The sequence below is a fragment of the Streptomyces sp. CB01635 genome (genome assembly GCF_002803065.1).
GTDB lineage: Bacteria > Actinomycetota > Actinomycetes > Streptomycetales > Streptomycetaceae > Streptomyces.
This window is the reverse complement of record NZ_NNBL01000004.1, coordinates 5,831-63,501: the sequence shown is the minus strand read 5'-3', so window position 1 is coordinate 63,501 and position 57,671 is coordinate 5,831. Positions and strand designations below refer to the sequence as shown.

Below are 57,671 nucleotides of genomic sequence, written 5' to 3'. Positions count from 1 at the left end.
CCTGGATCGGGAAGGGCTTGTCACCGGCAGCGACGACCTCCCGCTTCCAGGTTTCCATGGCGGGACTGTCACTATGGGTGGCGTTGGCGAGCGACATGCTGAGGTTGTCCTGCACTTCGGCGAGGATCTTCGCCCGGTCGCCGTCGACGGCGCCACCGGGCGGCGCGGCCAGGTCGCGCCAGAACTGCAACGTGCCATCCGCACCGAGCGTGGTCGCGAACGTCTCGGTGAACCCGGGATTGTCGCGCTGATTCTTGAGGGTTTCGTTGTAGCGCCGCAGATCCGCGTCGCTCCAGTCCTTGACGTCCCCCTCCTTGATGCGCTTCGCCCAGTACTCGGCGTCCTCTTTGCCCTGCCGGGCGTCGGCTTCCTTGAGGCCCTGAGGGCCGTCGCCTGTGAAGTCGTACTTACTCTTGGCAAGTTTGCGCAGTGCGCGCGCCGCGATCCGATCGGTCTCGGATGCCTCCCACAAGATGCGAGTGATCCGGTGCTGCGCGACCTCGATCTCCTCGTCGGTGGCGTGGATGCCGCCGACACCGGCCGCTCCTGACGCCTCCTGCCGAACGACGCCACCCTTGGCGTCGACGTGGAGGTTCCGCTTGGTGAGGTCGCTCTCCGCCGTCCGCAGATCCGTCTTGTGCTGTTTGAAGGCGGCGCCGGCGTCCTTCAGAATCCCGAGGACGCTTGCCGCTTCCCCTGCCACGTCCTGGAACTCGACGGCCGTTTTGGTGACGAACTCCCGCGACACCGTCGCGTTGACACCCTTCCAGTCCGCTTCGTTCGCCTTCGCCTCCAGGTCCTTGGCGCTCACTTCGCCGTGACCACCGGTGGAGAGAGTGTCCAGTCGTTTGGACATGGTCTCCCAGTCCGAAACCGCGGTGTCCAGCGTGCCGAGGCGCAGGTTGCTGAGTTCCTGCGCGGTCATCGTCTTCTCCGCCATGCCATGCCCCCGTGGACTCTCGCCGCGAAATGCCGCGCAGCGTCGGTCACTTTATGTAGTCGTTGATCCTCGACACCGTCATCAGGTGACCGGCCGCATCCTTCATTCCGGTCTGGATGTGGACCTCGTCCTTCGAGTGCTGGGCGCGCGTGAAGTCCAGGTGATTCGAGATATGGGCGCACGCCTCCTTCAATGTCTGCGTCTGCGTGTTCCACGCGTCGTGGAGCTCAAGCAGAGCCGAACCCATGTCGAGCCCGTCGTTGAAGAGGTCGACCGACGCCGTGAATGTGCTCGGTCGCGCGAAGTCACTGTCCACACGAAACTTCTCGCGCAGGTCGTACGCCATGTTTCCCAGCTTGCCCAACTGATCGTCATGGACGACAAGATCAGCGTCGGACGATCCGCCACCACCGCCTTCGGCGGGAAGCTGATTGAGCTGCATCTTCGCGGACTGCCGGTCCGCAGATTGAGCCTTGAGTTGTTCCCACTCGTCCCATGCCATGGGTTGAGCCCTTCCCCGTACGTTGGTCGATCCAAGGAACGCCTTCGCTTCATGCACGTTAGCAACTCGTATGGGGCCGAAGTGAACAGAATGGAGATGGGCGCAACTTGCTCACACGCGCGAGCCGGATTGCGGGCACCTCGAGCCGCGAAATGCCCTACTAAATACACGCTTTCCGGAGGTCGAATTCTGTTGCCGGCGTTGCAAGTGCGCATCTCCGTCCGCCGCCCGACTGGCAGGCCGTCTCCCCGCTAGCTGACCGCGCCCACCGTCGCGTCGCCACCCCCGTCAAGCCGCACGGACTGCGTCACCCGACACGGACGGCCCTCCACCCCGCCCACTACTGGCCTGCGGTCCTGATCACCCGGACGTGGGGTGACCCGCGCGTCCGGTCCGTCGTTTCCCAAATCCCGCCTCGCTGCAAGGCAGTTGGGCGATACGCGGGATGCAAGCAGGGACACACGGGGAGGACATCGACATCATGGTCATCGGACCTGCCCAGGGGCAGCAGAACCTCGCTTCGTCGCCGGCACGGAAGCGCGCCGCGGCACGGGCGATCGAGAACCACATCGAGCCCGACACGCGCCACTCGGGCGAGTGGGCGGACGAGGACACGGGTGCCGCTGTCAGGGCGTTCGACGCGAAGGACGGGCACGGCTGGGTCACGTCGTCGTCATTGAAGAAGGCACACAAAGCCTGGGGAGAACAGGTGAAGTCCCTTATGAACAGGCTGAGTTCGGAGAAGGTCTCATTGCGCGCCACCACCGCACTCCTCCAGGGCACGGACTTCGGCGTAGGAGCGCAGGTCCGGACGACGTCATCGCTCGACCGCTACTGACCGCCGTACGGCCAGACCCCGACCGACACACGAGGACCGACCCATGCCCACGTACCACGAGATCATGACCACCGACCTCGCCACGCTGACCACGGCGGCCGACCGCTGGGACGGCATGGCGAAGGAATTCGGAAAGCGGGAGACGGACTACAAGCGGGACGTGCACGGCATCACGCCCGGCCCGCCGTCCCCCTCGACCTGGACCGGCCTGAGTGCCGACGCGGCCGGCAAGCGCTTCGACGTAACGCTCCATGAATTCCAGAACGCCCAGACAGAGGCCAAGGCGATCGCCTCACTCCTCCGGGACGCTCACGCGCAGTTCACCAACCTGCGCGGCCAACTCAAGTCCGAGCGTGAGGCAGCCGTCAAAGCCGGGATAAGGGTCTCCGATCGCGGCGTGGTGGCGTACGACGAGGAGCGCGCGGCGGCGAGCGAGTCGGGCTCTGCGATGCACGACCCCGGAAGCAGGGCCGAGGTTCACAGGGCGGTCGCGTCCTGGCAGGGACGCATCGACAAGGCGGTGCGTGCGGTCGGAGACGCGGACACGGGCGTCGAGATCGCGCTGGGCGCCGCTGTCTTCGATTCCCACCTCACCGACGGTACGGGAAACGGCTTCAACGCCCGCGCCAAGGGCGACATCGAACAATACGAGGCGGACGTGGCAAAGGAATCCGCCCGCAAACTCGCCAACGGCGAACGACTCACGCCGCACCAACTCGCCGAACTCCAACGCTCGTTCCGCGACAACAGCCGCGATCCGGAATTCAGCCGCACCGTCCTGGACAGCCTGGGCCCGAGCGGCACGATCCGCCTGACCAACAATCTCGGCGACCTCGCCCACGTGACCGACCCGAGGCACGCCGCCGATTACAACTCCCTGGAAACCGGCCTCGCCAACTCCCTCGCGACGGCCACCAAGAACCCTCACTCCAAGTGGTACAAGAACTGGCGAGCGGAAATGCGGGAGGCGGGCGTCGCCCGCTACGAGACCGACTTCCAGGCAGCCAGGCTGGACAAGGTCCACGGATACCAGTCGCTAGTCACGCTCATGCAGCACGGCGACGGCTACGGGCGTGACTTCCTCGAGGACCTCGGCGACGACATGATCAAGGCCGAGAAGAAGAACCCTGAAATCTGGGACCTCAAGGGCGAATACAGCGAAAAGCGGAACGGCTGGTTCGCCAATGACCCGGTAGACGGCGTACTCGGCATCATGAGCCACGAGCCGGCCATGGCCGCGCATTACCTCAATGACGACGACCGCATGAAGTACCTGATGCACGACCGCGACTGGAAGATCGCGTTGCACACGAACGAGACGCCGAAGGCGACGGTCTACACCCCGTCCCTGGACACGGACACCCGCGCAGGCTTCGCGGCGGCGCTCCAGGCGGGAGCGACGGGCCTGGACCCATCGGACCCGAACGCGAAGTACGTGGACCACTCCGCGGACAACAACAAGGTGTTCAAGTCGTCGCTGAAGTACCTGGCAGAGGAAGGCGATAAGTTCCCGCCGTCACTACGCGAGCCCATGGCGAAGATTCTGGTCAATCACGGGGATACGGTGCATGCGGCGGCCGGCGCAATCGACATGAACGAGGCGCCGCTGGAGCAGGATCAGCTCTACGAGGTCGTGAAGCAGGTCTCCAAGGACCAGGATTCTTATGCGACTCTCAACAGTGGCATCAACCACGCCATTGTCGCGGACATTCACGGCCCGAACCAGAAGCACCCAGAGGATTCTCTTACTCACGCCGGACGGACGGTGGGCTTTCTCGAGCAGGCCCGCTCCAACGCCGCCGGGGATCCCAAAGTGGCGGAATTCAAGCACAAGTGGGTTGTCGATCAAGCTATCGGCTACCTCCCCGTTGCCGGCGACGAGGTTCAATCAGGAGTGGATTTCGTGACCGAACGATGGCTCGCCGACGAGCAGAAGAAGCTTGACGACAAGACAGCCGAAGACAACGTCGCCGACTACACCAAGCGGAACAGGCAACTCATGGCCCTCTCCGGCGAGTGGCACAAGGTCCATGGGTCTCACGGTGGATCCGCCATCGCGGCGCAGGAGGCTATCGACGAAGCCGCATACGCCGCGGCTTCGAACGAGGCCGGGGCGCTTCAGGGGAGAAGGCGAAATGACCCACCGAATGCCGATCGGGCTACTGACCCTGGCTTCACTTTCAGGGATTGCACTGTCCGCTTGCAGTTCCCAGCATCCCGAAATCCCGAAATCCATCTGCGGCACGCGCGTTCACCAGAATCTCACAGAGCCACTACTGAGAGCTAGCGGCAAAGTCAGCGAATGGCACACCGCAGGATGGGGCGCGAGAGAGACCAACTGGTGCATTGTTCGAGTCGGGAAAGAAGAATCTCTGCGCTTAAAATTTGCGTGGCACTCGGACACCATGGACCCGATGAAGTCGGCTTCTCCCAACAAAAACGTCACAGGCCTGCAGGATCCGGTCCAGATGCAACTGGCGGACAATGCCGCACTCGGCGATGACGGCGCGATCGCAACCACTCGCTGCCGGACGAAGCCGAACAGTCACTTCACGCTGGCCCTCAAACTCAACCACCGAGATGGTGTGCCACACCTCAGAAGAGACATCGAGCAGTTCATGCGCGCCTACATGCCCGCCACCATGAAGACCGTGGGCTGCACCCACCCCTGAGGGTCACCCCCCAGAAGTAAGAATCACGCCCCCGCCCACAACAATCACCGCAAACGCAACAAAAACCGCCACGAAGAGCATCAGCTTCCCGGCGGAGGGACCCGGCTCATAGGACCGCGGCTCGGGCCCATCCGCCGGCTCCTGCGGGCCCGAAGGCTCACTCGTCGTCACCGCTACCGTCCTCTCTCCGCAAAGTTCGCTCTCCCAAAGTACGACCCCGCACGGGCCCGCAAGCACCACCCCGCCCGAGCGGGTACGGGCACAGGTGCCGAAGCGAAGGTGCATGGCATGCGGAAGGCGTTCGGCGAGGGCCTGGACGACGGTCGACTCGCAGGCGAACGCGGTCATGACGCCGGTCGCACGAGTCAGCAGCCATGACGCCGGTTGCAATTGTGGGGCTGGGCAGCACCCACCGTCATCGAGCCCAAAGAGCGAACATCACGTCGGCCGCACAGGGCCCCGTGTCAGACACGGGGCCCCACCGACCACTCCTGCCACCCCCGTGACGCGGCAGTGCCGCCTCACCATAGGCCTGGACCACTGCAATTCCATCGTGCGGCCACTGAATGACCACCGGGCTTCCGCAAACGGAATGAGGGCCGCCCAACCACGGGGGAAGCCGGGCGGCCCTCGTACTCAACAGTAGGTACACAGGAGCGGACGCGGGCCCTCAGCTGGCCGAAGTTTGCTCGATCTGCACGCCCGGCGCGCGACCGTCACACACACGTCTGCGCTGGTCATCGCCATGAATGAGTCGTGCGGGCGGCGCCGCGAGGCCGCACCGGTTCGGCCGGAGTCGTTCGGTCGCCAGCAACGGCACCTGCGGCCTACTCAGACCCCTCCTCGCCATCCACCCCACCGAACACCCCACCACAAGCCGACCGATATGCCGCCTCGGCGCTCGCAGCGACGAGCCGCTCATCGATGTCCCCGCGCATGATGAGCAACCGGTAGTAGAACGGTGCGCTCAGCGCCGCGATGACTTCATACGCATCCGTATCCGGAGGAACCTCGCCCCGATCGACGGCGCGACGCACCAACTGCGTCACGACCTCGGTGCGCGCGACGAAAGCGCCGCGGACAAGATCCGCGATGTGAGGGTCGTACGCGGCGGCCGCCACCATCGCCTCGACGAGGTTGCGACTGCGCGGCAGGGCGTGGAACCCGGCGATGGCCTCGGCCAGCTCGTACAGGTCCTGACGGAACTCACCGGAGTCCGGCGTGGCGATCGTCTTGCTGTGCTGGGCCATCAGATCGACGACGACCCCCTCGACGCTGCGCCAGCGGCGCCTGATCGTCGAGACATGCACACCGGAACGCGCCGCGAGCTTGTCGAGGGTGAGCGCGCCGAACCCGGTCTCGTCGAGTTCGTGCAGCGCGGCCGCGAGGACGGCCGCGCGGGTGCGGGCCGTACGTCCGCCGGGGCGGGCGGAGCCGTGCTGTGGTCGCTCAGTCATCGACGCCAATCTAGACGCCGCGGCACCAAGGCAAACGCCGAGCCGCCCGGCAGACCCTGAGCCGGACCCCCACCGGACAGCGATCCGATGGTCACCAGATCTTCACGTGCGGTCAGGGCGATTCCTGCCGGATTCGCTTTGCGTGGCCGACCGGCTCCGGATAGCGTGGCCACACCTTAATGCGCGGCAAGGAGCATTAGTGCGTCGCGCATGGGTGTACGGGGACGTGAGCCCGGGTCGAACCGGCTCACACACGGGGGATATCGGGGGATATCGTCACCACTGCTGCGTCGGCCAACGTCGCGCGGCAGTGGTGGCGCCACGGCCGCGCCAAAGACCTCACCGCGCCGTGCAGCCACGCCGGCGGCACTTCTCCCTCTCGCCGGAGCCACCTCCCACCGGTGGTGATCTCTACGGCACCTGCACCCGCGACAGCGTGGCCCGGAGCTGCGGTCCCCAGCCTCCCCACACCGCAGAGAGGGCACAGGCCAGCCATGCGCACCATCCGCAGGAAGATCGCCATGACCGCGACCGGCCTCTTGGGCGCCGCGGCCCTGTTGACCACCAGCGCCGTGAACGCCCACGCCGACTACGCCGACATCACGTTCAAGATGTACCCGGGCAAGATCAGCAGCGTCATCATCTACGCCGACGGCAAACAGGCCGGCCGAGTCAACTGGGTGGCCGACCCCTATGAGGGCAGCCCTAAGGGCGACTACCTGTGCGCCGTCGACGACCGGTCGGACGGCTATAACGTCAAGGGCGCCCTCACCACCGGCCGCACGGTCAGCACGAACGGCAAGCCGTCACCGGGCTCGGACTGCCAGAGAGGAAACCTCCCCGAGAACCACGGCTACGGCCTGAAGGCCTGCCTGGAAAACCACTACGTACGCGCCTGCTCGACCGAGTACTACGTCCACTCGTGACCGACCGACGCCGACGGGGGCGGGGGCGGCGAGCCGGGGGGTAGCCGCCCCAAGTCCCTCTCGAATCAGCGGGAGGCGACAAACACGGCCCAGGCGACCGGCGCCACAGTGAAGTGAGGCATCCGGATGTGCAATCACCCACGGCCGCGTACCAGGCCGGGACTTCCGCCTGACGCTCAAACTCACACCGACGAGCACGCTACGTATCGAGGTGACGGACACACGGGGTGACTCGGCACCCCCACTCCTCCCCCAACACCCGCCCCTGGACGCCGGATCAGGCCGAGGCCTGGGTCTCATCAACGCCCTGGCAGACCACTGGGGCACAACCCTCGGCCCGATGCCCACCAAATCGGTCTGGGCAGAATTAGACGTATCGAAGTGACTCTGTCCGCATCGAGGAACTCACGACGCGGTGGCCCGACCCCCGGACCGCCCCGCGGTCAAAAGCCAAGAATCCCGGGAGAGAACTTTCCCCGACCTCCCCCAAACCCCCGCCACGAGGCCTCCCCGCCCCGCCCTCACCCACAAGGGTGATCACGCCCAACTCAGCTTGTGTACAGGCTGCTTCACGCACCAGTCTCAGCGAAACAACCCCACACATGCATCGGCCCTCGCCGGGACGCCAATCCCAGTGCGAGGGCCTGACCACCAAGGAAGAAGCCCCTTCCCGGTGGCTGTTCAGCAGCTTAACGCGCCCCCGTGCGCCGAGCCGGATGTTCCCTCAGGGACAACCCCCGCCGGCGGAATCCACCACATCAACCGCCGCCATGCCGACCGCTACACGATCGTCGGCAATCACCTGGTCCAGCACCGCCAACTCTCCCTGACGGCCATCGGATTGGCGGCACACATCCAGTCGCTCCCACGCGGAGGCAGCGCCACGATCAAAACGCTGACGGCCCGCTTCCCGGAGGGCGAGGTCCGCATCGCGGCGGCGTTACGAGAACTGGAAGCACACGGCTACCTGACGCGAACCCGAGAGCGTCTACCGTCAGGCCGAGTGGTCACACACACGACCTCGTGCAACAACCCATCAGCAATGAATGGCAGTTCAGCGCCAAAGCCCCCGCGGAAACCCCACACTCCGGCAACTCCCCCGCGCCCAAATCCGCCAATCACCCCCTCAACGCCAACGGCCGCGACCATCGAGAACTCAACACCGTCCTCCGACCCGGCAGTGTCACTCCTCGCAGACCTACGCCGCGACGCCCCTCGCCTCCTGCTAGCAACCCGCGACGTCCACCGCCCGGCGCCCGCGGTGACGACATGGATGGAGCGGCATCACGCCGGAGGCAATCCGCCGAACCCTCACAGCCGGCCTCCCATCGGAACCCCTCCGCAGCCCAGCAGCCCTCCTGTCCCACCGCCTGACGGAACTCCTCCCACCACCCCTGCCCGCAGGCCCACCAACGGCCCCACCCCCACCCCGCCCGACCCCACTCCAGAACTGCGACGGCTGCGACCGCGCATTCCGCTCCCCAGAACCAGGCAAATGCGCCACATGTCGCCCCTGCCAACCGGAAGCCACGTAACCGCGCCGCCCGGACATCATGGTGATCGCCGAGGCCGACAGGGAGGGCGAGGGCGCATTCGATCCGCGCACCCTGCTGGCTGCCATCGAGGTCGTCTCCCACTCCAACCCGGACAACGACTGGGTAGGCAAAGTGAGGGACTACCCGCTCCTGGGCATCCCCGCCTACGTGATCTTCGGCCCTCGAACGGGCACCGGCGCCGTCATGACAGACATCCACCCCACACCTGAGGGCCCGCGCTATGCGACCCGCAAGGACTTCGTCTACGGCGAGACCGCCACCATCGCCCACTGGACGATCCCTACGGACACACTCCCCCGCTACTCCTGACCCACGCCGCACTCACGCCACACCCCGCGCGCTCACACACAGTTCCGGCCAGATCACAATCGCACAATGTGATCCCGATAGTTCCGTTGCTAGGTTGATCGCAGTCGGCACATCCAGCAGTCGCGAAAGCAACCAGCCGCACGGGACGCACAACGCACACGGGGGAAGGTACTCACCCATGGCATGGGAAGAGTGGGAGCAACTCAAGACCGACGCGGAGGCTCGGCGGTCTACACAGATGCAGATCAATCACGTGGCCCCCGAAGGCCCCGGCACGTTCGGGGACCTGAAGGTCAAGAACGCCGACCTGGAGAAGATCGGCAAGGAGGCGCACTCCCTCTTCGAGCACCTCGGCCGGGAAGGCAAGGTGGCCCACTCCAGTAGCAACTCGGCTGCGAGCAACCTCAAGCAGCAAGGCTTCGACCTCGCAGCGGGGCTGCAGCACGTATCGAACCGCTGGGAGAAGCAACTCGGATCGCTCCTGGACGCCTGCGCACAGATCTCGAACCATCTCCACAGGACGCAGTCCATCCACGACGGGGACGAGGACTACATCCGCCGCACGATGAGCAGCATCGACACGCTCGACCAGGGCTTCGACGAGCGCGTGGGCAAGGCCGGGAAACCGAACCCCGCGTACTACGGCAAGCCGAGCGAGAAGAAGGACGACTGAGCCTGATGGACTTCGACGCGCTCTACCACGCCAACTTCAAGATGCTAGATGACGCCGTAGGGGACTGGAACCTGCTCGTCGGCAACCTGGAGAAGCTGGAGACCCAGGCTGAAGACGGACTGCACAAAGCCGCTAACAAAGCCAGCTGGGCGGGCATTAACGCTCAGATGACCAAGGAGTTCGTCGGGAAGACGGCCGGCGAGTTCGCTGATGCCCACACCCAGGCCAAGACGATTCACAGCATCCTCAGCGACACAGTAGGTGAGCTGAAGCGGTACCAGGAGGATCTGGAGAAGGCTATCGGTCGAGGCCAGAAGAAGCACCTGACGGTCACCTCCACCGGCGACGGCGGGTTCACGGTCCGTGCCGCGAAGGGGCACACGCCGTCCGAACATGACCAGAGCGAGGTCACCGCGCTCCGGGACGAGGTCCAGAAGATCCTCAACCAGGCGACTGACAGCGACAGTTCGGCCAGCAAGGTGCTGACGGCGATCGCCGATCAGAGTGAGCTTGGATTCTCCGACGCGAAATACAAGAACCGGGACGAGGCTGCGGCGGCCATCAAGACGGCCGAAGAGCTGGCCAAGATCGCCAGGAAGAACCCCGAGGACCTCACGGTCAAGGACTTCGACCGGATCAACGCCGGGTTGAAGAAGTACAAGAACGACGAACTGTTCTCAGAGCGGTTCGCCACCACGCTCGGCCCACAGAAGACCATGGAATTCTGGGCCGGCATCAACGACCCCGGCGTGAACTGGGACGTCGGGCGCGATCGCCGCGATCAACTCGACGACATGCAGCGCAATTTGGGTATGACTCTCGCCCACGCTTCCCAGAGCGACTCGACCGCGATGGACAAATGGCGACGCAACGTCATCGAGCTGGGCGACAAGCCCATCTACGGCGACAAGGGCGGCCCCATGGGCTTCCAGGTCATGAGCAACCTGATGCGCACGGGCGACTACGACGACCAGTTCATGAAGGACTACGGCACCAAGCTCATGGCCACCGAGCGCAAGCTCACCGGCAACGGAGAACACGCCAATATGGCATGGCAACACATGGGCACCGATCAGACACTCAATCGGATCGGCGATGACAGCGGGTCGGATCCGCTCACGGGTTACCTAAAGGGGATTTCCAACAGCCCTGACGCGGCTACGGCCTTCTTCAACGAGCAGTTCGTTTCGAAGAATGACCCGGACAATCCGTTCGAGCACGACACGGACGGTGACGGAAATATGGGCAAGAAGGAACTGTCCAACTTCCAGTACCTGTTCGAAGAGCGGGAGTGGCCTGAAGAGACCAACTTCCACGGTGACGACATCAATACCGGGCGGAACAACCTGGCACTGGCGTTGGAAGCCGCCACTACTGGACATCCAGCTGGTGAAATTCCGACGCTGGACACACCTGCCCACAACGCAGAGCAGGCGAAGTTGTTCGAGAGCATTGTTTCATCCATCTCGGACGACAACACACGTCTGACGGGCCACAGTTACATGTCGGACAGCATGGGGCAGATTGCCTCCGAATATCTCCCCGATATGAATCGAGCCATGACGGATGATTCGGACGGGGACACGGATCGCCTATTCCCCGTCTCGGGAACAGCTGCCACACCTGATCATCGCGACGTGACTCGATTCCTCATGTCTGTCGGACAAAATCCCGAGGGATACGCCGCTGTCGAGGTTGGCCAGAAGAAGTACATGGGCAACCTCATGGAGTACCACCTAAACCCCGATCTTCCGACAGATCAGCGCTACTCGACGGACCCGAAGTTCACGGTTCAGCAAATCGCCTACGGTTCGGGAGAGGTATCGGGAACTCTCGCTATCGGCCGCCAGGAAGCAGTTGCTGGCCCCGCAGACGTAAAAGACAAGGCGTATGACCACTCCATCGCTCAATGGAAAAACCTGGCCTCCGGTACCGTCGGTACAGTAACCGGAGTCGGAACTGCCCTCATCGCCAGCCCCGTCGCCGGCGCCGCAGCGGGCGGCGCTGCTGGAACAGCCAGCAGCATGCTTCTCGAAGAGCTCTTCAAGAATGCCGAGGGGGACGAAAAGAGCAATTCTGGACAGAAAATGGGAGAGCATTGGGAGAATGGCATGGACAGGAACATCCATTACACGGAGCGCGCGGCAGAAGAAGCAGCCAAGGCAAACCACCAAAAGCTTCCGGATGTTGGTGAGTGGGCGCGCACTGGCGCCAGAGACGGATTCAATAGCGCCGAGACGAACATTCGAGCAACAGGCGCGGATCTGCAAACAGATATCTAGCCAACTTAATCCTCACAGCGAAATTAATACCCCCCCCACGTGAATAGCATGAAAGGCCCAAAGGACTTGCTGGTACTGCAACACAGAGAGAAATCAAAGATGCGCCGGAAAATCCTCCCAGCGGTCTTCGCCACTGCAGCCATCGCAGTGGCGGGTTGTTCCGGTGAGAAGGGGAAGGAATACACGCTCCCGAGTTCACTGTGCGGTATTCCTACAGGGAAGGAGGATTGGCCCTCCTTCCTTCCAGCCGGACAGGAAATTGCTGTGCAACAGGTGACTCCGAACGGCGGAACCAATCGCTGCCAAGTCTCAGTTGACGGAAAAGTCGCCCTCGTCGCAAGCCGGATCTGGGCAGCACAAAAGGACAGCGTCGCCCAAATGGCCAATTCTAACGCCAAGACGGACGACGGGACCCTGACGGATGACAGCCGCTACATGTACTCGGGCACGGGCGCAGTGGGACGTATTGAAGACTGCGCCGACCCGACACACCCCGAACAGGCTCTCTTCTCCGTCATCCAAGTCTTCGCGTCCGATGTTGATGGTGACGCCGCTGCCATGAAGCGACTCATCGCCTCGTACACACGGGCCGTCGGCGCTTCGTCCGACTGCAAGTGACATCCGGGCAACGATGCGTGCAGCCTCCGCGACCAGCAGGGGGACGTCAACGCACCCCAGTCTTTCGCAAAAACGCCTACCGCGCGGCCGCACTCCATGCAAAGACTGACCTGTGCAACGGATGAGCAGACTGCTCTCTCCGGCTTGAGAAGGGGCGGCTGGCGCGACGGAGTCGGCGTCGTCCGCCCACTCAGGATCGCGCGGACGTCCCGGATGGGGCCCGTCAGGTGCCCTGGTTGGGGTTGTGCTGGCTGTCATGCGACGGAGGCGTCGCGTACGGCTGTTGGTTCGTGAACTGCGGTGTGCCGTAGGGCTGTCCCTGATAGGGCGGTTGGGCCGGAGCGTACGGCGGCGGCGAGGCCTGCGAGGCAGCCACGCGGCGGCGGCTGCGGGCGACCGCGACGGCGGTCGCGGCACCGGCCACTACGAGCGCGCCTACGCCGACGCCGATCCAGAGCGGGGTGTTGCTGTCGTCGCCCGTCGGTGCGGCGGCCGGCGCGGCGGAGCTGGTGTCGTCCGGGGCCTGAGCACCCTTGGATGGCTTGGCCGACGGCGACTTGGACGCTGCTACGGGGTAGTCGGGAAGCGGGTACTTGTCGGCCGGGCCCGGGTCGCCCGGGGTCTTCAGGGCGATGCGGGGACGGACGATTCCGTAGCCGATGAAGTCGCTGCGCTTCTCACCGCTGGTGGGGCCGCCGATGGTGTTCAGCATGACCCGGAGGACCTGGTTGTTGGTCCAGTGCGGGTGCTTGGCCCAGATCAGGGCGGCGCTGGCGGAGGCGATGGCAGTCGCCTCACTCGTGCCGCCACTCTTGCACAGGCCGGTCGAGCTGGACTTGCTCCCGCAAGCATGGACCATTTGATCGCCAGGCGCCGACACATCCACCTGCGGACCGTGGGTGGAAAAGGCTGTCACGCCCAGGTCCTTGCCAACAGCACCCACGCCTACCACTCCTGGAGTGGTAGCGGGATATTCCACGGTGTTGCCGTCTTTACCGCTATTACCGCTGGCAGCAAAGATCAGTGAGCCGTTCTTCAACGCATAGTCGACCGCACTCGTGAGCTGATCGGATCCTGAGAGAACTCCCATGGAGATATTGATGACTTTGGCTCCACGGTCGACGGCGTACCGGATTGCCTTGGGAGCGAGTTCGTTGAACTGTCCAGCTGACTGATACTGGTTTCCCAGCTTGCCTCCGTCCGGCAGTCGGATCGGGAGGATCTTGGCCTCCGGCGCGAGACCGAACGTCCCCTGCCCACCGCCTCGGGCCCCGGTCCCAGCGATCAGCCCCGCCATACTGGTGCCGTGACCGTCGGTGTCGGTGTGCTCGTCACCTGGCTCCTTGGGAGCGAGATCCAGGCCGCCCAGCACCCGCCCGCGCAGATCGGGGTTGTTCGGTTCCACTCCCCCGTCGATGACCGCGACGGTGACGCCCTCGCCCTTACTGGTGCGCCACATGCTCTCCGCCTTCATGACGGTGAGGTACCACTGATCGTCGCGTGGCGATTTCGCCAGGGCAGGTGTGGCCGCGACGCCCACCAACAGCAGACCGAGGGCTGCCGAGGAAACAGCTCGGCGACCGTACCGACTCGTGCGGGTGGGCATTCGACTACCTCTCGCTGTTCTCTGATGTGCCGTCGACAACCGGAGGCACATTGCGCCGGGTGTCCGGCTGCCAGGTCTCTTCGCCCTCGACGAGGTAGTCGGGACGCTCGCCCGTCTCCTTGTCGCGGCGTCCATCGGGATGAGTGCCCTGGGGTGTTACTCCACCGCGGCCTGCCTGGCCCGTGCGGTTGGTCTCCTCCGGCGAGGCCCCGGCGGAAGAACCCTGGCCGCGTACCAGTCCGGAACCACCCGAGCTGAACGAGTGGCTATTTGCCCGGCCCTGCTGTTGCGGTCGACCGCCGACAATGCCACCCTTCTCGCCCGTCGCCCCCGCTACCCGGCGTCCCTGGGATTCGCCTCGCGGGCTCCCGCTCGCGCCCATGGTCGTCGGCCTGGCGCCCGTCGGTCCCTGGCCGCCTGCGGTGCCCCGGCTGTTGGGTACGCCCTCGGTACCCATCACCTTGCCCCGAGGAATTCCCTTGCTGGGCTGTCCCGTTACCGGTTGGGGACGGCCGCCCGCCACACCGTTGCTGGTCGGCAAACGGCCCCCCGGAGTACCGGTCCGTCCCGTCGAGGGGGCGTTCTGCCCAGGCATCATCGGGCCACGCCCGCCAGGGGTCGACGGACGACCCGTGGCGTTCTCCACCGGCAGGCCTCCAGGCCTCACAGTTCCCTTGGCATTACCCATAGGCGCGATTCCACGTGCCGTGGGTCCAGGGCCACGCCCGGTGAGGGGGCCTCGACTGGTTCCGTACGCGGGTGAGACGGGACCGATGACCGGCGGCGGGGTGCTGGTAGGTCCCGTCACGCTCGGTCCGTGCTGCGACTGGCCCAGAGCTGTCACAGGCGGTGAGACTTCGGGGAGCGTGCCCACCGAGTCGATGCCCATGTGCGTGGGGCGCTCGTCGATGCTCGGGACAGCTTGGGTAGGCGTCACCGACCCTCGGGGCACTGGGCTCGCGTCCGACGTAGCTGACGCGTGTCCAGTCGCGCTCGGCACAGAACCAGTCGCACCGGTCGCCTGGCCGGCCGTTGCTCCATATTGGGAGCTATAGCTTTCATGCTTGCTGCTCGCCGGCACAAACGCCTGAGGCGGCGGCGGAAACTTCGGCCTGGGCAAGCTGTCCATCTGCGTAGAGGACAGCGAATATGCCTGCCCCAGCTTCCGCATCTCACCGGCGGCTTCCTGCCGGACCTTCTCCTTGTTCGCCGCGATCGCCTGCAGTTCGCTCGACGACTTGCTCGCGACGGCCGCGGCGTCCGGGTCGTTGTGGGCCGCGGTCGCCGCGTCCAGGTTCGCCTTGGCGCCAGCCTTGTCACGCGGGATGGATGCCTGGGCGGTGCCGATCGCCTCCGATGCACGGGTCAGCCACGTCGACGAATCATGGCTGAAATCACCCAGCGCCAAAGTCGAATTGGCCAGGTCTCCCGACCAGGTGCGGAACGCCTCGGCGCCCTCGCCCTTCCACTTCACCCACTGGGGGCGGACCTTCAGGTCTTCAGCAATCGAATGGATCTCCTTGGCGGCCGCCTTTAGTTTTTCGGCGGCGGCCTGCACCGATCCTGAGTTCGCTTTATCGAGCCACTCCAGCATCGCCTCGTGGCTCATGCCCTCGAACGGGTCTGTGAAGTCTCGTGGCATCAGGCAGCTCCATGCTTGTTACCAGCACTGGGCGTCGATTCGGGCTTGGGCGACGAGGTGCCCGCATCACCGGACTTGCCCTTCGTGTCCTCCGTGCCGATCTCATCCATCTTCGGCCCCTCACCGTGATGCCACAGCCGGGACTTCTCCGGGTCGTAGTCGCCCCCGTAGTGGTCCTTCGTCTCCGCGCTGATAGCCGCCATCCGGTCACGGATGTCGACATCGATGTTCGCGTACCCCTTGTGCGAGGCGAGCACCGCGATGCCCATGCCCTCTATGGAGTCGGAGAGCACCTTCGACAGCTTCTCCAGCTCCGTGAGCACCGTCTGGTACGACGTGAAAAGACCGTCCGCCGCGCCCCAGCCGGCTGCGCCTCCGCCGAACTGGTGACGGCTGAGCGGCTCTTGGCCGATCTTCTGGGGGCCGGCGTCGGAGCCCTTCAAGTCCTTGATCAACTGATCAACCCGCTGCTGGAACTTAGTGAACGACTCCAGCTCGGTGACGATGTCCCCCACCGCCGCCTGCGCCGCCCCCACCGCGCCGAGAATGCCGAAGGATGCCCATGGCGATCCCCCGCCGCCGTCACCCGTGTCCTCTGCCATCGCGTCCTCCCCGTTCCCCCGTGCCCGCCGAAGGTCATCGGCCGCCGTCGTCTGCGAAGTCTCGACAACAACTCTAGCCATGCGCACCGTCAGTTCACACGCGGCCCGTTGCAGAGTCCATCGACATCTCGTCACACAACGACACGACGTGTCACAACTCGCAACGGGCAGGCGGGGGTTGGATCTTCACTCCGTTGATGTCGCCATCGGCGGAGGCGCCGTTGACGTCGTCGCCACCGCCGCCTCCCGGCCGATCCGGAGAGGATCAGTCCGTCGACGCCATCGCCGGAGCGGACGCGTTCGTCACCACCGCCGCCTGTGGCCGGATCGGGAGGCGGTTGACCGGGCGGCCCGTGGCTGCGCGGACCGCTGAGGCCACTGCTGCCGGGGATGCCACCACCGGGACCGCGCTCGCCGCCTTCGCTCCGAAGGGGGCCACCACGTCCCGTTCCTCGACCAGTTTGACGATGCGGATGTCGGGGGCGTCCAGAGCTGTCGGGAGCGCGTAGCCCGTGAAGTCGGGGTGGCGGACCAGGCCGCGCGGGGTGCGGAGGTTCTCCGTGAGCGCCGCGCCCACGCCCTGCGTGACGCCCGCTTCGATACGGGCCGTCAGCTGGGCCGGGTTCAACACCCTGCCCACGTCCTGGGCGACCGCCAGTTCCACGACTCGTACGGAGCCGAGTTCGATGTCCACGTCCACCACCGCGCGGATCGCGCAGAACGCGAGGCCCACGAAGGCGTCGCCCTGACCCTCCGCGTCGAGGGGTTCGGTGGGGTGCGGGCGGCACTGGGCCGTGGCCCACAGTTCCTTGCCGTCCATCGCCTCGGTGACCGTCGTCGACAGGACTCCGTCGTACGACGTGATCTTGCCGTCGGCGATCTGGAGCAGCTCCGTGGACATGCCGAACTTGTGCGCCAGGGGCTGGAGAAGCTGGGTGCGGACCATTTTCGCGGCGCGTTCCACCGCACCGCCGGAGACCCACGTGTGGCGGCCGCGGCAACCGGGGCCGGCCGGCGGCTGGTCCGTGTCGACCGGGGCGACCTGGACCTCGTCGATGCCGAGGGTGTCCTGGACGATCTGCCTCGCCAGAGTAGTAAAACCCTGGCCGGTTTCCACGGCAGCGCAGATGACCGTCGCCACGCCGTCGTGGACCTTCACCGTCGCCGTCGACACCTCGTCGGTGCCTTCCGCGCCGAGCATGTGCACCATGCCGATGCCGTAGCCGACGCCGCGGCGCACCGCACCCGGTTCGCCCGCGCCCTCGGGGCCGCCGGGCAGCAGCCACTCGTCCTCGGGGGTGTCCCTGGGAAGCTCCGGGAGCGGGAAGTCCCGTACCGCGACCAGCAGTTCGGCGACCGGCGCCGGGCACGTCACCGTCTGCCCGGTCGGGAGTACGTCGCCCGTCGCCATGGCGTTGCGCAGGCGCAGCTCCGCCGGGTCGATGCCGAGCTTCTTCGCCAGCTTGTCCATCTGCGCCTCGTACGCGGCACAGACCTGGAGGGCGCCTTCTCCGCGTACGTGACCGGAGGGCGGGTTGTTCGTGCGGACCGCCCAGCCCTCGATGAAGGCGTGCGGGACGACGTAGGGGCCGCAGGCGAAGGAGACGGCGGCGGCGAGCGCCTCCGAGGACGTGTCGGCGTACGCGCCCGCGTCGAGGAGGATCTGCGCCTCGACCTTGACGAGCTTGCCCTCGGCGTCCGCGTGGTGGCGGTAGCGCAGGAGAGTGGGGTGGCGGTGGGTGTGGCCGAGGAAGGACTCCTCGCGTGTAGCGGTGAGTTTGACCGGGCAGCCGGTCCTCAACGCGAGCAGTCCGAGCGGGAGTTGGAAGCTCTGGTCCTCGCGGTCGCCGGTCGCGCCGGGCACACCCGTGACGACGACCTTCACACGCTCGGGTTCGAGGCCGTAGCGGGCGGCGGCGAGGTCGCGGTCGCCGTGCGGGTCGGTGGAGGCGATGTAGAGCTCCACTCCCCCGTCGGGGCGCGGTACGGCGAGGCCGGCCTCGGCGCCGATGGGGGCCGGGTCCTGGCGGCCGATGCGGTACTGGCCCTCGACAACGATCTCGCCGACCGCGTCCTGGTCGCCGTGGCGCAGAGGGATGTGGCGGATCAGGTTGCCGTCGGGGTGCAGCGGCTCGGCGGCGAAGGACTGCTCGGGGTCGGTGACCGGTTCGAGCACCTCGTACTCGACGATGACGGCCGCGGCCGCCATGCGCGCGGTGTCCGGGTGGTCGGCGGCGACGGCCGCGATGGCCTCGCCGTGGTGGCGTACGACGTCGGAGGCGAACACCGGGCGGTCCGCGGCGCGATGGCCGGGCAGGGGCGCTCCGGGGACGTCCTCGTGGGTGATGACGGCCCGTACACCGGGCATCTCGCGCGCGTGGGTCGTGTCGATGGAGAGGATCCGCGCGTGCGGGTGCGGGGAGCGCAGGACGGCCGCCCACAGCAGGCCCTCGGCCCACAGGTCGGCCGCGTACGGGAAGGTGCCCTCCGTCTTGGCGCGCGCCTCGGCGGGCGGCAGGGACGCCCCGAGGCCGTGCGGCAGCGGCTCGGCCACGGGGGCCGCGGGCGCGGTGGCTGCTGCTTCGTCACTCACGCCAGGCCTCCGTCCTGAATACCTTCGGTCGCGCTGGGTCCCGCCTGGTGCGGGATGCGGGCTTTGCCCTCGGCGTCGCCCGCGGAGGTCGAGCCCGTCGCGGTGGTCCCGCTCGTCGCGGACGCCTCGCGTTCGGTGACGACCTGCTGTACGGCGTCCAGGATCCCGCGGTAGCCGGAACAGCGGCACAGGTTGCCGCACAGCGCCTGCCGGGTCTCCAGCTCGGTGGGGGCCGGGTTGCCCTCGAGGAGGTCGTGCACGGTCATCGCCATGCCGGGCACGCAGAACCCGCACTGGACGGCGCAGCGGCCGGCGAGGGCGCGCTGCACGTCGGAGGGCTGTCCGTCGGCGGCCAGGCCCTCCACCGTGCGTACTTCGCTGCCGGCGGCGGTGGCGCCGGGCACGAGGCAGGAGGCTACGAGGCGGCCGTCGACCTGCACGTTGCAGGCGCCGCACTCGCCCTGCGAGCAGCCGTCCTTGGCCCCGGCGAGGCCGAGGCGCTCGCGCAGGACGTAGAGCAGGGACTCGCCGATCCAGGCGCCGGTGACGGGGCGGTCGGTGCCGTTGACCCGCAGGACGTAGGAGGCGAGGGGGTGGTCGTCGTGGAGGGGGGCGACCACAGCGTCGGGGTCGGGCTCGTCGGGGACGGCGTCCTCGGGGGCGGGGGCTTCGGCGACCTCGGGGCCCTCATCGACCTCAGGAGCCTCCGGAGCCTCACGGACCTCAGAAGCCTCGGCGGCCGGCACCCGCACCGGCTCCTCCGCCGACTCGGCAGCGACGTCCGCGAACGCGTGCGCTTCGTCGGCCACGTCCCCGACGGGCTCGGGTTCGCCGTGTATATCGCGTTCGCCCTGTATGTCGCGTGCGCCATGCACGTCGCGTACGTCGTCGGCGTCCCCCTGCGCCGGCGCCGGCTCCGGCGCGAACTCAGGCTCAAGCTCCCCCGCCGGCTCCCGCGCCCATTCCTCCGCCGCCCAGGGCGCAACCGCGCCCCCCGGCAGCGTCGCCGGGGGCGTCCGGCCCCACTGCGCGGCGATGGACGACGTGGTGAACTCGCCCGACTCGTCCGGAAGATCCCCTTCGGCGATGACCGGGATCGACCACTGCCCGGTCTGCCCGGCCTGTCCGGCCTGCCCCGCCGGTTCGGCCACCGGATGCTCGTGGGCGGGCGGCTGCTCGGCGTCCGAGAAGTTCCACTGCCCGGTCGCCCCGGCCCTGTGGTCGTACGAAGGCACCGCCTCCGGAGCGGCCGGTTCGGGCCAGTGCACCTCACCCGTGGCCGCCCCCGTGGGCGCCGCCTGCGCCCCCGTCACGTCGGGCGGCAGCACCCACACGCCGGTCGCCGCCGGGTCCGTGGCCGCGGGGCCGCCGGGCGCGATGGTGATCTGCGGCGGTACGTGGCCGTGTCCCGGCGCGGCCAGCGGCACGTCGGGGAGGCCGCCCTCGGGAAGCTGCACGAAGGCGGTGGCGTCCGCGTCGTAGTCGCCCTGGGGCAGCGGCTCCCAGCCGCCGCCCTGGTGGCCACCGTGGTTGTGCTCGTCAGTCACGACAGCGCCCTCCCAAGTGCACGTCGGGCCAGCGCGGCGACCGTGCGCCGCAGGTGCAGTACGGCGGGCGGCAGCTGTTCCTGGGTGCCGTCCGGCGCCGGGGCGGCGTCGGGGATGCAGGCCGCGGCGACGTACTCGCCGAACGCGGCCAGCGCCTCGGGCACGAGCATCCGCTCGCCGTCCCAGTCGATGAGCGAGGCCACCCACTGCTCGGCCTCCAGGGGCCGCAGCGGCATGGGCGCGATGGCGCCGACCGCGCACCGCACGCCGCGCCTCGCGGGGTCGAGGACGAGCGCGACGGACGCGAGGGCGCGCCCGGGGCCGGTGCGGCCGGTGGCCTTGAGGAAGGTCTGCGGGGCGTGCAGGAGCGGCACGCGTACGAAGCCGATGAGCTCGCCGGGGCTGAGCATCTCCATGCCCGCGAGCAGGTGGGAGACGGGGACCTCGCGCCGCACGCCGCCGGGGCCCGCGATGATGAGGGTCGCTTCGAGGGCGGCCAGGACGGGCAGGGTGTCGCCGGTCGCGGCGGCGGAGGCGATGTTGCCGCCGAGGGTGCCCGCGTTACGGATCTGGGGCGGTCCGGCGGCGCGGGCCGCGGCCGCGAGGGCGGGGATCAGGGCGGCGAAGTCGGGGCGTCCGATGCGGGCGTGGGTGAGGCCGGCGCCGAGCAGGGCGTGACCGTCCTGGTACTGCCAGCCGCGGATCTCGCTGATGCGGCCGAGGCCGACGAGGGCGGCGGGGCGCAGCAGTCCGGCGTTGACCGAGGCCATCAGATCGGTGCCGCCCGCGACCGGGACCGCGGCGGGCATGGCGGAGAGTGCTGCCACGGCCTCGTCCAGCGAGCCCGGGAGCGTCACGGCCTGCGTTGCGTGCGTGGTCAAACCGGCTGCCCCTTCCCGATGTCCGGCACTTCGCCCGGCGGCTTCGGCTTGTGAACCGTCGTTCGCGCCGTTACGCCTGTTCCGCCGTACGGTACGTGCTGACAGGCCGGACGTGGCAACTCTGGCACATCTTCCCGGGGGCCCGGCGAGGGGGTCCGCTAGGAGGCTTTCGCCCCGAGGACCAGGGAGATGGGTCGATTTCGCCCCTGGTCGCCGGTCGGTGCGCATTGCCACTCTTCGGTGATTTTTGTAAGGCTTTTTCGTGCGGTCCCACGGTCCCAGGGCCGGAGCCCCGGGGCACGCGTACGGCGGGCCTCTCACACGTTCGGGGGCGCCCCCTCGATCGGGCGTCCGAGCACACCCGGTCGCTGCTGCCACGGAAGGGGTCCTGTGGGCGGGCGGTAGCCGACGCCGAGGGCGTCAAGGCGGGCGTAGTGGGCGGTCATTCGGCGCCGGAAGTCCGCGTAGTCGCGCTCGGCGGGTGCGGGCAGGGCGCTCCAGGCGACCTCGGCGAAGGCGGCCAGGCGCGGGAACACCTGGTAGTCGACGCGGTCCTGGCTCTCCATCACCTCGGTCCACACGTTGGCCTGGGTGCCGAGCACATGCCGCGCCTCGTCCTCGGTGAGCTGCGGGGGGACGGGCTCGAAGCGGTAGACGTCCTCAAGCGTGCGGACGTATCCGATGGGCATCGGCTCGTCGTCGCCCGGCGCCTGACGGTGGTCCAGGTACACCTGCTGCTCGGGGCACATGACGACGTCGTGTCCGGCGCGGGCGGCGGTGATGCCCCCCTGGTAGCCGCGCCAGGACGACACGGCGGCGCCGGGCGCGAGGCCGCCCTCCAGGATCTCGTCCCAGCCGATCAGACGACGGCCGCGTTCGGTGAGCCAGGTGTCGAAGTGCCGGATGAACCAGGACTGGAGCTCGTCCTCGTCCTTCAGGCCGAGTTCGGCGATCCGGGCCTGCGCGGCGGGCGACTGCTTCCACTGGTCCTTGGGGCACTCGTCGCCGCCGATGTGAATGAACGGCGAGACGTCGGCGGGGAAGAGGCCGAGGAGTTCCTCGAATACGCCCTCGTAGAAGCGCAGGGTGTGGTCGGTCGGCGCGAGTACGTTCGGGGTTACTCCCCAGTTGTCCCAGACCGTGAGCGAGGCGGTGTCGACGACGTCCGTGTTGCCGAGTTCCGGATAGGCCGCGATGGCCGCCTGGGAGTGGCCGGGGACATCGATCTCGGGGACGACGCGGATATGCCGTTGGGCGGCGTACGCGACGATCTCGCGGATGTCGTCCTGCGTGTAGAAGCCGCCGTGCGGACGGTCGTCCCACAGGGGTGAGGCGCGGTGGCCGAATTTCGTGCGTGCGCGCCAGGCTCCGTGCTCCGTGAGCCGGGGGTGGCGCTTGATCTCGACGCGCCACCCCTGGTCGTCGGTGAGGTGGAAGTGGAAGACGTTCAGTTTGTGCGCGGCGAGCAGGTCGAGATAGCGCAGGACTCCGTCCTTGGGCATGAAGTGGCGTGATACGTCCAGCATCAGGCCGCGCCAGGCGAAGCGTGGGGCGTCCTCGACGGTGCCGGTGGGGACGGTCCACGTGCGGACCGCTTCGACGGGCGCGCGCCGGTATGCGTCCGGGCCGAGGAGCTGACGGAACGTCTGGGCTCCCCAGAAGACACCGGCCGCGCTGCCGCCTTCGACGCGGACCGCGTGCCGGTCGACGGTCATCCGGTAGGCCTCCGGGCCGAGTTCCGGGTCGACGCGCAGTTCGATACGGGTGCCGCCGTCGCGCAGCTCAGTGCCGGTGTCGGCGTCGTTCAGGGCGAGGCCGGTGGCCGCTCCGACGGCCGAGCGCAGCCAGCGGGCGACGCCCTCGGTGCCCGCGCCGGCGTCGATCGTCGTGGCGTCGCCGAGCTCGTGAAGGCCGTCGCCGGGCGCCGTCCGGCGGGGTACGGGAATGAGATCTGCCGAAGTCACTGACATCAGTCCTTAACCGCGCCGCCGAGCCCGGACACCAGGCGCCGCTGTACGAGTACGAAGAAGACCAGTACCGGAATGGTCATTACCGTCGACGCCGCCATGATGCCGCCCCAGTCGTTCTCGTCGGGTTTGAAGAAGACGAGCAGGGCCATGGGCAGGGTCGACTGCGAGGTGTCGCTGATGATGAAGGACTTCGCGAACAGGAAGTCGTTCCAGGTGGAGATGAACGAGAACACGCTGGTCGCCACGAGGCCGGGAAAGACCAGCGGGAAAAGGATCTGCCAGAGGAACCTGGTGCGGCTCGCGCCGTCGATGTACGCCGCCTCCTCAAGCGCTTCAGGCACGGCCTTCACAAAGCCCCGGAGCATCCACACCGCGAACGGCAGCGAGAACGCCAGGTGCGGAAGGATCAGTGAGCCCAGCGTGTTGAGCTGCCCGAAATCCCGCATGAGGAAGAAGAGCGGAATGGTGAGGGCCTCGACGGGCACCATCTGCGCCACCAGGAACATGATGAGAAGCGTCGTGCGGAACCTGAACCGGAACCTTGTCACCGCGGTCGCCGCGAGGAATGCGACGAGGGCGGAGAGCACGACGACGGTGCCCGCGACGATCAGGCTGTTGAGGAAGTACCGGCCGAATTCCTGCTGTTGGAAGACGCGCCGGAAGGAGTCGAGCGAGGGCGCGAGCGTCCAGGGCCTCGGCTCGGTCGACTCGATCTCCCCGGCCGGCTTGAAGGCACCGAGCACCATCCAGTAGAGGGGGAAGGCGACGACGAGGGCGATCAGGAGGGCGGACGCCTCGGCGGCGAGCCGCCACGGCCGCCGCACCCTCACCCGGACCCGTACCCGGACGGAGCTCACAGCGCGTACGGGACTCGCAGCACGTACGGAGCTCACAGCTCCTCCCCTCTGCGGCGCAGGATCCGCAGGTAGCCGAGCGTGACGGCGAGCAGGATCAGCAGCATGACGACGCCGATCGCCGAGCCGAGGCTGTACTGGCTCGACGCGAAGGCCTTTTGGTACGCGTACACGTTGAGCACGAGGTTCTGGCCCGCGATGCCGCCGCCGTTCGTCATGACGTAGATCTGGGTGAACACCTTGAAGTCCCAGATGACCGACTGGACGGTGACGACGAGGAGGATCGGCCGCAGCATCGGCGCGAGCACCGAGCGCCAGGTCCGCCACTGCGAAGCCCCGTCGAGCGCCGCCGCCTCGACGACCTCCTCCGGGATCGCCCTGATGCCCGCGTACACGGTGACCATCACGAACGGGAAGGAACACCACACCACTTCGAGCAGGACGAGCGCGAAGGCGCTGTAGCGGCCGTACGTCCACGAGAAGTCGCCGAGCCCGAACACCCGGTTGACCGGGCCGAAGTCCGGGTCGAAGAGGAACATCCACACCGTCGAGCCGGTGACGGCGGGCGTCGCCCAGGCGCCGAGCGCGGCCAGCATCAGGGCGAGCCGGGGCAGGGCACGTACGCGGGTGAGCAGGACGGCGAGGGCGCAGCCGACGGCGAGGGTGGAGACGACGCACGCGGCGGCGAACAGGACCGTGGCGAGCAGCACCTGCCAGAACTGCTCGTCGGCGAAGAGCGTCGCGTAGTTCCCGAGCCCCTGGAACGTGGTCGGTTCGCCGCCGCTGACCTGGGCCTGGGTGTATTCGAGGAACGAGATCAGGCCGAGTTGGTAGACGGGGTAGACGAGGAGCCCGCCGAGGAGGAGCAGGGCGGGGGCGAGATAGAGCCAGGGGGTCCAGGCGCCGGTGCGGCGGGCGGTGGTGGTGGCCACGCGGTCAGCCCGCGGTGCGGAAGGCGGTGTCCATCTTCTTCGCCGCGTCCCGCGAGGCGGTCGCCACGTCCTTACGTCCGCTGACGATCTCCTGGAACATGGTCGGCAGGACGAGCGAGGCGTCTATCTGACCCCACGCGGGCGAGGCGGGCACGAACTTGGCGCCGGCGCCGAGGGTCTTGATGAAGGGCGCGACGAAGGGCTCCTTCTTCGCGACGCTCTCGCGGACGTCCGTGTACGTGGGCAGGAAGCCCATCGCGTCGAAGAGTTCGCCCTGCGTCTTCTTCGAGGCGAGGCTCTTCATGAGGTCCACGGCGAGCGTGCGGTGCGAGGTGCTCTTGAGCACGCCGATGTTGTTGCCGCCCGCGAAGGCCGGGGCGATGCCGCCCTTGTCCGCGCCGGGCAGCGGCACGACGGCGTACTTGCCCTTGACCTTGCCGTCCTCCATGGCCTGGTGACTGAAGTCGCCACCGATGGCCATGCCGGCCTTGCCGGAGGCGAAGGCGGTGACGGTGTCGTTGCCGCCCATGCCGGCGCACTTGGCCGCGGGACAGTTGTCGTCGCCGAAGAGGGATGTGTAGGCCTCGATGCCCTTGCGCGCGGCCGGGCTGTCGATGGCCGACTCGTACGATCCGCCCTTCTTCTCGGCGAGTTCGCCGCCCTGGGACCAGATGAACGGCATCGCGCCGTACGTGTACGCGCCGCCGACCGCGAGGCCGTACAGGTCCGGTTTCGCCTTGTGGATCTTCCGTGCCGTGGCGGCGAGTCGGGCCTGCGTCGTCGGGACGCCGAGCTTGAGGTCCTTGAAGACGTCGGTGCGGTAGTAGAGGGCGCGCACGCCGACGAAGTAGGGGGCGCCGTAGATCTTTCCGTCGACGGTCACGGACTCCTTGGCCGTCGGGTCGGTGTCCTTGGCCTCGGACCAGGCGCCGAACTCGGCGGTCACGTCGGCGAGGCCGCCGTCCTTGACGTATCCGGCGGTGTCGGTGTTGCCGTACTCGATGACGTCGGGCGCGCTCTTCGGGTCGTTGAAGGCGGCCTTGATCTTCTCGGCGCGGGTCTCGACGGGTATGTACTCGACCTTGACGTCGGCGCCCTTGTGGGACTTCTCGAAGGCGGCGACGGCCGCGTCGACGACCTTCCGCTTCGGCTGGTTGTTGACCTCCTGGAAGAGCCAGACACGCAGGGTCCCGCTCTTGTCGTCCCCGGCGGAGCCGTTGTCCGAGGTCCCGGGGGCGCAGGCGGTGGCGAGGGCAAGTGCGGCCAGGGGCAAGGCCATTCGGACGGGGAGCTTCATGGGGGCAGCCTCCGAAGTGTCGTTGCAACATATGCAATGGCGGTTTTGCTGTGCACAACACAGAGGAGGCTAGGAGGTCCAGACCACTGAGCGCAACGGTCGCGCAGGCAGCACAAAGGCCCCCATGGCGCGACAGATGCGCACCTCGGGGGCCTTTCGCAGCAGCCTCAAGAACCTTCCGCAGCGACGCGAACCGCCGCTTCCTGCCCTCGTGCTCGCTGCTTCTACTTCTTGTCCTTGCCGCCCTTGTCCTTGTCGCCACCGGCGCCCATGGACTCGTAGATCTCCTTGCACATGGGACACACGGGGTACTTCTTCGGGTCCCGGCCCGGCACCCAGACCTTGCCGCAGAGCGCGACGACCGGCGTCCCCTCGAGGGCGCTCGCCATGATCTTGTCCTTCTGGACATAGTGGGCGTAGCGCTCGTGGTCGCCGTCACCGTGCGACGTCTGCGGCGTCGGCTCTACGAGGGTCCCCGTACCTGTCCCGCGCTCGGGCTCAAGAGTGCTCATAAAGGCCAAGGGTACTTAAGCGCCGGGAGAAGGGGCAGCGGCCTCGGGGTGAAGGGCCCGCACGCCCGATTTCCGTCGATCACGGCACCGGCCGGCGGCCTCAGTTGAGCGAGGGATCGTCCGGGTACGTCGCCACCATCGCCAGGTCGCTGCGCTGGCGTCGCAGTACCGCCCGCCACAGGCCCTCGGGGTCCGTCGACGAGACGTCGCCCGGCTCCGACTCGACGACGTACCAGGCGCCGTCCGTCAGCTCGGACTCCAGCTGGCGCGGGCCCCAGCCCGCGTACCCCGCGAAGATCCGCAGGGAACCGAGGGCGGAGGCGAGCAGCTCGGGAGGGGCCTCCAGGTCGACGAGGCCGATCGCGCCGTGGACGCGGCGCCAGCCGAGGGGCCCTTCGTCGCCGGGGATCACCGCTACGCCGAGCGCCGAGTCGAGCGAGACCGGGCCGCCCTGGAAGACGACGCCCGGATCCCCTGCGAGCTCGCCCCAGCCCTCCAGGATGTCCCCGACCCCGACCGGCGTGGGCCGGTTGAGGACGACGCCGAGCGAGCCCTCCTCGTCGTGGTCGAGGAGCAGCACGACCGCCCGGTCGAAGTTCGGGTCCGCAAGGGCGGGTGTGGCCACGAGCAGCCGCCCTGTGAGCGAGGACACCTCGGTCATGCCAGACATGATCCCGCATCTTGCCGCCGAGCGGGGAGTCAATGGCCCTTCCCGGGTGCGCCCAGCTCAGAGACGCCTCACGCGCCCGGGGCGCGCGCCGTGAACCGCTCCCGGAAGGTAACCCTCCGCGCCCGTTCAGCGACATTTCGTGTTGTAGCGAAGTCATGACGCCCCGCCTGTGCACTTGGGCCTACAGAAGGGGGGTAGGCGGCCCTTACGCTTATGCCTTGGCCCGCCCAGCGGCCCGGCCCGAAAGGCCTCGCCCGACGGCTCCGCCCTGCGGTCCTGTCCATCTGTCCTGTCCATCTCATCGGAACGCGAGATTCATGACCGTCACCGACGATGTACTGCTTGTCCACGGCGGAACCCCGCTGGAGGGCGAGATCCGTGTCCGCGGCGCGAAGAACCTCGTGCCCAAGGCCATGGTCGCCGCGCTGCTCGGCAGCGAGCCGAGCCGGCTGCGCAACGTCCCGGACATCCGTGACGTCCGGGTCGTACGCGGCCTCCTCCAGCTGCACGGCGTGACGGTCCGCCCGGGTGAGGAACCCGGCGAGCTGATCATGGACCCGTCGCACGTGGAGAGCGCCAACGTCGCCGACATCGACGCGCACGCCGGCTCCTCGCGCATTCCGATCCTGCTGTGCGGGCCGCTCCTGCACCGGCTCGGCCACGCGTTCATCCCCGGCCTCGGCGGCTGCGACATCGGCGGCCGGCCGATCGACTTCCACTTCGAGGTGCTCCGCCAGTTCGGCGCGACCATCGAGAAGCGGGCGGACGGCCAGTACCTGGAGGCCCCGCAGCGGCTGCGCGGCACGAAGATCCGGCTGCCGTACCCGTCGGTCGGCGCGACCGAGCAGGTGCTCCTGACGGCCGTGCTGGCCGAGGGCGTGACCGAGCTCTCGAACGCGGCCGTGGAGCCCGAGATCGAGGACCTCATCTGCGTCCTGCAGAAGATGGGCGCGATCATCGCCATGGACACCGACCGGACCATCCGGGTCACGGGTGTCGACAAGCTCGGCGGCTACACGCACCGCGCCCTCTCGGACCGCCTGGAGGCCGCGTCGTGGGCGTCGGCCGCGCTGGCGACCGAGGGCAACATCTACGTCCGCGGCGCCCAGCAGCGCTCGATGATGACGTTCCTGAACACGTACCGCAAGGTCGGCGGCGCCTTCGAGATCGACGACGAGGGCATCCGCTTCTGGCACCCGGGCGGCTCGCTGAAGTCGATCGCCCTGGAGACGGACGTCCACCCCGGCTTCCAGACCGACTGGCAGCAGCCGCTCGTCGTGGCCCTGACGCAGGCCTCGGGTCTGTCCATCGTCCACGAGACGGTCTACGAGTCCCGCCTGGGCTTCACGTCCGCGCTGAACCAGATGGGCGCGCACATCCAGCTCTACCGCGAGTGCCTGGGCGGCTCGGACTGCCGCTTCGGCCAGCGCAACTTCCTGCACTCCGCGGTCGTGTCGGGCCCGACGAAGCTCCAGGGCGCCGACCTGGTCATCCCCGACCTGCGCGGCGGCTTCTCGTACCTGATCGCGGCCCTGGCCGCCCAGGGCACGAGCCGCGTCCACGGCATCGACCTGATCAACCGCGGCTACGAGAACTTCATGGAGAAGCTCGTGGAGCTCGGCGCGAAGGTCGAGCTGCCCGGCAAGGCACTGGGCTAGCCACAAGCCGGCTGGGGGTCCGGGGGCCATCCCCCGGGCGGACACAGCCTGGAGAAGCTCGTGGAGCTCGGCGCGAAGGCCGAGCTCCCGGGCTGGCCGCAGGAGGCTGCTGACGCCTTCCTGAGCGCCGCAACAACACAGAAGGGGCGGCCACCCGAACCGGGTGGCCGCCCCTTCTGTTGCCTGGCTTACTTGCCCTTGGCGGCTTCCTTGAGCTTGGAGCCCGCGGACACCTTCACGCTGAAACCGGCCGGGATGTTGATCGGCTCGCCGGTCTGCGGGTTGCGGGCGGTGCGAGCGGCACGGTGCGTGCGCTCGAAGGTCAGGAAGCCGGGGATGGTGACCTTCTCGTCGCCCTTGGCAACGATCTCGCCGACCGTCTCGGCGAACGCGGCCAGCACGGCGTCGGCGTCCTTGCGGGTCACCTCGGCGCGGTCGGCCAGCGCGGCCACCAGCTCACTGCGGTTCATGTTTGTACTCCCGTGTTCTTCTTGCCGTTGAGGCGTGCCACGCGGCGGAGCCGCATGTTGGGCACAGCGAAGCCGATGCTGCCAGGGTCCTCGGTCAGGCCCCGGACCCGGGTCCGTCTTCAGACCCTCGCGCCCGAAGACGCATCCTGCCCCCACCAGCGGCGGGAAAGCCAATCCGGCGCCCTCGGGGGTCACCGAAATGCGTCGCCGTCCCGGACTGGGGCGGGGTCGGGGCCGTGCTTCCCGGCCACCCTAGAGGGCAGCCAGGGGCCCCGCATTCCGCGACGCGCCGGGCCTCAGGAGGCCGTGGCGCCTGTCACAGCGGCGCCGGCGGCCTTCGCGGCGTTACGCACCGCTCCGGCGACGGCGCCCGCGACCTTGTCGTTGAAGACGCTCGGAATGATGTAGTTCGGGTTGAGCTCGTCCTCGCTCACCACGTCCGCCAGGGCGGCCGCGGCGGCCAGCATCATCTCCGTGTTGACCGTACGCGACTGGGCGTCGAGGAGGCCACGGAAGACGCCCGGGAACACGAGGACGTTGTTGATCTGGTTCGGGAAGTCCGAGCGGCCCGTGGCCACAACTGCCGCCGTCTGACGGGCGATTGCGGGGTCGACCTCGGGGTCGGGGTTCGCGAGCGCGAACACGATCGCGCCCTCGGCCATGGCCGCCACGTCGTCCCCGTCGAGCACGTTCGGAGCGGAGACTCCGATGAACACGTCGGCGCCGCGCACGGCCTCCTTGAGCGTGCCCGTGAGGCCCTCGGGGTTGGTGTTGTCGGCGATCCAGCGCAGCGGCGAATCGGCCTTCGCGTCGACGAGGTCCGCGCGGTCCGCATGGACGACACCATGGATGTCGGCGACGACCGCGTTCTTGACACCGGCCGCGATCAGGAGCTTGAGAATCGCCGTGCCGGCCGCGCCCGCGCCGGACATGACGACGCGGATGTCGCCGATGGCCTTGCCCGCGACACGCAGGGCGTTCGTCAGGGCGGCGAGGACGACGATGGCCGTGCCGTGCTGGTCGTCGTGGAAGACCGGGATGTCGAGGGCCTCACGCAGGCGGGCCTCGATCTCGAAGCAGCGCGGGGCGGAGATGTCCTCGAGGTTGATGCCGGCGAAGCCGGGGGCGATGGCCTTGACGATCTCGACGATCGCGTCGGTGTCCTGGGTGTCCAGGCAGATCGGCCAGGCATCGATGTCGGCGAAGCGCTTGAAGAGGGCCGCCTTGCCCTCCATGACCGGCATGGCGGCCATCGGGCCGATGTTGCCGAGGCCGAGCACGGCGGAGCCGTCCGTCACGACCGCAACGGTGTTCCGCTTGATCGTCAGACGCCGGGCGTCCTCGGGGTTCTCGGCGATCGCCATGCACACGCGGGCCACACCCGGCGTGTAGATCATGGACAGGTCGTCACGGTTGCGAATGGGATGCTTCGACTGCATCTCGATCTTGCCGCCGAGGTGCATCAGGAACGTACGGTCGGAGACCTTGCCGAGGACGACGCCCTCGATGCCGTTCAGGCCCTCGACGATCTCGTCGGCGTGCGAGGTGGAGCTCGCGGCGATCGTGACGTCGATCCGGAGTTTCTCGTGGCCGGACGCCGTCACGTCGAGACCGGTCACCGAGCCTCCGTGGGACTCCACGGCCGTCGTGAGTTGGGATACCGCTGTTCCGCTGGCGGGCACCTCAAGGCGGACCGTCATCGAGTAGGAGACGCTGGGCGCCGTTGCCATGGCCGACTTCCTCTGCTTTCACCGTGTGGCTGCTGCTGTTTTTCCGTCCGATCGTCGCACCTACCGCCGAGTACGTGGTAGCCGCCCCGGATTGCGAACGTTTTGTTCACTGCCCGGACAGCGCCCCGGTAGCGCACTTTCGGAAAGTTGTTTCCACCATACGAGAAGTGATGGGAAACAGAAAGAGGTCCACGTCAGGTGACGTGGACCTCTTCCTACGTTGATGACACCGGCCCGCCATGCTCGCCTCGCGGCAAGTGGTCGCTCGTAGCGACGAAGGTTGGGCCCGGGGGCTTGGATCGAGCCGGTGCCACGTCCAAGGTAACAAAGGATCCCCGTAAGGCAATTCCCATCCCTCGAACTCATTCACGCAGCAGGTCCGGCACCCCGTCCGCGTCGGGTTCGTCGCGGCTGCCCGAGACGACGGTGAGCTGCTGCGTGGCGCGGGTCAGCGCCACGTACAGGACGCGCAGGCCCGCCGGGGACTCGTCGGCGATCTCCGCGGGCGACACGACGATCGTCGCGTCGTACTCCAGGCCCTTGGCCTCCAGGCTGCCGAGCGCGACCACGCGGTCGCCGAGCCCGGCCAGCCAGCGCGCCGCCTCGTCCCGCCGGTTCATCGCCACGACGACGCCGACCGTGCCGTCGACCTGGTCGAGCAGGCGCGCCGCTTCCTCCCGGACGCTGTGCCCGAGGCCGTCCCGTACGACCGCGAACCGCGGGCGCACGCCGGTCGAGCGGACCGCCGAGGGGGACTCGGAGCCCGGCATGGCGAGCGCGAGGACCTTGGCGGCCAGCTCGGCGATCTCGGCCGGGTTGCGGTAGTTCACGGTGAGCGTGAAGCGGCGGCGCGGGCGGGAGCCGAGGGCCTCGTCGCGGGCCTCGGCCGCCTCGTCGGGGTCCGACCAGGACGACTGGGCGGGGTCGCCGACCACCGTCCAGGTCGCGTGCCGGCCGCGGCGGCCGACCATCCGCCACTGCATGGGCGTGAGGTCCTGCGCCTCGTCGACGATGACGTGCGCGTACTCCGTACGCTCCTGGGCCAGGCGCTCGGCGCGCTCGCGCTGGGTCTCGTGGCGCTCGGGCATCAGCTCCTCGAGGCCGGTGAGCTGGTCAAGGGGGTCGTACTCGCGCTTCTTCTTCGGGCGCAACGGGGTGCCCAGGACCGCGTTCAGCTCGTCGAGGAGCGCCACGTCGTGCACCGACAGGGCGTCGCGGCGCAGCGAGCGGGCGACCTTGCGGACCTCGCCGGGGTTGAGGATCCGGCGCGCCCAGCGGCCGAGGCGGCGCTCGTCGCCCATCGCGGCGAGGACCCCGCGCGGGGTCAGCTCGGGCCACCACGCGTCGAGGAAGCGGACGAAGTCGTCCTCGGAGGTGATGTCGTCGTCGAACGACGAGCGCAGCTCCGCGGCGAGTTCCGGGTCGCTGTGGCGGGTGCCCGCGCCGGACTGCGACCACAGGGCGTCCAGGAGGAGCTTGCGGGCGCGCGGACGGAGCATATTGACGGGGGCGGTGCCGCTCAGCGCGTTCTGGCGGATCCTCGCCAGGTCGGCGGCCTCCAGCTCCAGGCGGCGGCCGAAGGCGACGACGCGCAGGCGCGTGGGCTGCTCGGCGGGGGCCGCCGCGTCGTCGTCGGGCTCCTCGCCGAAGGCCAGCTGGCCCGTGCCCTGCGACGGTTCCTTCGCGGGCGTGCCCGCTTCGAGCGCGCCGCGCGCGGCCTTGCGCAGGACGCGCAGCATCCGCGAGGAGCCCTTGACGCGGGCCACCGCCGGGGAGTCGTAGACCGTGGCCTCCGCGCCGTCGACCAGTGAGCCGACCGCGCGGATCGCGACCTGGCCCTCCTCGCCGAGCGAGGGCAGGACGCCCTCGGTGTAGGCGACGAGGAGCGGGGTCGGGGAGACGATCAGGATCCCGCCCGCGTACCGGCGGCGGTCCTGGTAGAGCAGATACGCGGCGCGGTGCAGGGCGACGGCCGTCTTGCCGGTACCGGGGCCGCCCTCCACGTACGTCACCGAGGCGGCGGGCGCCCGGATCACCAGGTCCTGCTCTGCCTGGATGGACGCCACGATGTCGCGCATGGTGTGGCTGCGGGCCTGGCCGAGGGCGGCCATCAGGGCGCCGTCGCCGATGACGGGCAGCTGCTCACCGTCGAGGTACGCGGTCAGCTCGGGGCGCATCAGGTCGTCCTCGACGCCGAGCACCTTGCGGCCCTTGGAGCGGATGACCCGGCGGCGTACGACCCGTCCCGGATCGACCGGGGTCGAGCGGTAGAAGGGCGCGGCCGCCGGCGCGCGCCAGTCGATGACCAGGGGCGAGTAGTCGGCGTCCAGGACGCCGATCCGGCCGATGTGGAGCGTCTCGGCGATGCCGGCGGTCCGCTGCCCGTCCGCGTCCTCGCGCACGGCCCCCTCGGCGGGCTCCACGGCCGTGTACGCGCCGTCGGGGCCCTTCTTGCCGTCCTTGCCGAGCAGCAGGTCGATCCGGCCGAAGAGGAAGTCCTCGAACTCGTTGTTGAGGCGATTGAGGTGGATCCCCGCGCGGAACACCTGGGCGTCGCGTTCGGCGAGGGCGCCGGGTGTGCCGACCTGCCCCCGCTTGGCCGCGTCGTTCATCAGGAACTCGGCCTCGTGGATCTTTTCCTCGAGCCGGCGGTACACCTGGTCGAGGTGTTCCTGTTCGACGCCGATCTCGCGCTCCCGTACGGAATCGCGGTCCTGGTCGAGCGCGGTTTGCTGATGAGCCTGAGCGGCCACCGGGCCCCCTTCTGACGTGCTGGGCAGCCGTCAAAGGTACGCGAAGGGAGGCCCGGGAGGCTACGTATCCGGCTGCCGGGGCTACGCGTCGACCTCCACGAGGCGTTTGCCGTCGAGGGTCTCGACCTCGAAGTGGTCGATGGCGTTGCGCTCGAACGCGGCGCCCCCGTGCACGTACAGGGGTTCCTTCGAGACCTCGTGCTTGCTGCCGGGAATGCCGTAACCCCACTGCGGGACGGACCAGGTGGTGACCGTCTCGCGCTCGCCGTTCTTCCCGACCGCGATCAGGGAGCACTTCAGCGGGCCCTTGACGTTCTTCAGCTCCAGGACGGTGTGGGTGCCCCAGGCCTTCTTCTCCATGCCGATGGTGGCGGTGACCTTCGTGACCGCGTCGGTCGCCTTGACCTTCTCGTCCATGTGGTTGAAGAAGGCGTCCTCGGCGGGGCTGGTGGGGTGGGCCCCCTCGGCGACGTTGTCCGTCCCGCCGTCGTTCACGGCGAGCACGGTCAGCGGGCCGCCGATGATCAGTGCGGCGGCGGCCGCCACCAGGTACATCCCGCGGCGGCGCTTGCGGGCCCGCTTCTGCGCCACCTCGTCGAAGAGCCGGCCGGCGAGCTGTTCGCTCGGGCGGGCGCCGAGCTGCGCACCGAGGCGTTCCCTGGCGGGGGTGCCCTGCGGTTCGGGGAGGTCCGCGAGGGCGGCGAGCATCGGCTCCATGCCGGAGAACTCCTCCAGCTGGCGTGCGCACAGCTCGCAGCCCGCCAGATGCGCTTCGAACGCACTTGCCTCGGCGTCGTCGAGGACACCGAGCACGTAGGCGCCGACCGTCTCGTGAACGTCACCGGACCCATGCGGTCCGTAGTCGTCGTACGAGGCACTCATGCCGTCACCCCCCGCTCCTCCAGCGCCAGCTTCATGGAACGCAGCGCGTAGAACACCCGTGAGCGCACCGTTCCGCTGGGAATACCGAGTGTCTCGGCAGCCTCGTTGACCGTACGCCCCTTGAAGTACGTCTCCACCAGCACCTCGCGGTGGGCGGGCGTCAGGTCCTCGAGTGCGTCCGAAAGGGTCATCAGCCACAGCGCCTTGTCGATCTCGTCCTCCGCGGGGATGACCTCCAGCGGCGACGGATCGACCTCCTGCGGCCGGGCCTGCCGACTGCGGTGGCCGTCGATGACGATGCGCCGGGCGACCGTCACCAGCCAGGGGCGTACCGAACCGGTCGCTCGGTTGAGCTGACCGGCGTTCTTCCAGGCACGGATGAGCGTTTCCTGTACGACATCTTCGGCGCGCTGCCGGTCCCCCGCCACCAGCCTGAGCACATAGGCAAGAAGTGGACCCGCGTGCTCGCGGTAGAGCGCGCGCATCAGCTCCTCGTCGGGCTCAGGAGGCTGCGGCGCGCGATGTCGTGCCCTCGGCGGGCGTTCATCGGCCACGGCGGAATCCTTGCGCACGCCTACCTCCGCTGTCCCCTGGTTGAGCGTTCCGGCTGGGTCGCCGCTCGGCTGGACGCACCCCAGTACGTAAGAGGTCCGCGATGTGTTCAATCGATCTGCCGGGACATGCCAAAAAAAGGTTTCGGGGAGGCCATCGGGTGATCTTCAGGCCCGGGCGAGTGCCGCCCTGCGCCGGTGTCGCGCCACCCGCTCCCGGTTGCCGCACACCTCGCTGGAGCACCAGCGGCGGCGCCGCCCCCGGGACGTGTCGAGATAGATGATCGGGCAGCTGTCGCCCTCGCAGCGGCGCAGGCAGGAGCGGGCGACCGGGTCCGTGAGGAGCTCCACGGCGTCACGGGCGACGGCGGCGAGCAGCTCGCCGCAGCCGGGGTCGGCGTGCAGGGCCCTGGCGAGGGTGCCGTCGGTGCCGCGGGTCGCGCGGGGTGCGGGCGGCGCCGCGCGGGCGAGGGCGTTGACCCGCTCCAGGGCGGCGGACGCGGGCCTGCCGTCGAGTTCGCCGCGCACCAACTGACCGATATGGCCGCGCAGTTCGAGCATCGCGGCGAGCCAGGCGGCGTCGGCGTCCCGCAGCGGCGTGTCCGCGGGCACGAGCCCCGAGCCGACCAGCCAGGCCCGCAACCGCCCCACCGAGTCGAGACGTTCGTCGGGGTGCGCCGTGGCCAGGAGATCCAGCGAACTGCGCCCGGAGTCGAAGCGCAGCTCGTACGAGGACGAGGACGAGGACGATGGCGATGCCATCCCCCTACAGTGCCCGCCCACAGGCACCGCCGGAACCCCTGGTACCGGGCCCCTCACGAAGGGTTCACCGACGGCGCCGGCCCGGGACGCCGGGCGCAATGTATGGAGCATGGGCTGCCTTTGTATGTGACCCACATTTCCCATGGAGGTGCCCGGTGGCCGCGACGCAGATCGACATGGACGACGAGGCTCTCGCCGAGGCGGCCATGCGACTGTCCGGCGCGCGCACCAAGAAGGAGACGGTGAACCGCGCGCTGCGCGAGTACGGGGAGCGCCAGCGCCGTGCCGAGGCCCGCCTCCGGCACTTCAAGGCGTCCCAGGACTGGGACGACGAGAGCTTCCGGCGCCTGCACGCCGCCGAGAAGGGCACCGCCTGACGTGCTGCGGTACCTGGTCGACTCGACGGCGGTGTGGCGGCTCCAGCGCGACCGGTCGCTCAACGACGCCTGGAGCCGTGAGATCGAGGAGGGCACCATCGCCTCCTGCCGGCCTCAGCGAACCGAGTTCCGCCGCTCCGCGCGCGACCTCGACGAACACGACGCGATGACCGACATGTTCGGCAGCCTCTACCCGGACGCGCCGGTCCCCAAGAACGCCTGGCAGTGGGGCGAGACGGCCCAGTACCGACTCGCCCGGCGCGGCCGCCACCGGAGTCTGTCGACGGTCGACTGGCTCATCTGCGCCACCGCGGCCCACCACGGCCTCGTCGTGCTCCACGACGACAGGGACTTCGCCGCCGCCGCGGGCCTGCTGACGGACCTCGACGAGCACAGCGTTCACCGCACGCCGAACTGACTCAGTCCGTCCCGTACTTGGAGTCCGCCGCCGGGTCCAGGGCCAGGCGGTAGCCGCGCTTGACCACCGTCTGGATCAGCTTGGGGGTGCCGAGGGCCGTACGGAGCCTGGCCATCGCCGTTTCCACCGCGTGTTCGTCGCTGCCCGCGCCGGGCAGCGCGCGCAGGAGTTCGGCGCGGGGGACCACCCAGCCGGGGCGGCGCGAGAGGGAGCGCAGGAGCGACATCCCGGCGGGCGGTACGGGGTGCAGATCGCCGTCGACCAGGACGGCCTGGCCGCGGATCTCCACGCGGTGGCCCGCGATCGGCAACACACGGGCCCTGCCCGGGAGTTCGGCGCACAGGAGCTGGACGAGCGGTCCGAGGCGGAAGCGCTCGGGCTGCACGGTGTCCACGCCGTGGGCCTGGAGCGGCAGCGCGGTGACGGGGCCGACGCAGGCGGGCAGGACGTCGTGGCGCAGGGCGGCGAGCAACTCCGGCAGCCTGCCCCGCAGTTCGGCCCGGGAGAGCAGGGACGCGGCGGCGGGCGCGCTGGTGAACGTGAGCGCGTCGACGCCCCGCGTGAGGGTCGCGTCGAGCAGCCGGTCGAGAGGCCCGATGTCCTCCGGCGCCATCCACCGGTACACCGGCACCCCCACGACGTCGGCGCCCGCCTCGCGCAGCGCCTCGACGAACCCGGGCAGCGGCTCGCCGTGCAGCTGGACGGCGACCCGGCGGCCGTCGACGCCCTCGTCGAGGAGCCGTTCGAGGACCTCGGCCATCGACTCGGACGACGGGGACCACTCCTCGGTGAGCCCCGCGGCCCTGACGGCGCCCTTGACCTTGGGCCCGCGGGCGAGCAGTTCCACGCCGCGCAGCCGGGCCAGCAGCGCCTCGCCCAGGCCCCAGCCGTCGGCGGCCTCGACCCAGCCGCGGAACCCGATCGCGGTGGTCGCGACGACGACGTCGGGCGCGTGGTCGACGATCTCCTTGGTCGCCGCGAGGAGCTCGCTGTCGTCGGCGAGCGGGACGATGCGCAGCGCGGGTGCGTGCAGGACGGTGGCGCCGCGCCGCTGGAGCAGCGCGCCGAGCTCGTCGGCGCGGCGCGCGGCGGTCACGCCCACGGTGAAGCCCGCGAGGGGGCCGTGCTGCCCCGCCGGGGGGCCCTGCTGTGCGTCGTACATGTGGCTCTCGTCCCGCTCGGGTGGTTCTGCCGGGGTCGACCGAGCCTGTCAACGTCCCGTGACGGGCTCGGTTCCCCATGATGTCAGCGGTGTTACGTCACACCTCCGCGTAGCTGAGCCGGGGCTCCGGCTCCGCGGCCTGCACGGGAGCGTCCGCGCCGGCCGGGCGGCGAAGGTATACGGCCCAGGTGAGGGCGAAGCACACCGCGTAGAAGACGAGGAACCCGACGAAGGCGGCCGTGCCGGTGCCCGCCGTCTGGAAGGACTGGCGGAAGGCGAGGTTGATGCCGAGTCCGCCGAGCGCGCCCACCGCCCCGATCAGCCCCATCGAGGCCCCGGACAGGCGCCGCCCGTACGCCGCGGCCTCCTCCCCCGCGAGCCCCCTGGCGGCTGCCTTGGCCTGGAAGATGCCGGGGATCATCTTGTACGTCGACCCGTTGCCCAGGCCGGTGAGCACGAACAGGGCGATGAACGCCGTGGTGAACAGCGGCAGCGACTTCTGCGTCGACGCGAGGACGACCACGGCGGTGGCGGCAGCCATGGCGACGAAGTTCCACAGCGTGATGCGGGCGCCGCCGAACCGGTCGGCGAGCCGGCCGCCGACGGGCCGGATCAGGGAGCCGAGCAGCGGCCCGATGAACGTGATCGACGCGGCCTGGAGCGGCGTCCTGCCGAACTGCGTCTGCAGGACGAGCCCGAACGCGAAGCTGTAGCCGATGAACGACCCGAACGTCCCGATGTAGAGGAACGACATGATCCACGTGTGCGGGTCGCGCACGGCCTCCTTGGCCGCGCCGGTGTCGTTCTTCACGGTCGCGAGGTTGTCCATGAACAGCGCGGCGCAGATCGCCGACACGGCGATGAGCGGGAGGTAGATCCCCAGCAGCACGCGCGGCCCGCCGCTCGCGCCGATCACGGCGAGCCCGGCGAGCTGCACGACGGGGACGCCGATGTTGCCGCCGCCCGCGTTCAGGCCGAGCGCCCAGCCCTTCTTCCGCAGCGGGAAGAAGGAGTTGATGTTGGTCATCGACGAGGCGAAGTTGCCGCCGCCGACGCCGGTGAGCAGCGCGCACACCATGAACGTCGTGTACGAGGTCCCCGGCTCCATCACGACGAACGCGGCGGCCGTCGGGATGAGGAGCAGGCTCGCCGCGAGGATCGTCCAGTTCCGGCCGCCGAAGCGGGCGACGGCGAAGGTGTAGGGCACGCGTGCGACCGCCCCGACCATCGTGGCCATCGAGACCAGGAAGAACTTGCCGGCCGGGTCGATGCCGTACTCGGGCCCCATGAACAACACCATCACGGACCACAGGGTCCAGATCGAGAACCCGATGTGCTCGGACAGGATGGAGAACGCGAGATTGCGCCGCGCGACCTTCTCGCCGCCCTCGCGCGACCAGAACGTCTCGTCCTCCGGATCCCACCTCTGGATCCAACTCCGGGCTGCCATCACACGCCTCCAGGGTCACGGTTCTCGGCTGATGACCTCGAACGTAGGGAGGCGGGATTACCGCGCTGTGCCGCACCGTGACCGCCGGGGAACGTTGCTCTCACCGGGCGCGGGGCCCGGCGGTGAGCTTCGCTCCACGGCGTGGGTCAGGTCGTGGGCGTGGATCAGGTCGTGGGGCGTGGATCAGGTCGTGGTGCCCGCCCACTTGAGGCTGGCCGAACCGCCCTTGTCCCACTTCAGCGTGACCACGTCGTCGGCCTGCGTCAGGTTCGCGCCGAAGACCTCGTCACCGGTGTCCTTGCCCATGCACTTGACGGCGATCCGGAACGCCCCGCCGCTGCGGTTCTCCCCGATGCCGGTGCAGATGCCCTTACCGCCCGCGTCGATGTAGGACACGCTGTACTTGCCCTTGGCCGTGCCGGTCGCGACCTTGTCGCCGACCGTGAGGGTCCTGGCCTGCTCGTCCTGCCACTGGCCCTGATAACCGGTGGACCCGGCGGGCCGCTCCTCCGCCGTCCCCGTGGGATCGCTCGGCTCCTCGACGGGGTCCTCGGTGGCGGGGTCCTCGGTCGTGGGCTCGTCGGAGGGCTCGTCCGACGCGGTGGGCTGCGCGGACACGGAGTCCTTCGCCTTCGGCTCGTCGTCGTCGCCGCCGCTGTTCGTGGCGAGGAAGATCCCGCCGACGATCAGGACGAGCGCGACGACCGCGGACCCGACGATGACGGCGGTCCGGCGCGTGTTGCCGCCCGGCGGTGGCGGGGGCGGCGGATAGGCACCCCCGCCGTAGGGCGGCTGCCCCCCGTACGGGGGCTGCCCGTACGGGGGCTGCCCGTACGGGGGCTGCCCGTACGGGGGTTGGCCCTGCGGCTGGCCCTGCGGGGGCTGACCGTAGGGAGGCTGAGCGCCGTAGCCCGGCTGGTCGCCGTAGGCGGGCTGGTCCCCGTAGCCGGGCTGGCCCTGAGGGGCCGGTGGCGGGGTCTGCGGTATCTGCGGCGGCGCCGGTGGCGGGGTCGGCGCGCCGGCGTAGGGGTTGTCCTGCCCGCCGCCGGACGGCGCCTGAGGCTGACCGGGAGGCGGCCCGTACGCCGGGTGGTGCCCGGATCCGTCCTGCGGCGGCTGGCCGGGAGGCTGTGTCATGTCGGTCCGGGTTCCCCTCGTGGTCATACGGTCACTGGTCGCTCACGCCCCAACCTCCCCCACCCCCACCGGCCGCACAACCCCGTCTAGCGACTATGTGCCCGCTTCTTGACGCCGTTCGGCCAGAGCCGCGGGCGCCGCTTGGCGGCGAGGTCCTCGATCCAGCCCGTGCCGACGACCGAGAGCGCTATCAGCGGCCACGTCAGCACGAACATCCAGAGCATGTACGTGGAGTCGAGGGCGCCGCTCCATCTCGCGTCCTCCATGAACGGCAGGTTGTACGCGAGGTCGATGATCGGCACCGTGGCCATGATCAGCATGTTGTGCCAGAGATAGATCGTGACCGCGCGGTTGTTGGACAGCGTGATGAGCTTGTCCCACTTGGCGAGCCGGCCCGGCAGCTCCTGCCAGGACGGCGAGTACTGGAGCAGGATGACGACGAACCCGAAGGACCAGGTCGCCTGCGCCAGCGGGATGTCGTTCAGGTCCCAGCCGTCCGGTCCGAGATGGCCCGAGGCCCACCACAGTCCGAACGCCATCACGATCGCCGAGCAGGACACCGCGAGATAGCGCGGCACCTTCGCGAGGACGCCCTCGTGATGGGCGAAGCCGAGGACCCAGCAGCCGCCGTAGACCGCGAAGTCGGTGACCGCGTTCCCCGTCTCGCCGGGGATGGTGACGATGCCCGTACCGACGACCGCCGTCAGCGCGAGCGGCGCGAGCAGCGTCGCCCACGGCACCTTGCGGAACGCCCGGAGCAGCAGTGGCGAGGCGATGACGAACCACAGGTAGGCCCGCAGGTACCAGAGCGGGCCCGCGGCCTGCGACGGCCAGGTGTCCTCCAGGAGGCCCGCCTTGTCGCCGAGGTGCCAGGGGAACGACGGCGCCCCGACGGGCACGAAGTAGTTGAACAGGCTGATCCAGCCCCAGGTCCCGCCGCTGTCGGGGTCCTTGCCGGGGTTCCAGCCGCCCAGGAAGAGCAGGGCGAGGATGACGACGCTGAACGCCCACATGGGCGGCAGGAGCCGGCGGATACGGCCCCTGATCACACCGATCGCGGGCCGGCTCAGGGAGCGCGCCATCAGCGATCCGGCGAGCGCGAACATCACGCCCATGGACGGGAAGAGGACCGTCAGCCAGGCCCACCCGAAGAGGTGGTAGGCGACGACGCGGACGAGCGCGATGGAGCGCAGCAGGTCCAGATAGCGGTCGCGGCCCGGCTTCTTGGGCGCGGCGGCCTGCGCGGGCGGAGCGGCGGGCGGAGCGGGCGCGGGCGGCGGTTCCGGTGTGAACGGCACCTGCGGGAACGGCACGTGCGGCATGCGCCGCGTCTGCTGGAACCCGCTCTGGCCGCCGGTGGCGGGAGTGGGATACGTCATGCGACGGGCCTCCGATCGTTGCCGCGCGACGCCCGCTGACGCGGAATCGCCCCCGGCGCCTCCACCGCTCCGGTACGCCGCAGCTTCTGCCAGCGCAGCCGGCCGCCGGTGAGCGCGGTGATCCAGGACTGGAGCAGCACGACGTACATCAGCTGCCGGTAGAGGACTTGCTGGAGCGGGAGTGAGATGAGATGGGTCATGCGTTCGCGGTCGAGCCGGAAGGCGTACGCCGCGCAGACGGCCTGGATGGCGAGGACGCCGAGCCAGGCGACGATCGTCTTCTCCGTGGGGCCGAACACGAGGCCGTAGAGCAGGAAGACGTCGATGAGGGGCGCCAGGAGCGGCGCGAGGACCATGAAGAGGGCGACGAACGGCAGGCCGATGCGGCCGAATCGGCCGGAGGGGCCCGACTCGATCACGGAGCGGCGGTGCTTCCAGATCGCCTGCATCGTGCCGTACGACCATCGGTAGCGCTGGGACCAGAGCTGCTGGACCGACTCCGGGGCCTCGGTCCAGGCGCGGGCCTTCTCGGCGTAGACCACGCGCCAGCCGTCCCGGTGCAGGGCCATCGTGACGTCGGTGTCCTCGGCGAGCGTGTCGTCGCTCATGCCGCCGATGCGCTCGAGCGCGCTGCGGCGGAAGGCGCCCACGGCCCCGGGGATCGTGGGCATGCAGCGCAGCATGTCGTACATGCGGCGGTCGAGGTTGAAGCCCATCACGTACTCGATGTGCTGCCAGGCCCCGATCAGGGAGTCCTTGTTGCCGACCTTCGCGTTGCCCGCGACCGCACCGACGCGCTGGTCACCGAAGGGCTGGACGAGCTCGCGGACGGTGGACGGCTCGAAGACCGTGTCGCCGTCCATCATCACGATCAGGTCGAACCGGGCGTTGGCCAGGCCCCTGTTGAGCGCGGCCGGCTTGCCCGCGTTGTGCTGGCGGACCACCCGGACGTTCGGCAGGCGCAGATTCTCGACGATGCGGGCCGTGCCGTCGGTCGAGCCGTCGTCGATGACGATGATCTCGATGGGGTGCTCGCTCGACATGAGTGAACGCACTGTGTTCTCGATGCACTTGGCCTCGTTGAACGCCGGGACCAGGACCGACACCGGTTCGGTGACGGGCGGCCCCCAGGAGAATCCGCGGCGCCGCACGCGCCGGGCGTGCGCCCCGGACAGGAGGAGCATCAGGCCGAAGCGGGTGAAGACGAGGACGCCGATGACCGCGAGTCCGACGCCGAGGACGTCCGTCACGTCGTCCGAAGCGTCGACGGCGTAGATCCACGCCTTGCCCTTGGCCAGTTCGAGACCGTGCACGGGCGTGTGGGCGCTGGGTGCCCCGAGCGCCTCGGTGAGGTTGACGAAGTCGTATCCCTGGCCCTGGAGCTGGGGCAGGAAGCGGTCGAGGGCGGCGACGGTCTGCGAGCGGTCGCCGCCGGAGTCGTGCATCAGGACGATCGCGCCTTTGCCGCCCTTGGGCGTGGCGCGGCGGATGATCTCGTCGACGCCGGGGCGCTTCCAGTCCTCACTGTCGGTGTTGTTGACGACGGTGATGTACCCGCGGCTGCCGATGTACTTGGTGACCGGCCACGACTTGTTGTCCATGGCGTCGGCGAACGAGGAGTACGGCGGCCGGAACAGCGAGGTGCGGATGCCGGCCGCACCGGCCAGGGCCGTCTGGTTCTGGGTGAGTTCCCAGTCGATGCGGCTCTTGGACTGGTACGAGAGGTCGGGGTGGTTGAAGGTGTGCAGGCCGACCTCGTGACCCTCGTCGACCATGCGTTTGACCAGGTCCGGGTAGCGGGAGGCCATGGTGCCGGTGACGAAGAAGACGCCGTGCGCGTGGTGTTCCTTCAGGACGTCGAGGACCTTCGGGGTCCACTGCGGGTCGGGGCCGTCGTCGAAGGTGAGGACGAGCCGGTGGTCGGGCACGCTCATGCCGGTCTCGCGCCCGCCGCGCGTGTCGATGACGGGTCCGCCCTCGAGGATCTTCTCGGGGACCTGATCGGTGGCGGCGGGCGGCTGGATGCGGTGGTCGGCGAGGATCTCACTGTGCACGTACCCGCGGAGCATGAGCATCGCGAGCAGGGCGACAAGGAGCAGCGACGGCAGCAGATAGCGCATGGGCAGGCGGCGGCGACGCGGCGCCCTGCGGTTGCTGCGTGGGCGGGAGGACATTTACAGGATGCCGCTTTCCGGGAACGAGGCCGCTGACGGTCCGGCCGGAATCTGACTCGGGTCGATGGGCGACTCGACGGGCGACTCGACGGGCAGCGCCGCGACGGTCTCGGTGCCGCCCTGGGCCGGGGACTCCGTCGGCTCGACGGGCGGTCCGCTGTCCGACGGGGACGGCTCGCCGGGGCCAGGCGAACTGGGCTCCTCCGAGGGTCCGGAGCCCGGGTCGGGCGAATGACCTGGGTCGGGCTTGCCGGGGCCGCCGGACGGCTTCGGGTCGGGCGACTTGCCGGGCTTGTCGTCCGGCTTGGCGCTCTCGCTGCCCTCGGGCCCGGTCGAGGAACCGGCACCCGGCTCGCTGGACACCGATCCCGTGCCGGAAGCGCTGGGACCGGCCGTGGCTCCCGTCGACGAGGACGGCTCGGCCGCGGGGTCGGCGGGCAACGGCGGCGTGTCCACCTTGCCCGCGGGCTTGTCGCGGTCCTGGCCCGTGATGGGCAGCCAGGGAGCGTTCGAGTTTCCGGAGAGCAGGGTCGCCACGATGACCACGGCGTAGACCGCGCAGATCATCCCGACGATCGCGCCGAAGCGGCGGTACCTGCGGTTACGCCGGCCCGAGTCGTCTACGAAGACCGGGACTTCCTTGTCGGCCGCGCCGGCGCCCTCGCGCCGCGCAGCGATCAGTTCGTCCAACTGGCGTCCTGCGCCGTCGAGTTGGACCGTCACTTCATTAGGATCGTGAGTCTGCCCAGAACGGGCATTTTCTCGCCAATGTTCCACCGTACGCACATCCCCCCAAGGACATGAACATGGGTGCGCGCACGACGTACCGAGCACTCGTCGTTCGGACCGGGCCCCCACCCGATCCGAGCGCCCCCCTTATCACAATGCGCTCGGACGACGAATGTAGCGCACGCGGGTGACAGCCGCGCCCGATCCTCAGTCCCGACTCATCATGATGAGTGCATCTATGCCGGGAATCCAGGCGCCTGGGGGCTTACGGAGCCAGTCGCTCTCCTCCGCGAGCGTGGCCGCCGCCGCACGGAGCGCGTCGATCCCCGGGTGCACGAGCGCCGTCGGCCACACCAGCGACACAGGTGACAGGGGTACGGGGTCGGTCAGGGGCCGCACGACGGAGCCGGGCATGGCTGGAAAGTCCCCTGCGGCGAGCACCGGCGTCCCCGTCTTGGCCATGATCCGCCGGAACTCCTCGACGCCCACCGCGAGCGGCGCGGGGGGAGCGACCGCTATCCCGCGCCCCTCGAAGAGCCGCCCGGCCAGGTCGGTCCACTCCGGTGTACGGGGATTGCCCGCGCCCGCGTACACCGTCTCGCCCGCGAGCCGCGCGAGCGGCACGGCGTCCAGGGCGGCGAGGGGATGGTCCTCGGGCAGGACCACCGTCATCGGCTCGTACCGCACGGGCTGCTGCGAAAGGCGCGCCCGCACCGCCGGGTCGAGCCCCGCGTACCGCCCGAACGACGCGTCCAGGCGGCCCGCCGTCATCTCGGCGGCGGCGCCGGTCAGGCCGCTCTCGTAGCGGGCCATCAGCTCGCACTCCGGGGCGAACTCGCGGGCCCGCTCCAGGATGCGCTCGAAGACGAGGCCGGGGCTGTTCACGTCGACGAGCAGCGGCCGCGTCCCCGCTGCCGGGCGACGCGTGAAGGCGGCGAGCAGTTCGTCCTGCGCACCGAGGACCCGCCGCGCGTACGGCAGCAGCCGCGCACCGTCCGCGGTCAGGGCGACCTGGCGCGTGCTCCGCGCGAACAGCTCGACGCCCAGTTCGCGTTCGAGGCGGCGAATGTCCCTGCTGAGGGCCTGCTGAGCCACGTAGAGCCGGGCGGCGGCGCGGGTGAAGTGCAGCTCCTCGGCGACGGCGAGGAACGCGCGCAGCAGTCGGGGCTCCAGGTGGGCGGGGGCCGGCGTGCCGGGCGCGGCTGGCTGGTCGGGCATCCGGCGAACTTACAACGCGGGCGCGTGAATCGGTACGGAGAAGGTGTTGGACCGGGCGCGCGGCCCGCGGCGACGCTGATCACATGCCCGACGCCATATCCGAGCCCGTCACTGCTCCCCCGACACCCACCGCCCCGCCACAGCCCAGCCGCTCCCCCTACGTCCGGCTGCTCTCCACCCCCGGCGCGCTCGCCTTCACGCTCGGGAACCTCCTCGCCCGGCTCCCCATGGGCATGTTCAGCGTCAGCGCCGTCATCATGATCGCCGGGGCGCGCGGCTCGTACGCGCTCGCCGGGGCCGTCACCGCGACCGGGATGGCCGCGACCGCGATCGTCGCCCCGTGGACGGCACGCCTCGTGGACCGTTACGGGCAGGCCAGAATCGCCGTGCCCGCCACGGCGGTCGCGGTCTGCGGATCGCTCGCGCTCCTCCTCTGTGTGCACTACGCAGCGCCCGACTGGACCCTCTTCGCCGCCTACGCCGCTACGGCCACCACGCCCAACACGGGCGGCATGTCACGCGCCCGCTGGGCCCATCTCCTCAAGGGCGACCCGGCCGCCCTGCACACCGCGAACTCCTTCGAACAGGCGGCGGACGAGCTGTGTTTCATGCTCGGCCCGGTACTCGCCGCCTTCCTGTGCGGGTCACTGTTCCCGGAGGCCGGCACCCTGATCGGCGCGGTCCTGCTGCTCACCGGAGTGCTCGTCTTCGCCGCGCAGCGCGCCACGGAACCGCCCACCCATGGGCGCACGGCCACGAAATCGCCCCTCCGCGCGCGCGGGATGCCCGTTCTCCTGGCGTCGTTCCTCGCCACCGGCGCCGTGTTCGGCTCGATGGAGGTGGTCACGATCGCTTTCGCGGACGAGGGCGGCCACAAGGCGGCGGCCGGCGCGGTCCTCGCACTCCAGGCGGCCGGTTCCTGTGTGGCGGGGCTGGTCTACGGGGCCGTACGGCCGGCCGGTCCCGCGGCGCGGCGCCACCCGTGGTGCGTCGCCGCGATGACCGTCCTGCTGACCCTCCCCCTGCTCGCGGCGCTCACCGGCTCTCTCCTTGCGGTCGCCGGGGCTCTCCTTGTGGCCGGCATGGCGACGGCCCCGACGATGGTCACGGGCATGACGCTGGTCCAGGCCCGCACCCCCGAGGGCCAGTTGAACGAGGGCATGACCCTCGCCGTGACCGGTCTGCTCGGGGGCATCGCCTGCGGCGCGGCGGCGGGCGGCTCCGCGGTGGAGCGCCTCGGCCCCACCGCGGGCTACGCGGTCCCGGCCGCCGCGTCGGCGTGCGCGCTCGTACTCGCGCTCATCGGTTACGTACGCAGCGGCGCACGCGACCGTACGTAGTCACCCGCAGCCGTCAGCACACCGCCGGTTTACGCCACGAGCACTCCAGGTCGCCCTTGCGTTCGGAGACCGGCACGGAGCGCAGGGAGCGCGGCCTCACCGCCACCGCCGCGTCCGCGTCGGACTTCGCGAGCGTCACCACGATCGCGTCCTCAAGGGGCTTCACCGAATCGACCAGGTAGTTGTTCTGGACGATGCTGTAGACGAGTTCACGTCCCCCGGCGTCCTTCACATAGCCGGAGAGCGCGGACGCGCCGGTCAGGGAGCCCGTCTTGCCGCGGGCGTTGAGCGCGGCCGGTGTCCTGCACATCCGCGAGCGCAGCGTCCCGCCGACGAACCGGTCCGGGTCGCAGGCCACCGGCAGCGCCTTGTACCAGTCGCCGAACCACGGCTCGGCGCGCACCGCGAGCAGCAGCCTCGCGATCTGGCCCGCCGGGATGCTGTCCATCCGGGAGAGCCCGGACCCGTCGACCTGGCGCAGCCGCCCGGTGTCGACGCCGACGCCCTTCAGATAGCCGCTGATCGCCGCGAGCCCGTCGTCCCAGGTTCCCGCGCGACCGGTCGCCTTCGCACCCATGGCCTTGGTGAGGATCTCGGCGTGCATGTTGTTGCTCAGCTTCATGAAGGGGATCAGCAGGTCCTTCAGGGGCATGGAGTCGTGCGTGGCGAGCCGTACGGCGCCCTTCGGGGTGGCACGCCCGAGCTTCGTGCCGCCGGACACCCTCACGCCGTGCGCGGCGAGCGCGTCACGGAAGACGGAGGCCGCGTAACCGGTGGGCTCCCAGACGGTGACCCACTCCTTCGTGGTACCCCCGTCGACGGGAACCGTGCCGCTGACGGTGACGGTGTTCGTGCCGTGCTGCCGCTCGACGGTGAGACTGTCGTCACCGCCGGCCGCGACGGTCGTGGCCCGAACGTCGATGTCGACGTAGTGCGTCTTCGGCGTGACGGTGATCTTCGGCTTGTCCCCGGCCTTCGCGCCCGGCGCGGCCTCGACGATCACCGTCCCGGTGTCGTAGTCGGTGTCGGGCGCGACGCTCAGGGCGGAGATCTGCGCCGAGTAGTACGAGGACTCGTCGTCGGCGGCCCAGGAGCGGCCGAGGCGCTGGCCGTCGAACGCGGTGTCGTCGGCGACGAGGCGACCGCTGACCGACCTCACACCCGACGCGGCGACCTTGGCGGCGAGTTCGTCGTAGTCCTTGGCGAGAGCGGTCGGGTCGCCGGTGCCGCGCAGATACAGATCGCCGTCCAGGACGCTCCCCCGCCGCCGCCCGTCGCCGAGCACGTCGGTGGTGAACCGGTAGCCGGTGCCGAGGAGTTCCGTCGCGGCGGTCGAGGTGAGGAGCTTGGTGTTGGACGCGGGCATCAGGCGTCCGGTGGGATTGTGCTGGTAGATGATGTCGCCGCTCCGGGCGTCGGCGACGACGACGCTCGCCGCGCCGCCCTCCATGGACGGGTCGCCGAGGATGGTGTCGATGGCCTCGGGGAGGCCGGTGCTGTCGCCGTCGGCACCGGCCGGTGAGCCCCAGGTCAGGCCCGCCGCGAGCGCGACGAGGGCGGGCCAGACGAGGTAACGCCGTTGACGTGCAAGGGGATTGAGGAGTCGTCTCACAGGTCCGTCGGGTCTACTCATGCCTCAGGAGCATCCCCGATCGTGGCGCCCGGGGACAGGGTGCGTCAGCCGAGTCCCCACGAGCGGCCCATCTCGTAGGCCGCGCACAGGTTCACATCCAGGATGTAGGCGCCCGCGGTCCCGCACTGCGCGGCCCCGCTCCCCGGATCGACGGGCTGCCCGTGCCCCATCCCCGTCATGCTGTACGTCTCCACGGCCGCGCTCCCGTCGGCCCGGCGGAAGACCTGGTGCGGATACCCGGCCACGCTGTCGCTGACGTCGGCGACCTGATCGGCGCCCTGGACGTCGGTCCACTGCTTCATCAGGTCGGTCATGTTCACGGGCTTCACGGTGTAGTCGGCACTGCCCTGGAAGACGGTCAGCCGCGGCCAGGGCCCGGCATACCCGGGCCGCGCCGCTCGCACGCGGTCGCCCCACTGCTGTGCGGTCTGCGTGGCACCCACGTACATGCACACATACGGCGACCCGGCGGCAGCCGCGCACCCGTAGGGCAGCCCGGCGACGACACCTCCGGCGGCGAACTTCTCGGGGTACGCGGCCATCATCACGGAGGTCATGCCGCCGCCGGCGCTCAGCCCGGTGACGTAGACCTTCGCGGGGTCGCCCGAGGCGTCGGCGAGCTGGCGGTCGACCATCTGCGCGACGGAGGCGGCCTCGCCCTGGCCGCGTTCGATGTCGCCGGCCTGGAACCAGTTGAAGCAGGAGGACGCGTTGTTCCCGGACTGCTGCTGCGGCAGCACGACGGAGAAGCCCCACCGGTCGGCGAGCTCGGTCCAGCCGCTGCCGGTGCCGTAGCCGGAGGCGTTCTGCGTGCACCCGTGCAGGGCGACGACGACCGGTCGCCCGGCGGGCAGCCCGTCGGGCACGTAGCGGTACATCTTGAGGGCGCCGGGGTTGGTCCCGAAGCCGGCGACTTCCTGGATCGCCGCAGCGGCGTCGGCGCGGGGCGCGGGCAGGAAGACGGACAGGAGGGCGGCGATGAGGGCCACGAACATGAGACGTGCGGGTGTTGCGGCTCTGGTCGGTGTCATGGGGAGGGACCGTAGAGGCGGGCCGGGACCCCCGATATGGAGCCGGGCCACACAACGACGAAGGCCCGGCTGTGTGTCAGCCGGGCCTTCGTCTCACATGGGGTTTGTGGAGATGGCGGGAATCGAACCCGCGTCCAACGGTGCAGAATCAGGGCTTCTCCGAGCGCAGTTCGCTTCGATTTTCTCAGCCCCGGAGATCACGCGAACAAGTCTCCGACGGGCTCAGCCACTGTTTGATTTCCCACCGAACCCCGTGACCGGGCTCGGCGGTTTAGTTCCCTAGATTATGCCAGGATCCGGGTCGGGAACACCCCCGGGCTGACACCCTTTTAGGGTCCTTCAGTCACTGCTTATTAGGCAGCGAGGGCGAAGGACTGGGAATCGCTCTTGGAATTGGCGATTATTGGTTGCGACATATGGTTAACGAGATCATTGCCGCTTCCTCGGCTCGCTTCCCCTGCTTCGACAGCCGCTGTCGAAACCGATCATCCCCATGTTGATTTTTCAAATCAGGTCTTTCGACCCACACACCCGCTGTGAGGTGCTGATGCCATCGTACGTGAACAGCACACGCCGGTGCCAGCCTATTCCCGCGGGCCGACCACCTACGCGCCCCGCTGCCTCCGCTTCGCCGCCGCGATGGCGCGGTCCGACTCCCGGCGGTCCTGCTGCTCGCGCAGGGTCTGCCGCTTGTCGTACTCCTTCTTGCCCCTGGCGAGCGCGATCTCGGCCTTCGCCCGGCCGTCCTTGAAGTAGATCGCCAGCGGCACGATCGTGTGCCCGGTCTCCTGGGACTTCGACTCCAGCTTGTCGATCTCCTCGCGGTGCAGGAGCAGCTTGCGCTTGCGGCGCACGGAGTGGTTGGTCCAGGTGCCCTGGCTGTACTCGGGGATGTGGGCGTTGTGCAGCCACGCCTCGTTCCCGTCGATCTGGACGAAGCCGTCGACCAGCGAGGCGCGGCCCTGCCGCAGCGACTTCACCTCGGTACCGGTCAGGACGATGCCCGCCTCGTACGTGTCGACGATGGCGTAGTCGTGCCGGGCCTTCTTGTTCTGCGCGACGATCTTGCGCTTGCCGTCCTTGTCCTTGCCGGACTTCCCGGACGCGCCCTGCTTGGGCTGTGATTCCTTCGGTACGAACATTCCCTTAGACATAGTGCTGCCATTTTCGCACTACGAGGGGTCCCCGAGGCCACTCAATACTGTCTCGGCCCGCTGCCGCGCGCCCTCGTCGGCCTCGAGGTCGGGGGTGATGCCCCGGCCGTCGACGCCGCGGCCGGTGGGGGTGCGGTAGTGGCCGACGGTCAGCTCGGCCACGGAACCGTCCGGGAGCCGGCTCGGCATCTGGACCGAACCCTTGCCGAAGGTCTTCGAGCCCACGACGACCGCGCGGCCGCGGTCCTGGAGGGCCCCGGTGAGCAGCTCGGCCGCACTCATCGTGCCGCTGTCGACGAGCGCGACCACAGGTCTGGAGGTGTCGCCGCCACGCTCGGCGTGCAGGGCGCGCTGCCGTCCGCGTACGTCGTACGTCGCCACGAGCCCGCCGTCGAAGAACGCCGACGCCGCGGTGACCGCCTCCGTGACCAGGCCGCCGGAATTGCCGCGCAGGTCGAGGAGGACGCCGTCGCCGTGGGGGGCGTCGCGCACGGCGGACCGTACGCGCTCGCCCGAGCCCTTGGTGAAGGCCGCGACCTTGATCAGGACGGTGCCGCCGGGGAGGCGGGAGACGCTGACGGACTCGGTGGCGAGGTTGGCCCGGCGCAGGATCTCGGTCCACGCGCGCGTGCCGCGCTCCAGGCCGAGCCGGACCGCCGTCCCCGCGTGCTCACCGCGCAGCAGGGAGACGACCTCGGTGACGGGGCGGCCGTCGACGGGCCGGCCGTCGACGGTGCGGAGCCGGTCGCCGGGGCGCACGCCCGCATGGGCCGCGGGGGACCCGGAACCGACCTTGGAGACCTCGATGCGGCCGTCGGCGGTGCGCCGGGCCCAGAGGCCGACGCCCGTGTACTGGCCGTCGAGTTCCTGCTCGAACTCCTTGTACTCACCCTGCGAGTACACCGCGCCCCAGCGGTCGCCGCTGCGGCTGACGGCCTCCTCGGCAGCCTGCGTGGGGGACTTGCCGTCGGCCATCGCCCCGGCGGCCGCGTCTCTCACGTCCTCGTGTCCGGCGCCGGTGGCCGAACCGACCGGAAGCTCCTCGGACTTGTGGCCGTCGGCGCTCCACGAACCCGTCGCGACGCCGGTCGCGAGGACGCTCGCGAAGACCAATGTCAGGGCCGCCCCGCGGCCGAAGCGGCGGGGCCGGGAGAACAACTCGGGGCCCGACATGACGGTGAGTCTAGGACAACGCGAAGCGCCGTACGGCTCGTTGAACCGTACGGCGCCCTGTAACTCCGGGGAGACTTGTCACACCTTCAGATACTTGCGCAACGCGAAGAAGGCGGCGATCGCGGGCATCAGCAGGCCGATCGCGAGGACGAGCGGCAGCTTGGCCAGGACCGCGTCCCAGCCGATGAAGTTGATCAGGTTCAGCTTCTCGGAGAGCGCCAGACCGTGGTCGATCATGAAGTAGCGGCCCACGAGGAGCATGCCGCAGGCGACCACACCGCCGATGACTCCGGCGACGGCGGCCTCCATGATGAACGGCATCTGGATGTAGAAGCTGGACGCGCCGACCAGGCGCATGATCCCGGTCTCTCTGCGGCGGCTGAACGCCGAGACGCGCACCGTGTTGACGATCAGCATCAGCGCGACGACGAGCATCAGCGCCATCACGGCGAGCGCCGCCCAGTTCATGCCGTTGAGGAGTCCGAAGAGGTTGTCCAGGATGCCCTTCTGGTCCTGCACGGACTGGACCCCGTCACGCCCGTCGAAGGCGGTCGCGACGACCTGGTACTTCTCCGGGTCCTTGAGCTTGACCCGGTACGACTCCTGGAGCTGGTCCGGCGTCAGCGAGCTGGCCAGCGGGGAGTCGCCGAACTGCTCCTTGTAGTGCTTGTACGCCTGGTCCGCCGACTCGTGGGAGACCTTCTCGACGACCGGCATCTTGTCCAGGTCGGAGACGATCTGCTGCTTCTGCTCGGCGGTGACGGCTCCCTTGGCACACTTCGGGTCCGACTCGGCGTCGCCCTTGTTGCACAGGAAGATCGAGACGTTGACCTTGTCGTACCAGTAGCCCTTCATCGTGCTCACCTGGTCACGCATGAGCAGCGAGCCGCCGAACAGGGCGAGTGAGAGGGCGACCGAGACGATGACCGCGAAGGTCATCGTGAGATTTCGGCGGAGACCGACGCCGATCTCCGACAGGACGAATTGGGCGCGCATGGCGTCTGCTCAGGCCTTTCTCAGTGCTCTGGTGCTCACGGGGCTCAGTGCTGGTAGCCGTAGACGCCGCGCGACTGGTCGCGGACGAGACGGCCCTTCTCCAGCTCGATGACGCGCTTGCGCATCTGGTCCACGATCTGCTGATCGTGGGTGGCCATCACGACGGTCGTCCCGGTGCGGTTGATCCGGTCCAGCAGCTTCATGATGCCGACCGAGGTCTGCGGGTCGAGGTTGCCGGTCGGCTCGTCGGCGATCAGGAGCTTGGGGCGGTTCACGAAGGCGCGGGCGATGGCCACGCGCTGCTGCTCACCACCGGAGAGCTCGCCGGGCATCCGGTCCTCCTTGCCGCCCAGGCCGACGAGGTCGAGCACCTGGGGCACGGACTTGCGGATCTCGCCTCGGGACTTGCCGATGACTTCCTGCGCGAAGGCGACGTTCTCGCCGACGGTCTTGTTGGGCAGGAGCCGGAAGTCCTGGAAGACCGTGCCGAGCTGGCGGCGCATCTGCGGCACCTTCCAGTTGGACAGTCGTGCCAGGTCCTTGCCCAGGACGTGCACCTGGCCGTGGCTGGTGCGCTCCTCGCGCAGGATCAACCGCAGGAAGGTGGACTTCCCGGAGCCGGAAGATCCCACAAGGAAGACGAATTCGCCGCGCTCGACCTCGAGGGACACATCCCTGAGGGCGGGCCGGGTCTGCTTGGGGTAGGCCTTGGAGACGTTGTCGAATCGGATCACGGGTGCGCCTCGGTGCATCGTGGGCGTCGGGGGTAGGTGAGCGTGACCATACGCGAACCGGGCTCCGCGGCGCAGTCGGCGTCCTTGGATGAGCGTTTTGTCCCGTTGATTGCCTGGTCGTGGGCGGGTCATGGCAGGAACGGAACGGGTCCAAAGGGGCAGCATCCGGGGAGGCGCGCCGAAATCCCTGGAAGCTGGCACAGTGGTAGGGGGAACGGTTGCGGTCCCCGGAGCGTTGTGCGGAGAGAATTACGCTGTGGCGGCTCCGCCGCGCGGGAGGAGGAAGAGCGCATGACCTATGACCGGCTGGTGTGCGCGAACTGCGCGGCGCCTGTGAGCGAGGGCCGCTGCCCCGTGTGCCGGGCGAACCGCGAGCGGCTTCAGCAGGAGAGCCCGTTCGCGGGGCTTCACCCGATGGCCCTGATAGCCCTGGTGGCTGTGCTCATCGCGGCGGTGGCGCTCCTCGCGCACCAGACCGTCTAGGACACGAGGAAGGGCCCGGAGCGACGCTCCGGGCCCTTCTCGCGTTACGTGCGGACGTACATGACGTACGTCACCACGGCTGCTTAGGCAACCGTGCGGCCGCCGCCGACGAGGCGGGGCAGCATGCGGAAGCCGATGCCGCCGGCGATCATCGTCGCGGCGCCGATCAGCAGGAACGTGGTCTCGGCGGCGCCGGTCTCGGCCAGCTCACCGCCGGACTTGCCGTTCTGGGCCGGCTGGGCGGCCGGCACGGAGCCGGTGTCCTGCAGGCTGTCCTTGCCCTGGCCCTGCTCGACCGGGTTGTTGCCGCCGTCGGGGTCGGTGTTGCCGTTCCCGCCGCCGTGGTGACCGCCGCCGCCGTTGTTGCCGCCGTTGCCGCCCGGCGAGGTCGGGTCCTCGGTCGGTGCGGTCGGGTCCTCGGTCGGCTCGGTGGGCTCCTCCGTCGGGTCCGTCGGCTCCGAGGTGGGCGGGTCCGTCGGGTCCTCGGTGGGCGGGTCCGTCGGGTCCGTCGGGTCCGTCGGGAGGCCGGTGGGCGGGTCCGTCGGGTCCTCGTCACCGCCGAGGCTCACACCGGCTGCGACACCGTCCTCGCCCGCGTGCACGTTCACGCCGGCGCCCGGAAGGTTGACGCCGATGTCGAGGGCCGAAGCGGCGCCCGCGGCGGTCAGCGACGCACCCGCCGCGATCACCGCACCGGCTGCTATCCGCGCGACACGGATGCGCGTCTTCTTGGTCATCTGCCTGCTACCCCCAGTAGCTAATCGTTGATGGAGCAGCGCGCGGGACGGGGGCCGCCCGGGGGTAGTCGGCCGCTGTCGGCTCGTCCCCCGGTGCACACGCGTCCCACTGATACGCATGCCACGCGTCAGCCTTCCCAGTTTTCATGTCAGCGTCAAGGTCGTTGCGTACGTGATGCCCGAAATCTAGGGAGTTGGCCGACGTACGGACATGTGACTGTGACGTAAAAGGCAACTGCCGCCCGGTGGGCGGCAGTTGCCTTGTCGACAAAGCTGGAAAAGACCTGGGGTTACTTCTCCTGCTGCTTGCGCCAGCGAATTCCCGCCTCGAGGAAACCGTCGATCTCGCCGTCGAGCACCGACTGCGGATTACCGACCTCGAATTCCGTCCGGAGGTCCTTGACCATCTGGTACGGGTGCAGGACGTACGAACGCATCTGGTTTCCCCAGGAGCTGCCGCCGTCGCCCTTGAGGGCGTCCATCTTGGCCCGCTCCTCCTGACGCTGCCGCTCGAGGAGCTTGGCCTGCAGAACGTTCATGGCCGTCGCCTTGTTCTGGATCTGCGAGCGCTCGTTCTGGCAGGAGACCACGATGCCGGTGGGCAGGTGGGTCAGGCGGACCGCGGAGTCCGTCGTGTTCACGCCCTGGCCGCCGGGGCCCGAGGAGCGGTAGACGTCCACGCGCAGCTCCGACTCGTCGATCTCGACGTGGTCGGTCGTCTCGACGACCGGGAGCACCTCGACGCCCGCGAAGGACGTCTGGCGGCGGCCCTGGTTGTCGAAGGGCGAGATACGGACCAGGCGGTGCGTGCCCTGCTCGACCGAGAGCGTCCCGTACGCGTACGGGATCTGCACGGCGAAGGTGGTCGACTTGATGCCGGCCTCTTCCGCGTACGACGTCTCGTATACCTCGGTCTTGTAGCCGTGGCGCTCGGCCCAGCGCAGGTACATGCGCTGGAGCTGCTCGGCGAAGTCCGCGGCGTCGACGCCGCCCGCCTCGGCGCGGATGTTGACCAGCGCCTCACGGGAGTCGTACTCACCGGACAGGAGGGTGCGGACCTCCATCTCGTCGAGCGCCTTCTTGACGGAGGTCATCTCGGACTCGGCCTCGGCACGGGTGTCCGGGTCGTTCTCCTCCTCGGCCATCTCGAAGAGCACGCTCAGGTCGTCGATCCTGCCGCGCAGGGTCTCCGCCTTGCGCACCTCGGCCTGGAGGTGGCTCAGCTTGCTGGTGATCTTCTGTGCCGCGTCGGGGTCGTCCCACAGGGACGGTGCGGCCGCCTGCTCCTCGAGCACGGCGATATCTGCCCTCAGCTTGTCGAGGTCCAGGACGGCCTCGATCGACTCCATGGTCGAGGAGAGGGACTTGAGCTCTTCGGATACGTCGACGACTGCCACGACACCAGCGTAACGGCTGGGGCAAGTGCTCCGGTCCTGGTGGCCGCGGGGCCGGGTCCGGGCGCTCTGCCGGGCCGCCTCAGGGGGAGGCGGGGGCCGACTGTCCGGGGTTCTTGCCGGGGGTCGCGTCCGCGTCGTCGCCGCCCACGGCCGCCCACGTGCCGATGCCGGCCGCCGCGACCAGGACGGCTCCGGCGACACCGAGGGTGATCCTGCGGCGGCGGGCGGAGGCGCGGTGGCGGGCCGAGCCGGGGCGGGGTGCGC

At 69.2% G+C, this 57,671-nt stretch carries 47 protein-coding genes, 1 other RNA gene and 4 pseudogenes (1 of these 52 cut by a window edge); 14 read left to right on the top strand and 38 right to left on the bottom strand.

The window, feature by feature from the left end; all coding sequences use genetic code 11:
• Together CG723_RS15255 and CG723_RS15250 are read right to left on the bottom strand one after the other, a co-directional pair.
• Positions 1 to 940: the beginning of a DUF6571 family protein gene (locus tag CG723_RS15255; protein ID WP_100593947.1), read on the bottom strand. The gene continues 1,220 nt to the left of window position 1, outside the view; 940 of the gene's 2,160 nt are visible here — the first part of the coding sequence; the start codon lies at positions 938 to 940; its stop codon lies off the left edge, out of view.
• A 46-nt stretch (positions 941 to 986) separates the two neighbouring features.
• Positions 987 to 1,442 (bottom strand): hypothetical protein, encoded by a 456-nt coding sequence (locus CG723_RS15250; protein WP_199841784.1) that lies wholly within the window; start codon positions 1,440 to 1,442, stop codon positions 987 to 989.
• Positions 1,443 to 1,923: 481 nt separating this feature from the next.
• On the opposite strand from CG723_RS15250, the gene CG723_RS15245 reads away from it, so the two are divergent.
• The 3 genes from CG723_RS15245 (at position 1,924) to CG723_RS15235 (ending at position 4,952) form a co-directional block, all read left to right on the top strand.
• The gene (locus CG723_RS15245; RefSeq protein WP_100593946.1) at positions 1,924 to 2,280 is read left to right on the top strand and encodes a hypothetical protein; all 357 of its coding nucleotides are present in this window, start codon (positions 1,924 to 1,926) and stop codon (positions 2,278 to 2,280) included.
• 64 nt (positions 2,281 to 2,344) lie between these two features.
• A complete protein-coding gene (locus CG723_RS15240; RefSeq protein WP_159032462.1) occupies positions 2,345 to 4,567 on the top strand; it encodes a hypothetical protein in 2,223 nt (740 codons plus the stop codon).
• A gap of 118 nt (positions 4,568 to 4,685) precedes the next feature.
• Positions 4,686 to 4,952 (top strand): hypothetical protein, encoded by a 267-nt coding sequence (locus tag CG723_RS15235; RefSeq protein ID WP_159032461.1) that lies wholly within the window; start codon positions 4,686 to 4,688, stop codon positions 4,950 to 4,952.
• An 827-nt stretch (positions 4,953 to 5,779) separates the two neighbouring features.
• On the opposite strand, the gene CG723_RS15225 is transcribed toward CG723_RS15235, so the two are convergent.
• The gene (locus tag CG723_RS15225) at positions 5,780 to 6,409 is read right to left on the bottom strand and encodes a TetR/AcrR family transcriptional regulator C-terminal ligand-binding domain-containing protein (protein ID WP_100593942.1); all 630 of its coding nucleotides are present in this window, start codon (positions 6,407 to 6,409) and stop codon (positions 5,780 to 5,782) included.
• 494 nt (positions 6,410 to 6,903) lie between these two features.
• On the opposite strand from CG723_RS15225, the gene CG723_RS15220 reads away from it, so the two are divergent.
• From CG723_RS15220 to CG723_RS46205, 6 genes and pseudogenes are all read left to right on the top strand, one after another.
• On the top strand, positions 6,904 to 7,335 hold the full coding sequence (locus tag CG723_RS15220; RefSeq protein ID WP_100593941.1) for a hypothetical protein: 432 nt from the start codon (positions 6,904 to 6,906) through the stop codon (positions 7,333 to 7,335).
• A 673-nt stretch (positions 7,336 to 8,008) separates the two neighbouring features.
• Positions 8,009 to 8,870: pseudogene (locus CG723_RS49225) on the top strand (helix-turn-helix domain-containing protein).
• Positions 8,871 to 8,873: 3 nt separating this feature from the next.
• Positions 8,874 to 9,200, top strand: a pseudogene (locus tag CG723_RS15205) (Uma2 family endonuclease); the annotation flags it as partial.
• A 178-nt stretch (positions 9,201 to 9,378) separates the two neighbouring features.
• Entirely contained in the window at positions 9,379 to 9,873 is a 495-nt protein-coding gene (locus tag CG723_RS15200) for a hypothetical protein (RefSeq protein ID WP_100593939.1), read from the top strand.
• Between the two features lie 5 nt (positions 9,874 to 9,878).
• Positions 9,879 to 12,155, top strand: a complete 2,277-nt coding sequence (locus CG723_RS15195) for a hypothetical protein (protein ID WP_100593938.1) — start codon at positions 9,879 to 9,881, stop codon at positions 12,153 to 12,155.
• A gap of 39 nt (positions 12,156 to 12,194) precedes the next feature.
• Positions 12,195 to 12,773 (top strand): hypothetical protein, encoded by a 579-nt coding sequence (locus CG723_RS46205; RefSeq protein ID WP_159032460.1) that lies wholly within the window; start codon positions 12,195 to 12,197, stop codon positions 12,771 to 12,773.
• A gap of 223 nt (positions 12,774 to 12,996) precedes the next feature.
• On the opposite strand, the gene mycP is transcribed toward CG723_RS46205, so the two are convergent.
• From mycP to CG723_RS15135, 12 genes and pseudogenes are all read right to left on the bottom strand, one after another.
• Positions 12,997 to 14,379, bottom strand: coding sequence for a type VII secretion-associated serine protease mycosin (gene mycP / locus CG723_RS15185; RefSeq protein WP_100593936.1), 1,383 nt, complete (start codon positions 14,377 to 14,379; stop codon positions 12,997 to 12,999).
• A gap of 4 nt (positions 14,380 to 14,383) precedes the next feature.
• Positions 14,384 to 16,021: a translation initiation factor IF-2 gene (locus CG723_RS46200; RefSeq protein ID WP_159032459.1), complete on the bottom strand. Its 1,638-nt coding sequence runs from the start codon at positions 16,019 to 16,021 to the stop codon at positions 14,384 to 14,386.
• The gene (locus CG723_RS15180) at positions 16,021 to 16,623 is read right to left on the bottom strand and encodes a hypothetical protein (protein WP_234374325.1); all 603 of its coding nucleotides are present in this window, start codon (positions 16,621 to 16,623) and stop codon (positions 16,021 to 16,023) included. Before CG723_RS15180 ends, CG723_RS46200 begins: the two co-directional genes overlap by 1 nt.
• Positions 16,624 to 16,888: 265 nt before the next feature.
• The gene (locus tag CG723_RS15175) at positions 16,889 to 19,216 is read right to left on the bottom strand and encodes a xanthine dehydrogenase family protein molybdopterin-binding subunit (protein ID WP_100593935.1); all 2,328 of its coding nucleotides are present in this window, start codon (positions 19,214 to 19,216) and stop codon (positions 16,889 to 16,891) included.
• Positions 19,213 to 20,763 carry a 2Fe-2S iron-sulfur cluster-binding protein gene (locus tag CG723_RS15170; protein WP_100593934.1) on the bottom strand — a complete coding sequence of 517 codons (1,551 nt, stop codon included), beginning with the start codon at positions 20,761 to 20,763 and terminating at the stop codon, positions 19,213 to 19,215. Before CG723_RS15170 ends, CG723_RS15175 begins: the two co-directional genes overlap by 4 nt.
• Positions 20,760 to 21,644, bottom strand: a complete 885-nt coding sequence (locus tag CG723_RS15165) for an FAD binding domain-containing protein (RefSeq protein WP_100593933.1) — start codon at positions 21,642 to 21,644, stop codon at positions 20,760 to 20,762. Before CG723_RS15165 ends, CG723_RS15170 begins: the two co-directional genes overlap by 4 nt.
• A 317-nt stretch (positions 21,645 to 21,961) precedes the next feature.
• Positions 21,962 to 23,614, bottom strand: coding sequence for a beta-N-acetylhexosaminidase (locus CG723_RS15160; RefSeq protein WP_100593932.1), 1,653 nt, complete (start codon positions 23,612 to 23,614; stop codon positions 21,962 to 21,964).
• Positions 23,614 to 24,471 (bottom strand): carbohydrate ABC transporter permease, encoded by an 858-nt coding sequence (locus CG723_RS15155; protein WP_100593931.1) that lies wholly within the window; start codon positions 24,469 to 24,471, stop codon positions 23,614 to 23,616. The genes CG723_RS15160 and CG723_RS15155 overlap by 1 nt, the downstream gene beginning before the upstream one ends.
• Positions 24,472 to 24,503: 32 nt before the next feature.
• Positions 24,504 to 25,385, bottom strand: a pseudogene (locus CG723_RS15150) (carbohydrate ABC transporter permease); the annotation flags it as partial.
• A gap of 19 nt (positions 25,386 to 25,404) precedes the next feature.
• Positions 25,405 to 26,697 (bottom strand): extracellular solute-binding protein, encoded by a 1,293-nt coding sequence (locus CG723_RS15145; RefSeq protein WP_100593930.1) that lies wholly within the window; start codon positions 26,695 to 26,697, stop codon positions 25,405 to 25,407.
• A gap of 224 nt (positions 26,698 to 26,921) precedes the next feature.
• Positions 26,922 to 27,209, bottom strand: coding sequence for a DUF3039 domain-containing protein (locus CG723_RS15140; RefSeq protein WP_100593929.1), 288 nt, complete (start codon positions 27,207 to 27,209; stop codon positions 26,922 to 26,924).
• 100 nt (positions 27,210 to 27,309) lie between these two features.
• Entirely contained in the window at positions 27,310 to 27,870 is a 561-nt protein-coding gene (locus CG723_RS15135; protein ID WP_199841783.1) for a YqgE/AlgH family protein, read from the bottom strand.
• Positions 27,871 to 28,196: 326 nt separating this feature from the next.
• Here CG723_RS15135 and murA point away from each other — a divergent pair, with 326 nt between their 5' ends.
• Positions 28,197 to 29,537 (top strand): UDP-N-acetylglucosamine 1-carboxyvinyltransferase, encoded by a 1,341-nt coding sequence (murA, locus tag CG723_RS15130; protein ID WP_100593927.1) that lies wholly within the window; start codon positions 28,197 to 28,199, stop codon positions 29,535 to 29,537.
• 188 nt (positions 29,538 to 29,725) lie between these two features.
• Here the strand turns inward: murA and CG723_RS15125 are convergent, their stop codons facing one another.
• The 6 genes from CG723_RS15125 to CG723_RS15100 form a co-directional block, all read right to left on the bottom strand.
• Positions 29,726 to 30,007, bottom strand: coding sequence for an HU family DNA-binding protein (locus CG723_RS15125; protein WP_030680681.1), 282 nt, complete (start codon positions 30,005 to 30,007; stop codon positions 29,726 to 29,728).
• 296 nt (positions 30,008 to 30,303) lie between these two features.
• On the bottom strand, positions 30,304 to 31,737 hold the full coding sequence (locus tag CG723_RS15120) for an NAD-dependent malic enzyme (protein ID WP_100593926.1): 1,434 nt from the start codon (positions 31,735 to 31,737) through the stop codon (positions 30,304 to 30,306).
• Positions 31,738 to 32,099: 362 nt separating this feature from the next.
• On the bottom strand, positions 32,100 to 34,490 hold the full coding sequence (locus CG723_RS15115) for a HelD family protein (protein WP_199841782.1): 2,391 nt from the start codon (positions 34,488 to 34,490) through the stop codon (positions 32,100 to 32,102).
• An 81-nt stretch (positions 34,491 to 34,571) separates the two neighbouring features.
• Positions 34,572 to 35,372, bottom strand: a complete 801-nt coding sequence (locus tag CG723_RS15110; RefSeq protein ID WP_100593924.1) for an anti-sigma factor family protein — start codon at positions 35,370 to 35,372, stop codon at positions 34,572 to 34,574.
• Complete coding sequence (locus CG723_RS15105) at positions 35,369 to 35,944, bottom strand: sigma-70 family RNA polymerase sigma factor (RefSeq protein WP_100593923.1); 576 nt, start codon at positions 35,942 to 35,944, stop codon at positions 35,369 to 35,371. Before CG723_RS15105 ends, CG723_RS15110 begins: the two co-directional genes overlap by 4 nt.
• Before the next feature lie 147 nt (positions 35,945 to 36,091).
• A complete protein-coding gene (locus tag CG723_RS15100) occupies positions 36,092 to 36,685 on the bottom strand; it encodes a CGNR zinc finger domain-containing protein (RefSeq protein ID WP_100593922.1) in 594 nt (197 codons plus the stop codon).
• Between the two features lie 155 nt (positions 36,686 to 36,840).
• Here CG723_RS15100 and CG723_RS15095 point away from each other — a divergent pair, with 155 nt between their 5' ends.
• Together CG723_RS15095 and CG723_RS15090 are read left to right on the top strand one after the other, a co-directional pair.
• Positions 36,841 to 37,062, top strand: a complete 222-nt coding sequence (locus tag CG723_RS15095) for a type II toxin-antitoxin system VapB family antitoxin (RefSeq protein ID WP_100593921.1) — start codon at positions 36,841 to 36,843, stop codon at positions 37,060 to 37,062.
• A 1-nt stretch (position 37,063) separates the two neighbouring features.
• Positions 37,064 to 37,480 carry a PIN domain-containing protein gene (locus CG723_RS15090; protein ID WP_100593920.1) on the top strand — a complete coding sequence of 139 codons (417 nt, stop codon included), beginning with the start codon at positions 37,064 to 37,066 and terminating at the stop codon, positions 37,478 to 37,480.
• Position 37,481: 1 nt separating this feature from the next.
• On the opposite strand, the gene CG723_RS15085 is transcribed toward CG723_RS15090, so the two are convergent.
• The 7 genes from CG723_RS15085 to CG723_RS15055 form a co-directional block, all read right to left on the bottom strand.
• On the bottom strand, positions 37,482 to 38,642 hold the full coding sequence (locus tag CG723_RS15085) for a uroporphyrinogen-III synthase (RefSeq protein WP_100593919.1): 1,161 nt from the start codon (positions 38,640 to 38,642) through the stop codon (positions 37,482 to 37,484).
• 97 nt (positions 38,643 to 38,739) lie between these two features.
• On the bottom strand, positions 38,740 to 40,092 hold the full coding sequence (locus CG723_RS15080; RefSeq protein ID WP_100593918.1) for a nitrate/nitrite transporter: 1,353 nt from the start codon (positions 40,090 to 40,092) through the stop codon (positions 38,740 to 38,742).
• A 183-nt stretch (positions 40,093 to 40,275) separates the two neighbouring features.
• On the bottom strand, positions 40,276 to 41,229 hold the full coding sequence (locus CG723_RS15075; protein WP_100593917.1) for a hypothetical protein: 954 nt from the start codon (positions 41,227 to 41,229) through the stop codon (positions 40,276 to 40,278).
• Positions 41,230 to 41,315: 86 nt separating this feature from the next.
• A complete protein-coding gene (locus tag CG723_RS15070) occupies positions 41,316 to 42,551 on the bottom strand; it encodes an acyltransferase family protein (RefSeq protein WP_199841795.1) in 1,236 nt (411 codons plus the stop codon).
• Positions 42,552 to 42,604: 53 nt separating this feature from the next.
• Positions 42,605 to 44,782: a glycosyltransferase gene (locus tag CG723_RS15065; protein ID WP_100593915.1), complete on the bottom strand. Its 2,178-nt coding sequence runs from the start codon at positions 44,780 to 44,782 to the stop codon at positions 42,605 to 42,607.
• The gene (locus CG723_RS15060; RefSeq protein ID WP_234374324.1) at positions 44,783 to 45,505 is read right to left on the bottom strand and encodes a hypothetical protein; all 723 of its coding nucleotides are present in this window, start codon (positions 45,503 to 45,505) and stop codon (positions 44,783 to 44,785) included.
• A 213-nt stretch (positions 45,506 to 45,718) separates the two neighbouring features.
• Positions 45,719 to 46,729, bottom strand: a complete 1,011-nt coding sequence (locus CG723_RS15055) for a LysR family transcriptional regulator (RefSeq protein ID WP_100593913.1) — start codon at positions 46,727 to 46,729, stop codon at positions 45,719 to 45,721.
• Positions 46,730 to 46,812: 83 nt separating this feature from the next.
• Here CG723_RS15055 and CG723_RS15050 point away from each other — a divergent pair, with 83 nt between their 5' ends.
• The gene (locus tag CG723_RS15050; protein WP_234374323.1) at positions 46,813 to 48,069 is read left to right on the top strand and encodes an MFS transporter; all 1,257 of its coding nucleotides are present in this window, start codon (positions 46,813 to 46,815) and stop codon (positions 48,067 to 48,069) included.
• A 13-nt stretch (positions 48,070 to 48,082) separates the two neighbouring features.
• On the opposite strand, the gene dacB is transcribed toward CG723_RS15050, so the two are convergent.
• The 7 genes from dacB to ftsE all read right to left on the bottom strand — a co-directional run bounded on the left by dacB (position 48,083) and on the right by ftsE (position 54,790).
• Entirely contained in the window at positions 48,083 to 49,702 is a 1,620-nt protein-coding gene (gene dacB / locus CG723_RS15045; RefSeq protein WP_100593912.1) for a D-alanyl-D-alanine carboxypeptidase/D-alanyl-D-alanine endopeptidase, read from the bottom strand.
• 44 nt (positions 49,703 to 49,746) lie between these two features.
• Positions 49,747 to 50,733 carry an extracellular catalytic domain type 1 short-chain-length polyhydroxyalkanoate depolymerase gene (locus CG723_RS15040; protein WP_234374322.1) on the bottom strand — a complete coding sequence of 329 codons (987 nt, stop codon included), beginning with the start codon at positions 50,731 to 50,733 and terminating at the stop codon, positions 49,747 to 49,749.
• Positions 50,734 to 50,837: 104 nt separating this feature from the next.
• Positions 50,838 to 51,226: a transfer-messenger RNA gene (gene ssrA / locus CG723_RS15035) on the bottom strand.
• Positions 51,227 to 51,338: 112 nt separating this feature from the next.
• Complete coding sequence (gene smpB, locus CG723_RS15030; RefSeq protein WP_199841781.1) at positions 51,339 to 51,875, bottom strand: SsrA-binding protein SmpB; 537 nt, start codon at positions 51,873 to 51,875, stop codon at positions 51,339 to 51,341.
• A gap of 30 nt (positions 51,876 to 51,905) precedes the next feature.
• On the bottom strand, positions 51,906 to 53,060 hold the full coding sequence (locus tag CG723_RS15025; protein ID WP_100593909.1) for a S41 family peptidase: 1,155 nt from the start codon (positions 53,058 to 53,060) through the stop codon (positions 51,906 to 51,908).
• A gap of 78 nt (positions 53,061 to 53,138) precedes the next feature.
• Positions 53,139 to 54,056 carry a permease-like cell division protein FtsX gene (gene ftsX / locus CG723_RS15020; protein ID WP_100593908.1) on the bottom strand — a complete coding sequence of 306 codons (918 nt, stop codon included), beginning with the start codon at positions 54,054 to 54,056 and terminating at the stop codon, positions 53,139 to 53,141.
• Between the two features lie 44 nt (positions 54,057 to 54,100).
• On the bottom strand, positions 54,101 to 54,790 hold the full coding sequence (gene ftsE, locus CG723_RS15015) for a cell division ATP-binding protein FtsE (protein WP_100593907.1): 690 nt from the start codon (positions 54,788 to 54,790) through the stop codon (positions 54,101 to 54,103).
• 291 nt (positions 54,791 to 55,081) lie between these two features.
• Between ftsE and CG723_RS15010 the strand changes: the two genes are divergently transcribed.
• Entirely contained in the window at positions 55,082 to 55,273 is a 192-nt protein-coding gene (locus tag CG723_RS15010) for a hypothetical protein (protein ID WP_100593906.1), read from the top strand.
• A gap of 83 nt (positions 55,274 to 55,356) precedes the next feature.
• On the opposite strand, the gene CG723_RS15005 is transcribed toward CG723_RS15010, so the two are convergent.
• The 3 genes and pseudogenes from CG723_RS15005 to CG723_RS47540 all read right to left on the bottom strand — a co-directional run.
• Positions 55,357 to 56,010, bottom strand: coding sequence for a hypothetical protein (locus tag CG723_RS15005; RefSeq protein ID WP_100593905.1), 654 nt, complete (start codon positions 56,008 to 56,010; stop codon positions 55,357 to 55,359).
• Positions 56,011 to 56,300: 290 nt separating this feature from the next.
• Positions 56,301 to 57,407, bottom strand: a complete 1,107-nt coding sequence (prfB, locus tag CG723_RS15000) for a peptide chain release factor 2 (RefSeq protein ID WP_100593904.1) — start codon at positions 57,405 to 57,407, stop codon at positions 56,301 to 56,303.
• A gap of 79 nt (positions 57,408 to 57,486) precedes the next feature.
• Positions 57,487 to 57,671 (bottom strand): annotated as a pseudogene (locus tag CG723_RS47540) (serine/threonine protein kinase); the annotation flags it as partial.

Excerpts from the sequence above, each read along its gene's own strand:
- CG723_RS15250 (WP_199841784.1), bottom strand. The coding sequence starts at position 1,442 with ATGGCATGGGACGAGTGGGAACAACTCAAGGCTCAATCTGCGGACCGG.
- CG723_RS15245 (WP_100593946.1), top strand. The coding sequence starts at position 1,924 with ATGGTCATCGGACCTGCCCAGGGGCAGCAGAACCTCGCTTCGTCGCCG.
- CG723_RS15240 (WP_159032462.1), top strand. The coding sequence starts at position 2,345 with ATGACCACCGACCTCGCCACGCTGACCACGGCGGCCGACCGCTGGGAC.
- CG723_RS15235 (WP_159032461.1), top strand. The coding sequence starts at position 4,686 with ATGGACCCGATGAAGTCGGCTTCTCCCAACAAAAACGTCACAGGCCTG.
- CG723_RS15225 (WP_100593942.1), bottom strand. The coding sequence starts at position 6,409 with ATGACTGAGCGACCACAGCACGGCTCCGCCCGCCCCGGCGGACGTACG.
- CG723_RS15220 (WP_100593941.1), top strand. The coding sequence starts at position 6,904 with ATGCGCACCATCCGCAGGAAGATCGCCATGACCGCGACCGGCCTCTTG.
- CG723_RS15200 (WP_100593939.1), top strand. The coding sequence starts at position 9,379 with ATGGCATGGGAAGAGTGGGAGCAACTCAAGACCGACGCGGAGGCTCGG.
- CG723_RS15195 (WP_100593938.1), top strand. The coding sequence starts at position 9,879 with ATGGACTTCGACGCGCTCTACCACGCCAACTTCAAGATGCTAGATGAC.
- mycP (WP_100593936.1), bottom strand. The coding sequence starts at position 14,379 with ATGCCCACCCGCACGAGTCGGTACGGTCGCCGAGCTGTTTCCTCGGCA.
- CG723_RS46200 (WP_159032459.1), bottom strand. The coding sequence starts at position 16,021 with ATGCCACGAGACTTCACAGACCCGTTCGAGGGCATGAGCCACGAGGCG.
- CG723_RS15180 (WP_234374325.1), bottom strand. The coding sequence starts at position 16,623 with ATGGCAGAGGACACGGGTGACGGCGGCGGGGGATCGCCATGGGCATCC.
- CG723_RS15160 (WP_100593932.1), bottom strand. The coding sequence starts at position 23,614 with ATGTCAGTGACTTCGGCAGATCTCATTCCCGTACCCCGCCGGACGGCG.
- CG723_RS15145 (WP_100593930.1), bottom strand. The coding sequence starts at position 26,697 with ATGAAGCTCCCCGTCCGAATGGCCTTGCCCCTGGCCGCACTTGCCCTC.
- CG723_RS15140 (WP_100593929.1), bottom strand. The coding sequence starts at position 27,209 with ATGAGCACTCTTGAGCCCGAGCGCGGGACAGGTACGGGGACCCTCGTA.
- CG723_RS15135 (WP_199841783.1), bottom strand. The coding sequence starts at position 27,870 with ATGACCGAGGTGTCCTCGCTCACAGGGCGGCTGCTCGTGGCCACACCC.
- murA (WP_100593927.1), top strand. The coding sequence starts at position 28,197 with ATGACCGTCACCGACGATGTACTGCTTGTCCACGGCGGAACCCCGCTG.
- CG723_RS15125 (WP_030680681.1), bottom strand. The coding sequence starts at position 30,007 with ATGAACCGCAGTGAGCTGGTGGCCGCGCTGGCCGACCGCGCCGAGGTG.
- CG723_RS15120 (WP_100593926.1), bottom strand. The coding sequence starts at position 31,737 with ATGGCAACGGCGCCCAGCGTCTCCTACTCGATGACGGTCCGCCTTGAG.
- CG723_RS15110 (WP_100593924.1), bottom strand. The coding sequence starts at position 35,372 with ATGAGTGCCTCGTACGACGACTACGGACCGCATGGGTCCGGTGACGTT.
- CG723_RS15100 (WP_100593922.1), bottom strand. The coding sequence starts at position 36,685 with ATGGCATCGCCATCGTCCTCGTCCTCGTCCTCGTACGAGCTGCGCTTC.
- CG723_RS15085 (WP_100593919.1), bottom strand. The coding sequence starts at position 38,642 with ATGTACGACGCACAGCAGGGCCCCCCGGCGGGGCAGCACGGCCCCCTC.
- CG723_RS15080 (WP_100593918.1), bottom strand. The coding sequence starts at position 40,092 with ATGGCAGCCCGGAGTTGGATCCAGAGGTGGGATCCGGAGGACGAGACG.
- CG723_RS15075 (WP_100593917.1), bottom strand. The coding sequence starts at position 41,229 with ATGACACAGCCTCCCGGCCAGCCGCCGCAGGACGGATCCGGGCACCAC.
- CG723_RS15070 (WP_199841795.1), bottom strand. The coding sequence starts at position 42,551 with ATGCCGCACGTGCCGTTCCCGCAGGTGCCGTTCACACCGGAACCGCCG.
- CG723_RS15065 (WP_100593915.1), bottom strand. The coding sequence starts at position 44,782 with ATGTCCTCCCGCCCACGCAGCAACCGCAGGGCGCCGCGTCGCCGCCGC.
- CG723_RS15055 (WP_100593913.1), bottom strand. The coding sequence starts at position 46,729 with ATGCCCGACCAGCCAGCCGCGCCCGGCACGCCGGCCCCCGCCCACCTG.
- CG723_RS15050 (WP_234374323.1), top strand. The coding sequence starts at position 46,813 with ATGCCCGACGCCATATCCGAGCCCGTCACTGCTCCCCCGACACCCACC.
- dacB (WP_100593912.1), bottom strand. The coding sequence starts at position 49,702 with ATGAGTAGACCCGACGGACCTGTGAGACGACTCCTCAATCCCCTTGCA.
- CG723_RS15040 (WP_234374322.1), bottom strand. The coding sequence starts at position 50,733 with ATGACACCGACCAGAGCCGCAACACCCGCACGTCTCATGTTCGTGGCC.
- smpB (WP_199841781.1), bottom strand. The coding sequence starts at position 51,875 with ATGTTCGTACCGAAGGAATCACAGCCCAAGCAGGGCGCGTCCGGGAAG.
- CG723_RS15025 (WP_100593909.1), bottom strand. The coding sequence starts at position 53,060 with ATGTCGGGCCCCGAGTTGTTCTCCCGGCCCCGCCGCTTCGGCCGCGGG.
- ftsX (WP_100593908.1), bottom strand. The coding sequence starts at position 54,056 with ATGCGCGCCCAATTCGTCCTGTCGGAGATCGGCGTCGGTCTCCGCCGA.
- CG723_RS15010 (WP_100593906.1), top strand. The coding sequence starts at position 55,082 with ATGACCTATGACCGGCTGGTGTGCGCGAACTGCGCGGCGCCTGTGAGC.
- CG723_RS15005 (WP_100593905.1), bottom strand. The coding sequence starts at position 56,010 with ATGACCAAGAAGACGCGCATCCGTGTCGCGCGGATAGCAGCCGGTGCG.